Source organism: Pandoraea nosoerga (genome assembly GCF_902459585.1).
Classification (GTDB): Bacteria; Pseudomonadota; Gammaproteobacteria; order Burkholderiales; family Burkholderiaceae; genus Pandoraea; species Pandoraea nosoerga.
The window spans coordinates 173,015-228,790 of the sequence record NZ_CABPSC010000005.1; the positions used below are offsets into that span (position 1 = coordinate 173,015).

Genomic DNA, 55,776 nt, shown 5'->3' on the forward strand with positions numbered 1-55,776 from the left:
TCATGTACGTCTGGTCCAACGATGCAGCGCCGGGCGGGGTCATCGAAAATCCGCATACCGATCGCGTGCAGATGATCGTGGTGGCGGGTGGCGAGGCGTCGTTGGGCAAGTGGCAGACGTTCACGCGCAACCTCGCAGCCGACTACGAACGCGTCTACCGGGAGAAGCCGGGCAGGCTGCTCGGATACGGCCTATTCACTGACAGCGACAATACCCATGCGAGCGCGCATGCGTGGTATGGCGACGTGCGTTTCGGCACAGTGAAGCCGTGAGCCGGATGGGGAGCGGCAAGGCGCAGGGCAAGACGGCAGGCAAGGCGCAAGGCAGGAATACCGGACAAAATCCGCTTTCGGTTTCACCTGTCGACACCCTTGCGAAAGTCTTGCCCCGACGGCTCGAAAAAAACCTTGAAAGCCCCGTCCGACGGGGCTTTTGCGCTATTGCAACTGGCGCTTGCGTGCTACGCTATCTCGCCTAGAATTCGAGCCAGGGTCTGCCCCCGGACCCGATGCTGTTCACGCATCTCACGCCCCGCGAGCGCCATGCAAAAGAAACGCCAATCCAAGGACGTCACGTTCTCCTCCAGTCCTGTTTTGCAGTCGCGCATGTCGCTTTGGCGCTCCAAGCTGGTCGTCATCATGATCACCCTGGCCTTCATCGGACTGGTGGTTCGGGCGTTCTGGATCGCCGGCCCGGGCAATGATTTCTACATCGCGCAGGGCGAGAAGCGTTACGAGCACACCATCGTGATGCCGGCGGTGCGCGGCAAGATCGAGGATCGCGATGGCAGGGTGCTGGCGACGAGCCTGCCGATGCGCACCGTGTGGGCCGTGCCGGCCGAGGTGCCGGACGACTTGTCCGACAGCGACATCCAGAAGGCGAGCAAGCTGCTCGACATCCCGGCCAGGGAACTGCGCACCAAGCTGATCGGCGAGAAGAAGTTCGTCTACATCAAGCGCCAGGTGTCGCCCGAGATCGGCAAGCAGGTCGAAGCGCTGGGTATCCCGGGCGTGTACGAAAGCAGCGAATACAAGCGCTTCTATCCCGAGGGGGAAGTGGCGGCGCATGTCGTGGGCTTCACCAACGTCGAGGACAAGGGCCAGGAGGGAATGGAACTGGGCGAGGAGCCGCTGCTCGAGGGTACGGCGGGGGTTCGCCGCGTCATCAAGGACCGGATCGGCCGCACCATTCAGGATCTCGACGACTCCAGCCCGCCGCGCGACGGCAAGGACATCCGGCTGACGCTCGACACGCGCGTGCAGTACATCGCCTACGAGGCGCTCAAGAACGCGCTCGAGCGCACCGGCGCGAAGGCGGCGATGGCGGTCGTCATCGACGCCAAGTCGGGCCAGGTGCTCGCCCTGGCCAATCTGCCGACGTACAACCCCAATGATCGCGAGCACCTGACCGGCGAACAATTGCGCAACCGCGTGTTTACCGACGTCTTCGAGCCGGGGTCGATTCTCAAGCCGTTTACGATGGCGTTGGCGCTGGACCTGCACCGCCTCACGCCGACGACCCTCATCGACACCGGCCCCGGTCGATACGTGTTCGAGGGCGCGACCATCAGCGACGACAGCGCAAACGGCGTATTGACCGCGGCGGGCGTGATCCAGAAGTCCAGCAACATTGGCATGACCAAGGTGTCCACCATGTTGCGCGCCGAGGAAATGTGGGACATGTTCACCGAGATCGGACTGGGCCAGCAGCCGAAGCTCGGCTTCCCGGGCGCCGTCTCGGGCCGCCTGCGTCCCTACAAATCATGGCGTCGGATCGAACAGGCGACGATGGCATATGGCTACGGGATTTCGGCGTCGCTGTTCCAACTGGCGCGCGCATACACCATCTTCGCGAACGATGGCGTGATGATGCCGATTTCCATCGTCAAGCCCGATACGCCGGTGCAGCCCGAGGGCGTGCGGGTCATCGATGCGCGCACGGCCGCGGAGATGCGCAAGATGCTGGCGAGCGTCGTCGATACGGGAGGTACGGCGACCACTGCGCAGGTGGCCGGATACAGCATTGGCGGGAAGACCGGCACGGCGTACAAGGCGGGTGCGCATGGGTATGACCATTCCAAGTACCGTGCGTCGTTTGTGGGGATTGCGCCGTTGTCGGCGCCGAGGCTCGTGATCGCCGTGTCGGTGGACGAGCCGAAGGCGTCTCAGCACTTTGGCGGTCAGGCGGCGGGCCCCGCGTTTGCCGAGATTGCATCGCAGGCGTTGCCGTTGCTCGGAATTCGGCCGGATTTGCCCGTGCGGCCCGGGGTGATTCTGGCGGCGCCGACCTCCGATACGCCGCCGGACGACAAGGCGTCGCACGGGTAAGGGAATAAAGCGGACTGGCGTCCGCGGGTCCGCACCCGCTTCATCCGCCGCGCACCAGATCCAGTTGGCGGCCGCTGACCCGCTAATCCGCTAATCCGCTAATCCGCTAATCCGCTGACGGGGCGACCTCAAGGCGGAGCGCAGTCACGGAGCGGCAACCGGCGCGGCGCGTCAACGAAGGAAAAAACAAACCCCGGAGCCGGCAGAAAGCCGACATCCGGGGTATGACGAAGGCGCGGCAAGCGCCTCCGGGCAAGCCCCCTCTCCGGTCGTCCTGCACCGCTGCACCGGAAAAAGGGGGGGGCGGCATTACATGCCCGGCATCATCAGCGAGTTGGCGTTGTGCATGATCCACAGCGAGCCGACGAGCACGATCGCCACGATCAGCACGGTAAACAGGAACGCCATCACGTTCCAGCGCTGTTCCGACGAGCGGTCCATGTGCAGGAAGTAGACCAGATGAACGATGATCTGCACCAGCGCCGCGCCGAGGATCAGCGGGAGCACCGTCGACGGCGGCATCGTGCCGTCCATCACCAGCTTGAACGGCACGACGGTCAGAATCACCGCGAGCACGAAGCCGATCAGGTACGACTTCACGCTGCCGTGGCTGCCGCCCGCCGCGTTGTGGCCAGCTTCGTGGCCATGCGATTGCACCGAATTCGTATTGCTCATTTACATCGCTCCCATCAGGTACACGACCGTGAACACGCCGATCCAGACCACGTCCAGAAAGTGCCAGAACAGCGACAGGCATTGCAGGCGCGTCGTGTTCGTCGAGGTCAGGCCCTTCTTGCCGATCTGGAACATCAGCACGGCCATCCACAGCAGGCCCGAGGCCACGTGCAGACCGTGAGTCGCCACGAGTGCGAAGAACGACGACAGGAAACCGCTGCGGTTCGGGCCCGCGCCTTCCAGGATCAGGTGATGGAATTCGTACAGTTCCATCGCCACGAAGGCGGCGCCCAGCAGCCAGGTGATCGCCAGCCAGCCCTGCACGGCGCCCTTCTTGCCGTTGTGCAGGCCAACCATCGCAAAGCCGTATGTGATGGAAGAGAACAGCAGGATGAACGTTTCGACCAGCACGAACTTCAGGTCGAACAGTTCCTTGCCGGTCGGGCCGCCCGCCGTGGCGTCGCGCAGAACCGCGAACGTCGCGAACAGGCTGGCGAACAGCACAAGGTCGGTCATCAGGTACACCCAGAAACCGAAGATCGTGTTGCCTCCGGTGTCGTGGTGCGCGTGGTCATGCGCATGCGCATCGGCATGCGCGCCAGAGTGTTTGAGAACTTCGCTCGTCATGATTATGCCTTTGCTGCTGCGGCCAGCGCCTGGTGGTGAGCCGTTTCAATGGCCACCACTTCCGGCGATTGCACGTAGTAGTCGATCGAATCGTCGTTGCTGCGGCAGATGAACGTCACGATCATGCCGACGAAACCGACGATGGCCAGCCACCAGATGTGCCAGATCGCGGCGAAACCGAACACCAGCGAGAACGCGCTGATGATGAAACCGGCGCCCGTGTTCTTCGGCATGTGAATCGGTGCGTAGCTCGTCTTCAGATCGCTCTTGATGCCGTGTTCCTTGCGATAGGCCAGCTCGTCGATGTCATGCACGCGCGGCTCTTCCGCAAAGTTGTAGAACTGCGGCGGCGACGACGTCATCCACTCCAGCGTGCGGCCGTTCCAGGGGTCACCCGTCGTATCGGCCAGCGCCTTGCGGTTCTTGATCGAGATGACCAGTTGCAGCACCTGGAAGCCGATACCCGCGGCGATGAACAGCGCCCCCACCCAGGCAGCAATCAGCCACGGCTGCCAGGCGGCGTTCTCGTAGTGGTTCAGACGGCGCGTCATGCCCATCAGGCCCAGCACGTACAGCGGCATGAACGCAAGGTAGAAGCCGATCAGCCAGCACCAGAAGCTTGCCTTGCCCGTGCGCGAATCCAGCTTGAAGCCGAAAGCCTTCGGGAACCAGTAGTTCATGCCGGCGATGTAGCCGAACAGCACGCCGCCGATGATCACGTTGTGGAAGTGAGCGATCAGGAACAGCGAGTTGTGCAGCACGAAGTCCGCGCCCGGTACGGCCAGCAGCACGCCCGTCATGCCACCGATCACGAACGTGACGATGAAGCCCAGCGTCCACAGCACCGGCACCGTCATCTGCACGCGACCGCGGTACATCGTGAACAGCCAGTTGAAGATCTTCACGCCGGTCGGGATCGAGATGATCATCGTCGCGATACCGAAGAAGGCGTTCACGCTCGCGCCCGAACCCATCGTGAAGAAGTGGTGCGCCCACACGAGGAACGAGAGCACCATGATCGCTGCCGTGGCGTACACCATCGACTTGTAGCCGAACAGCTTCTTGCCCGAGAACGTCGCGATGATCTCCGAGAAGATGCCGAACGCCGGCAGAATCAGGATGTACACCTCCGGGTGACCCCAGATCCAGATCAGGTTGATGTACATCATGGGGTTGCCGCCCAACTCATTCGTGAAGAAATGGAAGTCGAGGTAGCGGTCAAGCGAGAGCAGCGCCAGGGTCACCGTCAGCACCGGGAACGCGGCGCACACCAGCACCATCGTGCACAGCGACGTCCAGGTGAACACCGGCATCTTCATCAGGTTCATGCCCGGAGCGCGCATCTTCAGGATCGTCACCACGAAGTTCACCCCGGTGAGCAACGTCCCCAGCCCCGATATCTGCAAGGCCCAGATGTAGTAATCCACCCCCACGCCCGGACTGTATTGAATGCCCGAGAGCGGCGGGTAAGCCAGCCAGCCCGTGCGCGCGAACTCGCCCACGCCCAGCGACAGGTTCACCAGCGCCGCGCCGGCCACGAACAGCCAGAACGAGAGCGTGTTCAGGAACGGGAAAGCCACGTCGCGCGCGCCGATCTGCAGCGGCACCACGAGGTTCACCAGCCCGGTCATGAACGGCATCGCCACGAAGAAGATCATGATCACGCCGTGGGCGGTGAAGATCTGGTCGTAGTGATCCGGCGGGAGCACGCCCGGCGAGTTGTGCGCGAGCATGAGCTGCGTGCGCATCATGATGGCGTCGGCAAAGCCGCGCAGCAGCATGACGAGCGCCACGAGCACGTACATCACGCCGATCTTCTTGTGATCGACCGACGTGATCCACTCGTTCCACAGGTATTTCCACTTGCCGAAGTAGGTGAGCAGCGCAATGATGCCCAGCCCGCCCAGCACCATCATGCCGACCGCGCCGACGATGATCGGCTCGTGGTACGGGATGGCTTCGAGAGTCAGTTTGCCAAACAGCGTTGACATTGTCGTTTACTCCTTATGCGCGTGCGCAGCCGTGCCGGCGTGCATCGCGTGCGCGCCGGCGTTGTCCATGGCCATGGTCATCGACTGGCCGTTGCGCACCTCGGCGGCGGCGGCCGGAGCCGTCGCGGCGTCCGTGCCCGCGCCCTTCATTTCCATCTTCATGTCCATGCCCTTCATTTCCATGGCGCCGTGGTTTTCATGACCTTCATGCTGCTTGGCCATGGCGGCTGCCATCGGGGCGTGCACGATCGACTGGAACATGTTCGCGTCGACCGAGCTGTAGTACGTGACCGGCGAGTTCTCGCTCATCGGCACCAGCGAAGCGTAGGCCTCCTTGTCGAGCACCTTCTTCGACTCGCGCACCTTCTTCACCCACTGCTGGAAGTCGTTGTCGCTCATCGCCAGCGTCTTGAAGCGCATGCCCGAGAAGCCGCCGCCGCTGTAGTTCGCCGAAATCCCGTCGTACTCGCCGACGTGGTTCGCGATCAGGTGCAGCTTCGTTTCCATGCCGGCCATCGAGTAGACCTGGCTACCCAATTGCGGAATGAAGAACGAGTTCATGATCGATTCCGAGGTGATCTTGAAATTCACCGGGGTATCGACCGGAACGGCCAGCTCGTTGATCGTCGCGATGCCCTGTTCCGGGTAGATGAACAGCCACTTGTAGTTCATCGACACCACTTCGACCGTGATCGGCTTCACGTCGCTCTCCAGCGGCTTGTAGGGATCGAGCTCGTGAGTGGAGACCCAGGTGAGGCGGGCCAGAATCACGATGATGATGATCGGCACCAGCCAGACCACGACCTCGATGGCCGTCGAGTGCGACCAGTTCGGCTCGTAGCGCGCCGACTTGTTGCTCGCGCGGTACTTCCACGCAAACCACAGCGTCATCAGGATGACCGGAATCACCACGATCAGCATCAGCCACGTGGCCGTGAGGATCAGGGACTTGTTCTCCACTCCGATCTGCCCTTTCGGGTCGAGCAGCGTCATGTTGCAGCCGGCCAAAAGCAGCGGCGAACACAAGGCGAGGAGCCTAAACAATCGCGGGTTTCTGTGTTTCTTCATGTCACACGACAGGTTGAGTTGGCCAGCGAGCGGCGCAACACGGGCTTACCGGCCTGATGCAGGGTCGCAGTAGGTTGGCAAGGGTTAAGGGGACGGGAGCAGTCGTCGCGCCGGTATTGCACCGGTCGAACTACGACGACTGTGTCATCGAAAAGACGGGAACCGGGGCAGAGTGCCGCCCGCAGACCTCAAGTCACTGTCCGACTTCTTGTCTTTTACTTCCATCACGGTGCGGCATTATGCCGAAGTTTAATTAGGCCGGACATCGACCTGCGGCCGGCGCGACAATGTGTCGCGCGGCCCTCTCGCGTACGCGCGCGAGCTTTTCCAAGCAGATCGGCACCTTTTTGGCGGTAAACGCTGTGCAATGCAGCAACGCGGGAACGTTCACTGATTTCAAAGGGTGCGACGTTGTGTCGCACCCGGATTTGCGGTGTTGCAGCGAATTCATGCGACACGCACCAATATGGTGCAACCGCGTCGTCCGTCCGGTCGGACTGGCGGTTGTGCACCGCCGGTCAGTCGAGCGACAGTCGCACGGCGAAGGCCATGAGCGCCGCCGCGAACGACCAGCGTTGTACTTTTTGCGCAAACGGGCGCGTGCGCAGCCAGTGCGCGATGCGAGCCGCACCGAAGGCGAGCGTGACGTCGAAAATGGCGCCCACGAGCAGCAGCAATACGCCGAGTTCGAGCACCTGGGTCCAGACCGCGCCCGCCTCGGCACGCACGAACTGCGGCAGCAGTACCGAACAGAACAGAAGCGCCTTGGGATTGAGCACGCTCGAGAGCACGCCGCGCCGCACGGCGTGTCCCAACGGCGGCGCCTCGCCCGAAGCCTCGGCCGGTGCCATGCCGAAGACCGGCGAACGCCAGATCTGGATCGCGATCCACGCAAGATAGAGGGCGCCCGCAATGCGCACCGTCTCGAACAGCCACGGGGCGGCGCGCAGCAGCGCGGCCACACCGCAAGCCGAGAGTATGACGTGCCCCGCGCGCGCGAGCGCCAGCCCGAGCGCCGTGGCCAGGCCGTGCCGCACCCCTCGCGTCATGCTCGTCTGCATCACCAGCGCCATGTCCGGCCCCGGCAGGGCGTAGACCACGATCAGGGCGCCGACGAAAACCGTGAGCAACTGCAGCGAAACCATGGTGGAAGTCCCCTGTGAAGCCATGGGTAAAACATGGGTAAAAGGAGCAGACATGATCGCGCCAACCGCGTAGCGATAGATGGCGTTTTCCTCCCCAATTTCCCGCCCACGCGGCTGGTTTCAACCAAGAAAATGCGCCCAGCAAAGCAATTCCATCTCGACCTCCCGGGTGCCGGAACCGGCCAACCTAGGCCGCGCGGATGAGGGCAACACTTCCCCGCAGGCCCGGTTCGTGGTGGAATGCCATCTTCGCAGTTGCTTTTGTAGCGGGATACCCACAATGAACGAACTCGACGCTATCGACCGGGCGATCCTCGCCATCGTCCAGCGCGATGGCCGCATCTCCAACGCTCGCCTCGCCGAGCGCGTGTCGTTGTCCGAAACACCCTGTGCCCGACGTCTCAAGCGCCTCGAAGCCGAGGGCTACATCACCGGCTACCGGGCCGAGCTCTCGCATCGGGCGCTGGGTCTTGGCGTGATGGCATTCGTGCATGTGCGCTTCGCGGTCCACGATCGCGCGCTCTCCGAGCAATTCGAGCGCGAAGTGCAGGCGATCGATCGCATCGTGTCGTGCCACAACATCTCCGGCAGCGCCGACTATCTGCTCGGCGTGGTCGCCACCGACCTCGACGACTACGGCCTGTTCACGCGAGACGTGCTGCGCGCGCTGCCCGGCGTTTCGTCCATCGAATCGATGCTCTCGCTGCGCGAAGTCAAGCGCGACACCGGCGCACCGTTGCTCTGACGCCCCCGGGCATGGCGCGGCGCTCGTTTGCCCTTAGAATGGCGGCCTGACCCGACCTCAGGTGCCACATGCCGGACGCCACGCCTGCCGTACCTTCTCAGCCGCCTTCGTCGTCGACCACGCCTCCAGCGGCGCCGTCGCTGCCGTCTCAGCCCTCCCCTGCCAGCGACGACGCCCTGATGTTCGACCTCGCGCCGGTCTCGCTCTGGCTCGAGGACTTCAGCGGCGTGCAACAACTGTTCGACATCTGGCGCGCGCAAGGCGTGGCCGATCTGCGCGCGCATTTCAAGGCGGATCCGGCGCACGTGTCGGCGTGTTCGCAGCGCATTCGCGTCATCAAGGTCAACCGGCGCACGCTCTCGATGTTCAATGCGCCGTCGCTCGACACGCTCGTGGCCAACTTGCCGCGCGTGTTCCGCGACGACATGCTCAAGACGCACATCGAAGAGCTCTGCCAGCTCTGGGACGGCCGCACGCACTTCACCAGCAAGACCGTCAACTACACGCTCGACGGCCGTCGCCTGGACGTACTGCTCAACGGCACCGTCCTGCCCGGCCACGAAGCCACGCTCGCGCGCGTGCTGATTTCACTCGAAGACGTGACCGAGCTCGAACACGCCCGCCAGCGCGTGACCATGGGCGAGCAATACGCGCGCGGTCTGTTCGAATACTCGCCGGTGTCGCTGTGGGTGGAAGATTTCAGCGCCATCAAGATGCTGCTCGACGACGCACGCGCGCGCGGCATTACCGACTTCCGCACGTTTACCGACGTCCACCCCGAATTCGTCGAGCGCTGCATGACCGAGATTCACGTGCTCGACGTGAACCGTCATACGCTCGCGATGTTCGTCGCGCCGGACAAGGCCACGTTGCTCGCGCACCTGCCGGACGTGTTTCGCGACGACATGCGCCAGAACTTTCGCGAGCAGCTCATCGACCTTTGGGACAACAAGCTGTTCCAGCAGCGTGAGGTCATCAACTACGCGCTCGACGGCAACGAGATCAACGTCCACCTGCAGTTCGCGGTACTGCCCGGCCATGAAGCCCGCTGGGATCTGGTGCTCGTCGCGCTCACCGACATCACCGCCCGCAAGAAGGCCGAGTCGTACCTCGAATTCCTCGGCAAGCACGACGTGCTTACCAAGCTGCGCAACCGGTCGTTCTATGCGGACGAGCTCAATCGGCTCGAGCGCAAGGGCCCCTATCCGGTCACCGTGATCGTGGCGGATCTGAACGGTCTGAAGGGCGTGAACGACCAGCTCGGTCACGCGGCCGGCGATGCGCTGCTGCGCCGCGCAGGCGAAGTGCTGGGCAAGGCGATCGTGGCGCCGCAGATCGCCGCGCGCATCGGCGGCGACGAGTTCGCGCTGCTGCTGCCGTCGACCGACGCCACGGGAGGCGCGGCCGTGATCGAGAGCATTCGCCAGTTGGTGGAACTCAACAACTCGTTCTACCCAGGCACGCCGCTCTCATTCTCGATGGGCATGGCCACGTGCGAAGCGGGCGAGCGGCTCGAGGCGGCCATCCAGCGCGCCGACCTGCTGATGTACGAGGAAAAACGCAATCACTACGCCGGCACGGTCAATGGGCGCCGCTCGCTCGACGCCCTGGCGCCCGGCTCCGGCGGCAGCGGCGGCGTGTAATCGCGCGCGTTGCCCAGCGGCTCGCAGATTTCGGCAAGCCAGTCGACGAACGCCCGCACGCGCGGCGAAATCCGCTTTTGTGCCGGATACGCCGCCGAGAGCCGCAGCGGCGGCGGCGGGCACGTCGGCAGCACCGGCACGAGGCGCCCTGAGGCGAGGTATGGCGCCGCAGCAAGCACCGTCGGCTGAATCAGGCCAAGCCCCTCCAGCCCCGCCGCGAGATATGCGGCTTCGTCACCGACGTGCAATTGCCCGCGCGTGCGCACACAAGTGACCTTCGCGCCGACCATCAGCGTGAGATCGCCGCAACGCGCCGGCAGGGGCGCGACGCCTTGCGCTTCGGCCTGTCGGCCGGCGCCGGGCGCCCCGGGCGTCTCCACGGGCGCCGTCAGCCACTTCACCGACGTGTGCGTGGCGAGATCGTCCGGATCCGTGGGCGTGCCGTGAAGATCGAGATAGCGGCGGCTCGCGCACGTCACCCGGGGCAAATCGCCGAGATAACGCGCAACGAGCCGCGAGTCGGGCAGCTCGCCCAGCACCACGCCGCAGTCCACGCCGTCACCGCGCCAGTCGCCGTGCGCGGGCGTGGCGTCGAGCGCGATCTCCAGACCGGGATAACGCGCCTGAAAACCGGCGAGCGACGGCATGACGACCTCGCGCGCGATCACCGGCGGCAGGACCACCACGAGCCGTCCCCGCAATTGCGCCTGCGCGCCGAAAAGCCCCGATTCCACCTCCTCCACGTCGGCCAGGATCGCGACGCATCGTTCGTAGTACGCCGCGCCTTCCATCGTGAGCGCCACGCGGCGCGTCGAGCGCGTGAAGAGCGCCACGCCGAACCAGCGCTCGAGATGCTGCACCTGTGTGGTGACGGTGGCGCGCGGCATGTCGAGCGACTGCGCCGCCTTCGTGAAGCTGCCAACGTCGGCCACGCGCACGAAGGTGCGCATGGCGGTTATGCGATCGATCATGACGCCTCCTGCCCCGTGACGGGAGCGGCCACCTTGCCGCGCAATGCCAGCACTGCCGCACCGGCAGGCGCCAGCGCGAACGTTGCGAAGAGCCAGACCGCCGCGCGCGGCGCTTCGTCGAGCGCGCCGTCGGCCAGGCCGGCCGAATTGACGACGAGCCCCGCCAGTGCCGAGCCGAGCGCCATCGAATACAGTTGCACCGTGGTGATCGACGCCGACGCAAGGTGCGCCTCGCCGGGGCGCGCCGCTGTCATCACCCGCGTGAGCAGATGCGGCCACCCCATGCCCACGCCCACGCCCACCGCGAACAGCGCGAGGCTGATCGACGCCGCGCCGGCGGTCGTCGCGAAAAGCGCCGCCTGCGGCAGCAACCATGCCAACGTCAGCATGCCGAGCGTGACGACGACGGGACCTGCGCGCACGCGCCGCTCGGCGGCCTCGCCCTGACGCCCGGCGCTCGTCATCGACCCGACCGACCAGCCCGCTGCCATGAGCGCCGCGAGATAGCCGGCGGCAAACGGGGTCTGAGCGTGAATCGTCTGCAGGAAATAGGGAACGTAGATCTCGCTGGTCGTCGCCAGCCCGAGCAGGCTCATCGCGGCGTACAGACTGCCCAGGCGCGTGCGCAACGAATAGGCGCCGGTCGGCAACAGACGCGGCACCGCGTGCCGCACGCCGCGCTCGCGCTGTGCGAGCCACCACGCGAGCGCGAGTCCCACGACGACCCAGGCGCTCGCCATCGCGTAGGAACCGACGAGCGCACCGAGCGAGATGGCCACGGCCGAGGCGCACAACAGAATGACCTTGAACCAGGGCACCGGCTGTGTGTCGGGCGCACGCGCACCATCGTTGCCCGCCATGGCGCCTGCGCGCCCCGGCCGCACCTGCGCGCAGACGATCAGGCCGAGGCCGAAGACCACCGGCAGCAGCGACCAGAAGGCCCACCGCCAATGACCGAACTGCGCAAATATGCCGCCGAGCGCCGGTCCGCACAACGTGGCCACGCCCCACATTCCCGAGACCAGTCCCATCGCACGAGACCATAGCGGCGGCGCGAACACGATGCGAATCAGTGCGTAACTGAGCGCGAGAAGAACGCCGCCGCCAAAGCCTTGCAGCGTGCGACCGGCGAGCATCCACGGCATGTCGGGCGCGGCCGCGCAGACGATCGTGCCCGCACTGAAACCGAGCAGCGCGACAAGATACGCCGCTCGCGGGCCGAGCGCCGCGAGCGTCTTCGAGGCGAGCACCGAGCCCAGAATCGAGGCGACGACAAAGAGCGTGGTATTCCACGAATACAGATCCAGCCCGCCGATGTCCTTCACGATGGACGGCAACACCGTCGTTGCCACGTACACGTTCGTCGCATGCAGTGCGACGCCCCCCGCCAGCGCCAGCGACCGCCAGCCGTTGCTACCGCTCAACAAATCGCGCCAGCCGGGCGTCATGGCATTCGTCGTGCTCGTCGTCATGGATGGACAGCCGCACATGGGCGGACTAATATGCAAGGAAGTTCTTGGATATTACATGCCTCACAATGAATTACCCAAATACCCCCTTGGATAATAGGGCGACGGCGCCGGGCGCCGGGCACGAGCGCGTGCTGCACTGGCTCAAGACACAGGGGCCGGCGTCGACGGCGGAAGTCGCCTCGGGGCTGGGCATTACAGCCGAAGCCGCGCGCCAGCAGGTGCAAAAGCTCGTGGCCGAAGGCCTGCTCGTGGGCGAGACGATGCCCGCGCGCGGGGCTGGCCGTCCCCGTCAGGCCTGGACGCTGACCGAGGCCGGCCACGGTCGCTTTCCGGACGCGCATCCGCAGTTGACCATCCAGCTGATCGGCTCGATTCGCCAGTTGTTCGGTGAAGACGGTCTCGAGCGTCTGATCACGCAGCGCGCGGCCGACACGCGTGTGCATTACAAGCAGGCCATCGACGGCTTGCCGAGCCTGTCGGCGCGAGTGCAGAAACTTGCGGAGATCCGATCGTCGGAAGGGTATATGGCGCGTGTGGAGCGCGACGGCGACGACTGGTTGCTGATCGAAGACCATTGCCCGATCTGCGCGGCGGCGAAGACGTGTCAGGGTTTTTGCCGCACCGAGTTGGAACTGTTCCAGGAGTTGATCGGCGAGCGCGGCACCGTCTCGCGCGCGACGCACATCCTTGCAGGCGGGCAACGCTGCACGTACCGTGTGAGTCCGTGTTGAGACGCGCCGTCGCGAATCGCGCCGCAGGCGGCAGCGTCGCTTCGTCTTATCTCGGCTGGAATGCGATCAGGCTCATGCCCGCCAGCGCGACCAACACTCCCGCCACGTCCCACGACGTTGGACGCAGCCCGTCGACGAGCCACAGCCACACGATCGCCACGCCGATGTAGACGCCGCCGTAAGCCGCATAGACTCGCCCGGCGGCAGACGGGTGCAGCGTGAGCAGCCAGGCGAACAGCGCGAGCGAAAGCGCGCCGGGCACCAGCAGCCAGACGCTGCGTCCCTGCTTGAGCCAGAGCCACGGCAGATAGCAGCCGACGATTTCGGCCACGGCCGTCGCGACATAAAGCAAAAAGGTTTTCATGATGCGATTATGCCGGGCGCCGGCGCGAGACGTCACCACGGCGCACGGGCCGCCCCGCCGATGACCTACAATGCCGCCTTCACCGGAGAAGCTCATGGAATCGTTGGAATCGCGTGTCGTCGAACTCGAAATCAAGGTGGCGTTTCAGGAAGACCTGCTCGAGACGCTCAACGAAATCGTCACCCGTCAGGAACAGCAGATCGACCTGCTCCAGAAGCAGTTCAAGGCGCTTTATCAGCAGATGCAGTCGCAAGGCCAGGGCGGTGGCAACGACGGCAATCCGCGCCATGAAATCCCGCCGCATTATTGAGTCGGCGGCGCGGGTCCCCTCAGTGGGGCGTCCGGGTCGCCGCCCCGCCTGGACCCTCCCCACGCCCCACGTCCCCCACGGCTCCCCGGCGCCGCCATCGGCAAGTCCGGTCCGGGCAGAACGAATCCACGCCGTGCGAGTCACATCTGCATCGACGATTCAGGCACGGCGCCCCCGTGCCGTCTGCCGGACATTCGCCACATGATCTCTCCCCGCTCGCCTTTCGGCTCCGCTTTCAGTGCTGGTCTCGGTTCCGCCTTCAACTCGCCGTTCAGTTCGCCGCGCTCGCGCCGCAGCGCACCGGACGATTTTCACGTCACTCGCGTCACCCGCCGTGACACGCTGCGCATGGCCGCTGCCGGTCTGCTCGCCCTTGTTCCGCTCGTGCGCCCGGCGCGCGCCGCCTACAACATCTGGACGGGCGAGTACACCATGACGCGCAAGGAAATCGAGGCGGCCGTCGGCAAACGCTTTCCAACCACGCTCAACTACGGCCAACTGCTGAGCGTGGAGCTCACGAATCCGCAGATCGGCTTCAATCCGCAGGCCAATCGCATCAACACGCAAGTCGACGCGCAATTGCAGAACGTGCTTTTGCAGGGCCAGCCGCTCAAGGGTGTGCTCGCGATCTCCAGCGCGTTGAAGTACGACCCGCTCCGACGCGCCGTGCTGCTCGACAACCCCAGCGTCGAGCGCGTGGACGTGAACGGCATGCCGCCCGCCTACGGTCAGCAGTTGACGGCCATTGGCGGCACGGTGGCACAGCAGGTGCTCAACCAGTATCCGATCTACACCTTCAAACCGGAGCAATTGCGCTACGGCGGCCGCGAGGTGGAGCCGGGCGCAATCACCGTGCTGCCTGATGGCATCAAGGTGGAAGTGAGGACGAAGTAACGGATGGTGGGCGCCAACTGACGGCCAATGTCGATGAATGCCGATGAATGGTGATGAAGCGCATCGAAAAAGCGCGTGATCGCGAGACTGCCCCAGGCGTCTTCGCGCCACGCGTTGCGATGTTCCGCAACGAAAAAGGGCGACCCGCGGGGGTCGCCCTTGTCACGACCGGCGCAAGCCAGTCGCCATGACGTGGTGCGATGCCGGCCGCGCTCAGACCACCGTCAGCGTCACGTCGATATTGCCGCGCGTGGCGTTCGAGTACGGGCACACGACGTGGGCCTTTTGCACGAGCGCCTCGACAGTGGCGCGATCGACGCCCGGCACGCTGATCTTCAGCTCGGCCTGGATGCCAAAGCCCGTCGGGATCTGGCCGATGCCCACGCTGCCGTCGATCTTCGTGTCGGCCGGCAACGTAATCTTTTCCTTGCCGGCGACGAACTTCAGCGCACCGAGAAAGCAGGCCGAATAGCCGGCGGCGAACAGTTGTTCCGGGTTGGTGCCGCCCACACCCGGGCCGCCCATTTCCTTGGGCACCACCAGCTTGACGTCGAGCACGCCGTCGGACGAGACGGCACGGCCATCACGGCCTCCGGTGGCGGTGGCATGAGCGGTGTACAGCACTTTTTCGATCGACATGACGAACTCCTGGTAAGTAGACGAATTTCACTTCCAAACTTCGACCGCAGCAGCCGGATACGCCCTCGCGGCGCCTTGCCGACTCCACGATCCAACCGACATGCGCGCATCCGTTATCTGACCAGACGCCCGATACGCGCGTGTGTTCCCGAGTCGACGTTGCCCGCGCTCACCGCACGCGCGGCGATATTCGCGCTGCGTGCGTGCCGGCCCGGCGCCGTCGACGATCTTAATGCACCCGCCGCAACCTCACGGTGAATGCTTCTGGCCACCTCGTCCCGTTTCCTGCAACTCGATTATCATCTATCTATTGATAGATAGATGATAACGCCCAAATAAATGGGAGACACAGCCCCCGGGACATTGAACCTGCCGGCTCCTCCGAACCTTCCGAGCCTCCCTCCCTGCGCGCCCGCCCGCACGTGGCGGTGTACGACAGGGCGCCCTACGCCCGGCCGCACACCGAAGCGACCACGTCCTCCAGCCGCGACGGCGCCCGGAACAGCCGGGAGGCCATCACGCTGCCCTGGAACCCCGCGAACAGCGCACGGGCGGTGGCCTCGGGCGACGACGTCAGCACCAGCGATCCATCGGCCACGCCTTGCGTGAGCACGTCAGCCAACCACGCCTCGTGCTTCGCGAAGAACTCCTGCACGGCGCGGCGTACCGTCTCGGGCAGCGTCTCGATATCGGCGGCGAGCATGCCGCACAGACAAATGCGATGTCCGTCCGCCGCGATCCGGCCGAAGCCCTGCGCGTACTGCGCGAGTTTCCGCGCGGGAGACAGCGTCTCGCCGATACCGCCCACCCCCTCGTCGATTGCCGCGTCGTAAGCCCGGATCGCCTCGAGCACCAGGTCTTCCTTTGCCGGGAAGTAGTAGTGAATGCTCGACGTCTTCACTCCGACCCGCTCGGCCAGATCCCGATAACTGAAGCCGTTGTAGCCTCGCGTCATCAGAAACGTCTGCGCGTGATCGAGCAGTTGATCCCGGACGGTCGATACGGCTTGCGGTGTCGTTTTGCGATTCATGGAGCGAAGTTTATCTATCAGTAGATAGATAAACAAGTGCTTTTCTCGCCCTCACCGATTGATTTTTTCGATGAGGGCAATAGCCGGGCGCTCGGTGTCAGGCAGGGCCGCCCTCCGTCAGAAGTCGATCTTCGCGTTCAGGCTGACCATGCGCGGGTCGGCTGCCTTGATGTAGTTGTCGTACTGATACTCCCAATACTTGCGATTGGTCAGGTTGGTGACGGCCGCACGCAGCGTGACATCCTTGCCCGAGACGCGTGTGCGATAGGTCGCGCCGAGGTTGATCAGCGTGTAGCCCGACACGGTGAGCGAGTTCTGCGGGTTGAGCGCCGTGCGACCGTTGTAGCGAATGTCGCCGCCGACCGAAAGACCCGGTACGTAAGGAATCTTGTACTCGACGTTGCCCGAGAGCACGAAACGCGGCGCGCCGCCCACGCGATTGCCGTCGAAGCCATTCGTTCGGGCGTACCAGCTGTCGAGCGCCATCGCGCTTGCGCCGACCGTCCACAGCGGGCCGAGCTTCACCGAGCCGGCCAGTTCGATCCCCTGGTAAATCGACTGGCCGTCAGACACGCGCGCGTTGGCGCTGTTCGTGTAGACGGCGCCGCGCTCGATGCGAAAGAGCGCCGCGGTCGTGCTCCAGTTGGCCTGCTCCGTCTTCACGCCGAGCTCGTACTGACGGCTCTTGAAGGGATTGAGCACGGCGCCGGCGTTCGCGTAGGTCGAACCGACCACTTCACCGGCCTCCAGCGCTTCCACATAGCTCGCATAGGCGGTGGTGTTCGCCGCGAGCTTGTACATGACGGCGAGCGTCGGTGTGAATACACCGTTCTTCGAGTAGGTCGAGAGCCCTTGCGCGTTGGTCTGGTCGTAGTTCGTGAAACGCACGCCGCCCAGCACCGACCAGCGGTCCGTGAGTTGCACCGTATCCGCGGCGAAGACCGAGCGCTGCTCGATCGCGCTCGAGCGTTGCGCCTTGAGCGTGGAGCCGTCGCCATAGAACTGGTACGACGCGCCCTGGTACAGATTGCCGGAGTACGTCGAGAAAATGTTGTCCGGATTCGGCGTCGACGGGCTGTACAGATACTGATAGTCGTTCGTCTGGTATTGCGACGCGTAGCCGAACGTCAGTTGGTGCGTGAACGGCCCGGTGCGGACCTTGCCTTCTGCGGTGACCTGCCACGCGTGGAACGTGTTGATTTCGTCGCCCAGATCATTCAGGCCGCGGTAGTCGCCCGCGCCGTTGAGCAGATACAGCGTGGCTTCGTTGCGGTCGCGCGTCGACTTGTTGTAGGCGAAGTTCGCCGAAACCTTCCAGTCCGGATTGATCTGGTAATGCAGGCCCGTGTTGTAGAACTGCGTGATGGTGTTCAGGTGCGTGGCCTGCGTTTGCAGATTCGCATTCGCAATGTTGATCGGGCCCGGCAGCTGGTTGCCGCTGAAATATGCCGTGGAGAGCGAGGGCGACGTGCCCGTGGCGCGGCGATCCTGATACATCGCGTTGAAGTCCCATGTCAGATCCGGCGTGATGCGCGCGTCGAGTGCGAGCGAGACGGTGTCGCGGTTCAGGTTGCCGTCGGTGTATGTGCGGCCTTCCTCGTGCGTATAGTTCAGACGCGCGCCGAACATGTCGTTCGGGCCGGCGCGGCCGCCCAGATCGACGTGCTCGCGCCAGATGCCTTCCGAATGAAAGCCGACGTCCACGCTGGCGATGCGCTCGTCCGTCGGTTTCTTCGTCACGTAGTTCACCACGCCGCCCGGCGCGACGAAGCCGTACATGAAGCCGGTAAGCCCCTTGAGCAACTCGACGCGATCGAACTGCTCGTAGGGCATCGTCACGCCATAGGTCATCACCGGCATGCCGTCGAGCTTGAAGCCGTACTGCCAGTCGATGGGCATGCCGCGCACGTAGATGTAGCCGGCCCACGCGTCGAATGCGTTACTGCCGTCGGTCACGGACGCATCCGTCGAGAACACGTCGCCTAGCTTGGCCGGCTGCCGCTGTTCAAGCTGTTCCTGGCTCACCACGGTGGTGGAGAACGGCGTATCGAGCTGGCTGCGCGAGCCGAGCGCCCCGGACTGGACGGATTGCCTGAGGTTCTGCGGCGTCTCGCGCAGTACCGTGCTGGTGACGGTGGTCGCGCTGAGTTCGGCCTGCGCACCCGCGCCCGTACCGGCGCCAGCGCTGGCGCCGGCGGCGGCCTCGGCGCCGGCATTACCGCTGGCGCCGCTTGCCGTCGACTGCGCGAGAGCCGGGGCGGCGGCGAAGACGAGCCACGCGGCTAGGGCCAGCGGCGCGACGGTGCTGCGGGGCTTGACGGCGTCGCGCGCGACGAGGCGACCGTTCGCACGCGGCGTGCGAGAGGCGTGAGCGAAAGACATTGCTTGAATTCCCGTGTAATGACGAATTTTTTATTAATGAGAATCGTTAACGTTCTCATTTAGATTTTCGGGATATTAGCAAACCTCGGCGCGGCGTCAACAACTGTTGTCACGCGAGAGCGTCGACAACACCGAAATACAACATTTCCGATCCTTACCGGCGCTCGGTGCCGTCGCCCCCGCTCACACCCCGGGCGGCGCCGCCCGTCTCGGCGTGCTCACCAGCGCCGACATCACGTCGCGCATCCAGGCGTTGGCCGGATCGTTGTGAAAGCGCGAATGCCAGTGCAGGTGCAGGTCGTAGGCGGGGACGTTGAACGGCAACGGCACGAGTCTCACGCGGGCGAAGTCGGCAAACCGCCGGCCGACCGACAGCGGCACCGTGGCGATCATGTTCGAATCCGCAACGATGAACGGCACGCCCATGTAGCGCGGCAACGACAATCGCACGTTGCGGTGCACGCCGAGCCGCTCCAGCGTCTTTTCGAACTGGTCCGCGCGACGCCCTTCGGGGCGCACGGCCACATGATCGGCGGCTTCGTATTGCTCCTTGGTCATCGTCTGCCCGATGTGCGGATGATCGATGCGCATCACGCACACGAACGAGTGCTGATACAGCAGCTTCTGCCGAATGGACGCGCTCTCCAGATCGGGAAACACCCCCACCGCGAGGGCGATGTCGCCTTGCGTGAGCCCCGCCTCGAGTTCCTGCGGCGTGGGTGCCACCGTCTTGATCTTCACATGCGGCGCCACGCCGTCCAGATGCTTCAGCAAGCGCGGCAGGAACACCATCTCGCCGATGTCCGACATGCACATCACGAACGTTTCGCGCGACGACGCGGGATGAAACGTCGGGCGCGGCAGGATCTCGTCCTGGATCAGATACAGCATGCGCGTGACCGGCTCGGCCAGTTCCTGCGCCCGAGCGGTTGGCTCCATGCCGCGCGCGGAGCGCACGAAGAGCGGGTCGTCGAACATCGCGCGCAGTTTCGAGAGCGCAAAACTCATGGCCGGCTGGCTCAAGCCGAGCACGATGCCCGCCTGCGTCACGCTGCGCGTGCGCATCATCGCGTCGAAAGCCTTGAGCAGGTTCAGGTCAACCTGGTGAATATCCATATTTTGGATTTACCAAATAAATCGGATCGAATTGACGGATTATATTCGGCTACCTAGCATGGGTCACCGTCTTCGAGAAGCCACCGAAGAGTGCGTCCGGGACGGCGTTTTTCACCGAAAAAACGTTGGAGTGAGACACCATGCCTCGTCGCTTGCGAAGCAATTTCCCCCGTGGTTCCTATCTGTGGGCGGTGCGCGCTGCCCAATGGCGTGCGCTGGGCATCGCCGAAGAAGATCTCGAAAAGCCGAAGATCGCCATCGTCAATTCGTCGTCCGAGCTTGCGAGCTGCTTCAGCCATCTGGACGGCGTCGCTGCCGCGCTCAAGGAGGCCATTCGCGCCGCCGGTGCCCTGCCCTTCGAAATCCGCACGGCCGCACCGAGCGACTTCATTACCGGCGCGGGTGCGCGCGGCGCCTACATCCTGTCGGCCCGCGACCTCGTCACCAACGACATCGAAGTCGCCGTCGAAGGCGCCCTGCTCGACGGCATGGTCTGCCTGGCCTCGTGCGACAAAACCGTGCCCGGACAACTGATGGCCGCCGCGCGGCTCGACATCCCGAGTCTCATCGTCGCCTGCGGCTATCAGGCGAGCGGCGAATATCGCGGCAAGCACGTCGATATCGAAGACGTGTTCGTCGGCGCCATGCACGTGGTGACGGGTGATCTGCCGGTGGAAGAACTCGTCGGCATGAGCCGCCATGCCATCCGCGGCCCCGGCGTGTGCTCGGGCCTCGGCACGGCCAACTCGATGCATCTCGTGAGCGAAGCCCTGGGCATGGCGCTGCCGGGCAGCACGCCCGTCGCGGCCAACAGCGAGCGGATGTTCGCGACGGTGCGCGACGCCGGCAAGCGCATCGTGGAGATGGTCGAGGCCGATCTCACGCCGCGCAAGATCCTCACGCCGCAGGCGTTCGCCAACGCCGCCATGGCGGTGCTCGCCGTGGGCGGGTCGATCAACAGCGTCAAGCACCTGCAGGCCGTGGCCACCGAGGCGCAGTGCGACGTCGACGTCTACCACCTGTTCGAATCGCTGGCCGACCGGATCCCGGTGCTCACGGGCATTCGCCCCGTCGGCGAGGACACCATCGAGGCGTTCGACGCCGCCGGTGGAGCGCGCGCCGTGCTGCGCCGTCTGCTGCCGTGGCTGCACGGCGATGCGCTCACCGTCAGCGGCGCCACGATGGCGCAAAACGTGCAGGACGCTCCCATCCACGACGACGACGTGATCCGGCCCGTCGAGCGTCCGTTCGCTTCGCGCCCCGCCATCGTGCTGCTGCGCGGCAACCTCGCCCCCGAGGCGGGCATCGTGAAGTTCGGCATCTCGCCCGACAAGGCGCGCCGCTTCGAAGGCGCGGCGCTGTGCTTCGATACGTCGGACGCCGCGATCGAGGCGCTGCGCCGCGGCGACATTCGTCCCGGCCACGTGGTCGTCATGCGCGGCGCCGGCGTGTGCGGCGGGCCGGCCATGGGCGGCGGGGCGTCGCGCGTGGTGTTCGCCATCGACGGTGCAGGGCTGAGCGAATCGGTCGCGCTGCTCACGGACGGCCACCTCTCCGGGCTCGTGTGCAAGGGACTCGTGGTCGCGGAAATCGCACCCGAAGCGGCCACGGGCGGGCCGCTCGCGCTGGTGCGCGACGGCGACACCATCGTCATCGATCTCGACACGCGCCGCTGCGACGCGCTGCTCGACGACGCCCAATGGGCCGAACGCCGCCAACAGTGGCGCGCGCCGGCGTGCAGCACCGCGCGCGGCTGGCTGAAACTCTATCGCGAGAACGTGTCGCCGATGCCGCAGGGCGCCGTGCTGAGCGGGCGCAACGGCCACGGAGAGCGCGCATGAGCGCCCCCGCCACGGTCGACGTCGATCAGGTCGTCGAGACACAAAAGGTCGGCAGCTTCTCGATCCGCATCATCGTGCTGATGGGATTGATGATGCTCACCGAGGGCTACGATCTCGGCGCCCTGTCGTTTGCCGCGCCTGCCATCGGGCGCGCCTGGGGCATCGATCGCGGGGCGCTGGGCCCGGCGTTCGGTGCGTTCGTCTTCGGCACGATGCTCGGCGCCTTCGTGCTGGGCTATCTGGGCGACGTCATCGGGCGCAAGCGCGCGATCCTCGTCGGCTCGAGCATCCTCGCCGCGCTCACGCTGGCCGTGGTATTCGCGAGCGACCTGCGCACGCTGCTCGTGCTGCGCTTGCTTGCCGGCATCGGCATTGGCGGCGTCGTGCCCAACGCCATCGCCTACATGACGGAATTCGCGCCGCGCCGGCTGCGCGCGACATGGGTCACGCTGATGTACACCGGATACAGCGTGGGCACCGGCCTGGGCGGCGTGGTGGCCGCGTGGATGATCCCGCGCTTCGGCTGGCAGGCGATCTTCGTGATCGGCGGCGTGGGGCCCTTGCTGGCGGCCGTCATGCTCGCGCTCTGGGTGCCCGAGTCGATCCGCTTTCTCGCGCTCAAGCGGCGGCGCACGCACGAGATTGCGCGCGTGGCCGCGCAGCTTCACCCCGGCAAGGTCTTCAACGCGCAGATGCAATACGTGGTGAGCAGCGAGGCGACGGGCGCACAGCACGCTCGCCTGCGGCAATTGCTCGCCGGCCGGCTGCGGCGCGTCACGCCCCTGTTGTGGGCCGTCTATGTCGCGAACTCGATGGCGCTGTTCTTCCTCGTCAGCTGGCTCCCCATGCTCATCGAAGCCATCGGCGTGCCGCCCGCGCGCGCGGCGCTCGTCTCCAGTGCTTTCTCGGTGGGCGGCACGATCGGCGGATTGGCGCTGATGCGATTCGTCGATACACGCGGCGCGCTGATCGTCGCGGTGCTGCCGCTGATCGGCTGCCCGCTCGTGGCCGCGCTCGGTTCGGGCATTGCGCAAAGCGCGTTGATCGCGGCTGTATTCATGATCGGCTTTTGCGTGGTCGGCGCGCAGTTCGGCCTGAATGCCGTGGCCGCCATGGTGTACCCGACGGCGTTGCGCGCCAAGGGGGTCGGCGTGGCGGTCGGTATCCAGAAGATCGGCGCCATTGCGGGGCCGGTCATCGGCGGCGCCCTGCTCTCGCTTCACTGGCCGGTGAGCGCCCTGTTCTACTTCGGCGCGGTGCCGGTCGGACTCGTGGCGATCTTCGCCTTCGCGCTCGGCATGCTTCATCGCCACGACGGCGGCGCGCCGCCAGATCCCGCGCCGCATCGCGCAAGGTCGGCGTGAGCGCCCCAACACACAACATTCCACAGGAGACAACATGCTTCAGGTCACTGCGATGCGTGCTTCGACGGCCAATGCCGCCCCCACGCCGCCCGACTTCGTGGGCCTCGTGCACGACTTCGATACCGCGGCGCCCGTCGACGCCGAGACCGCGCGCGCCATCGACGACGCCATGACGCACTACGGCGTACTCGTGTTTCGCGCTCAATCGCTCACGCCGCAGCAGCAGCTCGATTTCGCCAGCGCGCTCGGCCCGCTCGACGTCGGCTTCAAGCGCGTGGCCAAGCCGCACAACCGCCTCGGCCACGACACGCTCGCCGACATCTCCAATCTCGACGAAAGCGGCGCGATCGTCGGTCGCGAGCATCGTCGCATCGTCGGCAACATCGCCAACCAGCTGTGGCACAGCGACAGCTCGTTCCAGCGCCCCTCGGCGCGCTACTCGATGCTCTACGCCGTCGTGGTGCCACCGGCGGGCGGACAGACCGAGTTTGCCGACATGCGCGCCGCGTTCGAAGCGCTGCCGGCCGATCAGCAGGCGTGGCTGCGCGAACTGAAGGCCGAGCACGACGCCCTGCACTCGCGCTTCCTTCTCGGCGACACCGAGTACGACGCCGCGCAGCGCGCCGCGATTGCGCCCACGGTCTGGCCGCTCGTGCGCCAGCACCCGGGGGGCCGATCGTCGCTGTTCATCGGCGCCCACGCGAGCCGCATTCTGGGCATGACGATTGCCGAAGGCCGCATGCTGCTGCTCGACCTGCTCGAACACGCCACGCAACCGGCGTTCGTCTATCGGCATACGTGGCAGCCGGGCGATCTGGTCATGTGGGACAACCGCTGCACGCTGCATCGTGGCCGGCGCTTCGACTTCTCGCAGCGCCGCGAGCTGCGACGCGCCACGACGCTCGACGCCTGAGGCGAACCGATGCGCTCGCGCCTGCGGCGGCCGACGCCCCGAAGCTGCGGCGCCCCCACTCTCACCAAGGAGCTTTCCCCATGCAACTGACCCCCGACGAGCAGGCCATGCTCGACGGCGCCCAGGGCCCCGCCGTACAGAAGGCCATGGACCTGCTGGTGCGCTATGGCGAGGCGCTCGGCGCCGAACGCCTCGTCGACACCAACAACGTGTGCGGCACGCTCGGCGCGACCACGCCGTTCCTGCGCGAGTTCGGCACGCGCGGCGGCGCGCTCGATCTCGATGCCGTGTTCTCCGAATTCAACCTCGACAGCGCCGAAGTCGTGCCCGTGCCCCCGATGAAGGCATACAGCAGCCACCTGCAGCAGGGCTTCGACCCCGAGCATGCCGAGCGGCAAGGCATTGCGCCGGAGGTGGTCACGCTGTACCGCGCCGGCGAAGCATACGCCGGGCGTCTCGGCGTGCAGCCGCTGCACACGTGCGCGCCGTACCAGGTGGGCAACGTGCCGGTGCGCGGCGAGCACTGCGCATGGATGGAGTCCTCGGCGGTGGTGTACATCAACGCCGTGCTCGGCGCGCGCAGCAATGCCGAGGGCCGCGAGAGCGCGGGCGCCGCCATGGTCACCGGCAAGATTCCGTACTGGGGCCTGCATCTCGCGCAGAACCGTTACGGGACCGATCTCGTGCAGGTCGAGGTGCCGATCGACAACGTCTTCGAATGGGGGCTGCTCGGCTACTACGTCGGCGAAGTCGTCTCGGAAGGCATTCCCGTGATGCAGGGCATTCGCGGCCCGGCCAACCTGCCGCGCCTGAAGCACTTCGGTGCGGCGGCCGCGTCCTCTGGCGGCGTCGAGATGTATCACATCGTGGGCATGACGCCCGAAGCGCGCACGCTCGACGAAGCGTTCGGTCCGCGCAGGCTGCGCCAGACGCTGCGCTACGGCGCCGCCGAGCGACGGCTCGCCTACGAGCGCGTGAACACCACCGCGCGCGATCGCGACATCGATTTCGTGATGCTCGGCTGCCCGCACTACTCCATCGAACAGATCTGGGAAGTCTGTCAGCTGCTCGAAGGCCAGAAGGTGCACGAAAACACCGAGCTGTGGATCTTCACGCCGCGCGCCACGCGGCAACTGGCCGATCAGGCCGGCTACACGCGGATCATCGAAGCGGCCGGTGCGCATCTGATGAGCGACACCTGCTCCGCGCTCGGCCGCGTCGTGCCCCGCGGCACGCGTGTGGCCGCCGTCGATTCGGCCAAGCAGGCGCACTACTTGCCGGCCATCATGAACATCCAGGCGTGGTGCGGCACCACGGCCGAGTGCATTTCGGCCGCCGTCAGCGGTCGCTGGACAGGAGCGCTGGCATGAGCACCACGACACCAACGACACGGCAGGACGCTGGCCAGGCGCCCGGCGCGCACGAGACGCGGACCTTCTTGCTGCATGGCCGGCGCGTGGTCGGCGGACGCGCCGAAGGCGAGGCGCTCGTCACGCGCGATCGCATCTCGGGCTGGGGCGGCATCGATCCGCGCACCGGCACGGTGATCGAGACGCGCCACGAGCTTCGCGGCGTGAGTTTCGCCGGCAAGGTGCTCGTCTTCCCCGGGGCGAAAGGCTCGTCGGGATGGTCGAGCCAGTTCCACATCGCCCGGCTGGCCGGCGCCGCGCCCGTTGCCATGCTGTTCAACGAGATGACGACCAAGATGGCGCTCGGCGCCGTCGTCACGCACGCGCCGGCGCTGACGGACTTCGACCGCGATCCGCTCTCGCTCATCCGGACGGGCGACTGGGTGGTCGTCGACGCCGATCGCGGCGTGGTCGAAGTGACCCGGCGCGTCGCGCCCCTTCCCTGAACCGGCTTTTACTGGAGACGCCATTGGACACCCAATTGGACACCCATATTCGCGTGGTACGCCGCGCGACCCATCCCCCTGCCTGGCACGTCGACGCCGACATCTGCATCGTCGGCGCCGGTATCTCGGGCACCTCGGCCGCGCTCGAGGCGGCCGCGCTCGGCCGCAAGGTCGTGCTCGTCGACAGCCTGCCCGCCCTGGGCGGCCAGGCCGTCAACTCGATCATCGGCACGTTCTGCGGCCTGTTCTCGAACGGCCCCGGGCGCTTTCAGGTCACGCACGGGATTGCCGACGGCATTTTGCGCGACCTCGGTGCGCAAGGCGCGCTGCACTACAAGGAAGGCCCGCTCACGACCGTGGTGCTGTACGACGAAGTCGCGCTCTCGCGCTGGATCGAGCGCAAGATTCTCGAAGCGGGCGTCACGGTGATCCTGGGCGCCGTCATCGGCCACGTCGCCCGGGAAGGCCGCCGCGTGCAACGCGTGACGCTCGCCACGCGCTACGGCGACGTACACGTGGACGCCAGGGGCTTCATCGACGCGAGCGGCGACGCCGCCCTTGCCTGGAACGCGGGCCTGTCATGCCGCGAGCCGGCAACGCCGGTGCACGGCACGCAGATGGTCGTGCTCGAAGGGCTCGACGAGACGCACGCGCCGACGCCGGCCGAATTCAAGGAGCGCGTGGCGAGCCGCGCGAACGCCTACGGACTCGAGCGCAAGGACGGGCTCGTGTTCTATTTCCGCGGCCGCAACATCGGCATCGCCAACATGACGCACATCGAGACGCCGCTCGAGCCGGTGGCCGCCTCGCATACGGCGCTCGTGGGACGCGATCAGGCGGACCGCGCCTTCGAGTTCCTCAAGGCGGAATATCCCGACGTCTACCGCAACGCGCGCATTCGCAGCTACGGGCTGCCCGGCATCCGGCAAACGCGCTGGATCGTCGGCACGCACACCCTGAGCTCGGACGAAGTGATCGCCGCCACGCAGTTCCCCGACGCGGTCGCGCGCACGTCGTGGCCGATCGAGCTGCACGACCGTCCGGAAGGTTATGTCTGGCAGCCCTTCGGCGACGACCACCTGCACACCGTGCCGCTGGGCAGTCTGCTCGCGGCGGACGCCGACAACGTGGTCGCCGCAGGCCGCTGCATCGATGCCGACGCCAGCGCGCTGTCGAGCGTGCGCGTGATGGGGCCGTGTATCGCGATGGGCGCGGCGGCGGCGCATGCGCTCGACCTGGCCGACACCGGCAGCGTCCACGAGATCGACCGCGCGGAGTTGCGCCGCCGTATCGCGGACAACGTCGATCGGATCGACCCGCCGCATCTGTCATGAGACGTGGCGCGCCTCGCGGCAAGGCGCGTGCGGCGCCGGACGCGACGCGGCATGGCGCGAGGCGGGCCGAAGCGAGGTGACGACGTAGTGAAACTTGCCGGGAAGGCGCGCATATACGTGCGGCCTCCCGGGTTCCTGAAGCCGGCGCTTACGGGCGACCCGGCATATGGAGGAGACATGGCAACGCTGCAATCGATGGATATCTCGCGTCTCATCGACGCGCAAAAGCCCGGGCGCTTCGCATTTCTGACCATCTTCTGCGCCTGGATTCTGATGCTCACCGACGGCTACGAACTCACCGCGCTCGCCTACGCGGCGCCCTCGCTGGTGCGCGACTGGCAGATTCCGCGCGCCGCACTGGGCCCCGCGTTCGGCATCAACGTGTTCGGGATCATGGTCGGCTCGATCCTGTTCGGCATTCTCGGCGACCGCTACGGACGCAAGCGAGCGCTGCTGTGGGGCGCGCTCTGGTACGGTGTGCTCACGCTCGCGACGGTCGGCGCGAGCACCATCGACCATCTGCTGATCCTGCGCTTTCTGGCCGGCGTCGGCATCGGCGGCGCGGTGCCCAACGCTTTCGTACTGATCTCCGAGTTCGCGCCGAAGCGCCTGCGCGCCACATGGGTCACGCTCATGTTCACCGGCTATACGCTCGGCGCGAGCCTGGGCGGCGCGGTCGCGGCCATGCTCGTCGGTCCATACGGATGGCAGGCGATCTTTCTCATTGGCGGCATCGCGCCGATCGCCGTGGCCGCCGTGCTCGCCGTGGTGATGCCCGAGTCGCTGCGCTTTCTCGTGCTCAAGGGCTGGCGTCCCGCCGAAGTCGTGCGGCTCGTGCGCAGGATCGATCCGGCGGCCAACGTCGACACGTCCACGCGCTTTTACGTTGGCGACGAGCCCGCGCCCACGCCGTTTCGCTGGGCCATGCTCTTCGAGGGGCGCCTGCGCACGCTCACACCGGTGCTGTGGCTCGCCTACATCGCCAATTCGATGGCGCTCTTCGCACTGCAGAACTGGCTGCCGCTGCTCGTCGAAGCCGTGGGCGTGCCCGCCAGACAGGCCGCGCTGGTCTCGGCGATGTTCTCGATCGGCGGCACGGCCGGCGGGCTCGCGTTGATGCGCTTCATCGACCGTTACGGCGCGCGCATGATCGTGTTCCTGCCGCTCGTGGGCTGCCCGCTCGTCGCGCTGCTCGGCAGCGGCATGCCGGCAATGCTGCTAAGCGCCGTGGTGTTCCTCGTCGGGTTCTGCGTGGCCGGCACGCAGTCGGGGCTGAACGCCGTGGCGCCGACCGTCTATCCGAGCGCGATTCGCGGCAAAGGCACGGGCACGGCCATCGGCGTGGCCAAGATCGGCTCGATCTCGGGACCGATGATCGGCGGCCTGCTGCTCTCGCTCTCGCTACCGGTCTCCACGCTGTTCGTGGCGGCGGCCGTACCGGTTGCCGTCGTCGTGCTGCTCGCGCTGGTGCTCGGGCGCACGACCCGCCATGCCGGTGCCGACGGCGCTCCGGCTGCGTCGGCAGCTTCGGCCGCAGCCAAGAGCTGAGACGCCGGCGCCCCGGCCGGGCGATGCGGTTTCGCACGAGCGCGGCGCGCCGCCGCACGCGGCCCCCCATTCATTACAAGACATCTACAGGAGACAACATGATCCAACGCCCTGCGCGCGTGGGACGGCCCTTCTCGTGCCCGCCCGATCGCCACACCGAGTTCGCCGGCCCGGTCCGGGCCGCCTGCACGCCACGTTCGCGTCGCATGGCGCGCACGCCGGCGCGCCTCGCCGCCCTGGGGCTCGCTGCCGCCGGCCTCGGGCTGAGCCCGTTGCCGGCGCTCGCACAAAGCTCGGTGCAGCTCTACGGCATCATCGACAACGGCATCAGCTACACGAACAATGTCGCGTCCAGTGTGGGCGCCAAGGGCGCGAGCCGCGTGGGTCTGGCCACAGGCTTCGGCAGCGGCGACCGCTTCGGCCTGACCGGCAGCGAAGACCTCGGCGACGGCACGAAGGCCATCTTCACGCTCGAGAACGGGTTCAGCGGCATCAACGGCGCGCTCGGGCAGGGCGGGCGCATGTTCGGCCGGCAGGCGTTCGCCGGATTGTCCAATCCCCGCTGGGGCACGCTGACCTTCGGGCGCCAGTACGAATTCGGTTTCGTCTATCTGTCGCCGTTCGAATCGTGGACGCAGTTCGGCAGCATCTATGGTGCGCACGTGGGCGACGTCGACAACACCTTCTCGACGTTCCGCCTGAACCAGTCGGTCAAGTACGAGTACTCGCCGATGGCCGGCCTCACGCTCGGCGCGCTCTACGCGTTCAGCAACCAGAGCGCGAACTCGGGCAGCAGCGGCTTCGCGAACAACCGCGCGCTCGGTTTCGGCATCCAGTTCCAGCGCGGGCCGCTCGCCGCGGCGGCATCATTTCTGCATCTGAGCAACCCGTCGGCGTCGGCCGCCACGTCGACCAATCCGGGCGGCGCCATCGGCGACGAATACACGCTCTCGACGAGCCTTTTCTACAATTCGGGTTTCGTCTCGCGTCAGGACGTGATCGGCGTGGCGGGCAGCTACCGCTTCGGCAACGCGCGCGTGAGCGCCGTGCTCACCGACACGCGGCTGCGCTACCAGAGCGGGCAGGACCTGCGCGTGGACAATTACGAAATCAACACGCGCTACCAGTTCACGCCGGCGATCATGGCGGGCGTCGGCTACATCTTCACCGATGCTTCGGGCTATACCGGCGCGGGGGCGACGTCGTTCGCCTCGGGCACGCGGGCGCGCTGGCATCAGATCGACGCGGGCGCCGCCTATTACTTCTCCAAGCGCACGGACCTGCATGCGTCCGTGATCTATCAACGCGCCGCGGGCGATGCGACAGTGGCCGCGATCAACGCGTTCGGCCCGGCCGGCGCCGGCGTAAGGAACCAGGTGGCCGTGCTCGCGGGGCTGCGCCATCGGTTCTGATCGCGTGCGAGGCGTCACGCGCGTCGAGCGGCGTCCAATGTCGCATCCGGCATCGAGGCCGGGGTCCGGCGATTTGCAGGCGCAGCACCTGTTAGCGCATCGAGGCGAAATTCAGATCCCGATTGCGCGCCCATTATCAGGTTACCTGTGAATTGCCGGGCACCTCGGGGCACGAGACAATGGTGAACCCGGCGGCATATCCGTTGGCGACCCCACTGTGAACCCGTTGGTGAACCGATTGGTGAACTGATTGGTGAACTGATTGGTGAACTGATTGGTGAACGGCCAAATAGGCTAGTATTGCGGCACTGTCGCCGACCGGGCGGCCAATTGACTGGAACGCCGGCCCTCATCCGGGGCCGCGAGCGCACTGTGGTATGGAACTCGACGCCATTGATCTGAAGATTCTGCGGGAGCTGCAAGCCGACGCCCGCCTCACCAACGTAGAACTCGCCTCGCGGGTGAACCTGTCCCCGTCGCCGTGTCTCGCGCGCGTCAAGGCGCTCGAAGCGGCGGGCTACATCCGGCAGCGCGTGACGCTGCTCGATCCTTCCCGCCTCGGGCTGCACATCAACGTCTTCATCCACGTCACCCTCGAGAACCAGAATCGCGATGGGCTCGACGCCTTCGAGGCCGCCGTCACCGCGTTGCCCAACGTCATGGAGTGTTACCTGATGTCGGGCGATGCCGACTACCTGCTGCGCGTCATGGTGAGCGACATGAGCGCCTACGAGACGCTCATCACCGATCGCCTTTCGCGCATTCCGGGCATTCGCAACATCCGTTCGAGCTTCGCGCTCAAGCAGGTCATGTACACCACGGCCGTCCCGGTGCCCGACGCGCCAAGCGATGCCTGAGGGCGCGTCGTCCGCGGCGGCCCGCGCGCGAGCGCCGCATGGCGGCGCCGGCCACCAGATCGCCCTGCACGCCGCGGCCATGCTGTTCGGCGCCTCGGCGCTGTTCGGCGAGCATATCGCCGCGTCGAGCACCATGATCGTGTTCGGGCGCGGACTCTTTTCCTGGATCGCGCTCACGGTCATTGCCCTCGCGGGACTCGCGGGCTTGCGCGCCGCGGCTCGGCTGTCGGGCGGCGCACCCTGGCGCGGCCTGCCGGCGAGCGCCGCGCTGCGGCTCGTCGTCGCGGGGGGGCTGCTTGCCGTGCACTGGCTCGCGTTCTTTCTCGCGATCAAGGCGGGCGGCGTCGCCGTCGGCACGCTCGGCTTCGCGTGCTTTCCTGCGTTCGTAATCCTGCTCGAATGGCCGCTGCGGCGAGAACGCCCCGGCGCGGGCGATCTCGGCGTCATCGGCCTGGTGTGCGTAGGACTGGCGCTCGTGACGCCGGCCTTCGACTGGCGCGCCGGCGCGAGCGTCGGCCTCGCGTGGGGTGTACTCTCAGGCGCCATCTATGCCGTGATCGCACTGTCCAACCGCGTGCTCGGCGCGCAGGCGTCGCCGCTGCAGGCGAGCTGGTGGCAATGCCTGGGCATCGTGCTCGTGCTCGCCCCGCTCGCATGGCGCGAAGCGCTCACGCTGCCCGCCGCGCAGTGGGGCTGGCTCGCGTGCCTGGGCGTGGTGTGCACCGCGCTCGCCTACACGCTCTTCATTCACGCGCTGCGCGCCGTCAAGGCCAGTCAGGCAGCTGTCGTGATCGCGCTGGAGCCGGTCTACGCCATTGCCTTTGCGTGGGCCCTGTTCGGCACGTCGCCCACGTTGAAGATGGCCGTCGGCGGCGTGTGCATCGTCGGGGCCGTTGCCTGGTCCGGCGCCATGCGCTCGCGCCGCGCCTCGCGCTGAACGGCGCGAACGCCCGGACTTCCCGGGCGTGCCGTGCAGGCTTTGGGCGCCGTCTCAGATGAACATGCCGCCCGAGGCCTCGATGCGTTGCGCATTGATCCAGCCGGTCTCCTCGGCCAGCAGCGACGCCACCATGCCGCCGATGTCGTCGGCCTCGCCCACGCGGCCGAGCGCCGTATTCGTCGCGACCATCTGGTGCACGCTATGGTTGTCGCGCACCGTGCCGCCGTTGAAGTCGGTGGCGATCGCGCCGGGCGCGACCGTGTTGGCGCGAATGCCGCGTGCGCCCAGCTCCTTGGCGAGATAGCGCGAAAACACTTCGATGCCGCCCTTCATCATCGCGTAAGCCGACGAGCCCGGCAGCGAGAAACGCGCCAGACCGCTCGACACGTTCAGAATGCGGCCGCCGTCGGCGATCAGCGGCAGCAACGCCTGCGTGAGAAAGTACGGGCCTTTCAGATGCACGCGCACGAGCTCGTCGAACTGCGCTTCGGTGGTCTCGGCGAACATGGCGTGCAGTCCCGTGCCGGCGTTGTTCACCAGAAAGTCGAACGTGTCGCGCCTGAACACCTCGCGCAGCACGCGACGGATTTGCGCCGCGAACGGGGCGAACTGCGCGGCGTCCGCGACGTCGAGCGGCAACGCCACCGCATTCGCGCCGAGCCTGTCGATTTCGGCGACGACGGCGTCCGCTTCGGCGCGCTGGCTGCGATAGGTGAGGATGACGTCGATGCCGCGACGTGCCGCCGCCAATGCCGATGCACGGCCCAGTCCACGGCTGCCGCCGGTGATGAGTACGATCTTGCGAGTCATGGTGATTCTCCTGTGAGCATCGGGCCCCGCCGCGCGGGCGGCGGCCCCGTTGAACGACGCGTCGACCGGCCTGTACACCGCCCGTCGCGTCCCGTGTTCGCGCCGCACCCGCCTTGCTGCATGCCGGGCGCCTCGCTATGTTCAACATGCTATTGCAACGAATTTCACCAATAAATCAGGCAAATTTAATTACACTGATCAAGTTCTGATAACAATCGATCGACGGATCGCGACTCGCCATGCATCAGCTCGACGCCATGCGCATCTTCGTGCGCGTAACTGAAACCGGCAGCTTCACACAGGCGGCCGACAGCCTCGGCCTGCCGCGAGCGAGCGTCTCCAACGCCATCAAGCAGCTCGAGACGAAGCTCGGCACGCGTTTGCTGCACCGGACCACGCGGCGGGTACAGCTCACGCAGGACGGGCAGGCATGCCTGGAGCGATGCCAGGACCTGCTCGCCGACATGGAGGAATGGGAAACGATGTTCGTGGCGAGCGACGAGGCGCTCACGGGTCGTCTGCGCGTAGACCTGCCGGCCACGCTCGCGCGCACGACCGTCATTCCGCAATTGCCCGCGTTTCTCGCCCAACACCCGGCGCTGCGGGTGGAGCTGTCGAGCACCGACCGACGCGTGGACCTCGTGCGCGAGGGCTTCGACTGCGTGCTGCGCGTGGGCGCCATCGGCGACTCGACGCTGATCGCCCGCCCGCTGGGCCGCATGCGGCAGATCAACGTGGCCAGTCCGGCGTATCTCGAACGCTACGGCGTGCCGCAAACGCTCGAGGATTTGAGCGCTCATCGGCTGGTGTACTACACGACCACGCTCGGTACACGCCCGGCCGGATGGGAGTATTTCGACGGCGAGCGCTACGCGCAATGGCCCATGGAGGGCGTGCTCACCGTGAACAACGCCGACGCCTATCAGGCGGCGTGCCTCGCCGGGCTCGGCCTGATCCAGGCGCCCGAGAGCGGCGTGCGCGGACATCTGGCGGAAGGGACGCTGCGCGAAGTGCTGCCGCAATATCAGGCCGAGCCGCTCGCCGTCACGCTGCTCTATGCCAATCGGCGGCATCTGCCGCGCCGCGTGCAGGCGTTCATGAACTGGCTGGCCGATCTGCTCACGCCGCGCCTGACGGCCACTTGAGCCAGCGGTAGCGCGCCTTGCCGGCCCACGGCCCACATCCGGTCGACGTCAATGACGGCCGTTACTGCGCCAGCCCGCGCTCGACCATCGCAACGAGCCGATGACCGAGAGCATCGACCTCGTTGTCGGGTAAATCGCGTAGCGGACCGTCGATGACGAGCACCGACAGCCCGTGCACCGCCGCCCACGCCAGATATTCGGCGCCGGGTCGCTGTGCCGGATCGATGATGCCCGCGGCCAGCATGCCGTCGAGCGCCGCACCGAGCAATTCGAACGGATTCAGCCCGCTCGCCCCCGCCTTGGCCGGATCAGCGGGCGAACGCACGTTCTCCGACGGCGCGAACGCCGTGTGAAAGAGCCCCGGCTCGGCCCGCGCAAAACGCAGATAGCCCACGCCCACGGCCCGCATGCGCGCCCGCGCCAGCGCCACGCGGTCGAGCGAAGGCAGCGCGATGAGCGCCGATAGCTCGCGCTCGATGGCCACCGCCAGCTCGGCGAGCGCCGCCGAGCGCACGGCGCCGAGCAGATCCTGACGATTCGCGAAATGCCGGTACGCGGCGTTTGGCACGACGCCGGCCCGGCGCGTGGCTTCGCGCAGCACCACGGCGTCGGGCCCTCCGTCGCGCGCCAGTGCGATTCCCGCTTCCAGCAATGCCCGGCGCAGATCGCCGTGGCGGTACGTCGTGCGCGCCGGTCCCGTCGTCGTTTCTTGTTCTGACATTGCAACTCCTTGTGGACAGTGTCCATTATGTCTGCTATTGTTTGTGTACACCGTCCACAAAGACAAGTGGCAGCGCCCTCGCGGTCGGCGAATCACCCGCATTGCGGGCAATGCGCGCGATCCGTTGCAGCGGCGCCCCCCCGGCGCACGGTGCATGGCGGCGCCGGAGGGCGCCGTGAACGTCGCCGCTGTTGCAGTCCCCATCGGTAGTCACTCGTTTTGCATCAGGAGGCACTATGGTTGAGACGTATCCCGCACACGGCGACGAGGCCGCGATCCGTGCGATCCAGTCGGCATGGCTCGACGCCGTGCGCACCAAGCAGGTTGGCACGCTGCTCGATCACTACGACCCCGAGGTCGTGGTGTTCGACGTGATGCCGCCCACCGAGCATCGCGGCCATGACGCCTATCGCCGCCTGCTCGAAGGCTGGTTCGGCCACACCGTGGGGCCGATCCACTTCGAAGTCACGCAATGGCATCTCGAATGTGCCGGTGAACTGGCGTTCAGCCACAGCGTGAATGTCGTGCGCAATACCGGCCCGGACGGGCAAACGCACGGGGCCACCGTGCGGGCGACGGTGGCGTATCGCAAGTCGCAGGGTCGCTGGCGCGTGGTGCACGAGCATGCGTCCGTGCCGATGATGTTTGCGCCCTGACCCGCAGGCGCTTCGCGTTTTTCCCCCGCGGGATGAACGGGGCCACGAAACCATGCAGCCATGAAGTCATGAACTGGCCCCCCTTTTCTGACATATCCAGGAGCGTTCCATGCAAGTCCATTCCTATCTGTTTTTCGAAGGCCGCTGCGAAGAAGCGATCGAGTTCTACAAGAACGCGCTCGGCGCGAAACCGGGCATGCTCATGCGTTACGGCGACAGCCCGCAGGGTTGTCCGGAAGGCATGATTCCGCCGGGCAGCGAGCAGAAGATCATGCACGGCGAGATCACCGTCGGCGAGACGATGCTGATGGTCTCGGACGGCAGCGTGAGCGGCAAGCCGAAGTTCGACGGTTTCTCGTTGTCGGTCGACTTCCCGGACGCGGGCGCCGCCGAAAAGGCGTTCAACGCGCTCGCCGACGGCGGCTCGGTCACGATGCCGCTGGGGCCGACCTTCTTTGCAAAGACGTTCGGCATGGTCAAGGACCGCTTCGGCATGCAGTGGATGGTCATCGTGCCGCAGGAAATGCCGAAGGGCTGACACGGCTGCCCCTGGCCTCACAGCACCGTGGGGCCAGGGCGGCGCACGGACGCCGGGGCGCGGGCGGCGCGCATGCACCCCGGCATCCGCCCGCTGCCTGGTACGGCGCCCGATCCCTACCCGGGTCGCGTCCGCCGCAAGCCGTCCGTCCCCCTCCGCCCCCCTCGGTTTCGCCCCGTCCGTGCGCGCCCATCGGTGCCCACCCGTTCCTGTCCATCCCTGCCCAACGCGTCGGGCAAGCCTGTGCTATCGTCGCCGCCATGTCATCCGTGATCTCAATCCAGAATCTGTCGAAGACTTACGCGACCGGCTTCCAGGCGCTCAAGAACATCAACCTGGACATCCGGCGCGGCGAGATCTTCGCCCTGCTCGGCCCGAACGGCGCGGGCAAAACCACCCTCATCAGCACCATCTGCGGCATCGTGCGCCCGAGCTCGGGCACGATCACCGTCGACGGTCACGACATCGTCACCGACTACCGCGCCGCGCGCGAAGCCATCGGCCTCGTGCCGCAGGAGCTGACCACCGATTCGTTCGAGTCGGTCTGGGCCACCGTCTCCTTCTCGCGCGGGCTGTTCGGCAAGCCGGCGAACCCCGCGTACATCGAAAAGGTGCTGCGCTCGCTCTCGCTGTGGGAGAAGAAGGACAACCGCATCATGCAGCTCTCGGGCGGCATGAAGCGGCGCGTGCTCATCGCCAAGGCGCTCTCGCACGAGCCGCGCGTGCTGTTCCTCGACGAGCCGACCGCCGGCGTCGACGTCGAACTGCGCCGCGACATGTGGCGTCTCGTGCAATCGCTGCGCGAGACCGGCGTGACGGTGATCCTCACCACGCACTACATCGAGGAGGCCGAGGAAATGGCCGATCGCGTGGGCATCATCACCGGCGGGCAGATCACGCTCGTGCAGGAGAAGACCGAGCTCATGCGGCGCCTGGGCAGCAAGCAGCTCACGCTGCACATTGCCGAGCCGCTCACGAGCGTGCCGGAATCGCTGGCCGCCTACGGGCTCACGCTCGGCAATGCTGGCCACGAACTGGTGTTCTCCTACGACGCCAATATCGAACAGACCTCCATTGCCGCCCTGCTGCGCGACGCGGAGCGCGCCGGCATCTCGGTGAAGGATCTGAACACGACGCAAAGCTCGCTCGAAGACATCTTCGTCTCGCTCGTGCACAGGAAGGAAGGATGAGTCGCGCCATGAATCTCTACGCCGTCAAGGCGATCTACAACTTCGAGATGGCGCGCACGCGCCGCACGCTCATGCAGAGCATCATCTCGCCGGTCATCTCGACCTCGCTCTATTTCGTGGTGTTCGGCGCGGCCATCGGCTCGCGCATCCCGGAGATCGAAGGCGTGCCTTACGGGGCCTTCATCGTGCCGGGCCTCATCATGCTCTCGCTGCTCACGCAAAGCGTGTCGAACGCCTCGTTCGGCATTTACTTTCCACGCTTTACCGGCACGATCTACGAGGTGCTCTCGGCGCCCGTGTCATACATGGAAATCGTGGTCGCCTACGTGGGCGCGGCAGCGACGAAGTCGATCATTCTCGGGGTGATCATGCTGGGCACGGCCGCGCTGTTCGTGCCGCTGCGTATCGAGCATCCGCTGTGGATGATTCTCTTTCTGGTGCTCACGGCGGTCACCTTCAGCCTGCTCGGCTTCATCATCGGCATCTGGGCCGACGGCTTCGAGAAGCTGCAACTCGTGCCGCTGCTCATCATCACGCCGCTCACGTTCCTCGGCGGCAGCTTCTACTCGACGCACATCCTGCCGCCGTTCTGGCGCACCGTCACGCTGTTCAATCCGGTCGTGTATCTGATCAGCGGTTTTCGCTGGAGCTTCTACGGACTGGCGGACGTGAGCGTCGGTGTGAGCCTGGGCATGACGCTCGTTTTCCTCGCCGTCTTCCTCGCCGTCGTGGCGTGGATGTTCAAGACCGGCTACCGCCTCAAGAGCTGACGCCGGGGCCGGCGGCGCCGCCCCGGTGTATCGCGCCGGCCGCGCCGCCGCGCTTCAGAGCGGCGGCGTCTCGCGAAAGGCGGGCAGCGCCTCGGCGCGCGCCGAAAAGCCGGCAAGCTCGGGAAACTCGCTGCCGAAATCGACCTCCGGCAGCAGCAGCTGATGAAAACGCCACGCCACGGCGACCGTCACGCCATGCTCGCCGATCTGGTCGGGCGTTGCCACGATCGGCGCTTGCGCCAATTCCAGTTCCAGCGCCCGAAACGCCGCATGCACCTGCTTGCGCACGCGCTCCGTCCACGGTGCATGCCGCTTTTCGCTCGGGCGCAGCTCGCGCTCGTACACGAGCTGCACCGACTTCTCGCACGCGGCCAGCGCCAGGCCGGTGAGTCGCAGCGAGCGCAAGTGCGCCGCCGGCTCGACCGGCACCAGACGCCGCTCCGGATCGACCAGCGATTCCAGGTATTGGAGGATGAGGGTGGAGTCCATCAGCACGGTGCCGTCGTCGGTCACGAGCGTCGGCGCCTTGACGACCGGGTTGATGGTCGCGAATTCGTCGAACGTGCGGAACACCGAGAGCGAACGGTGCGTGTACGGCAGGCCGAGCAGCTTCAGACAGATCGCCGTGCGGCGTACATAGGGGGAGTCCAGCATTCCAATCAACTGCATGTGTCGCTCCTGTGGGTGGCAGCGCAGGTCGCCGCCGATATCGGTATGCTCGAGCGTTCGCGCGGAACGACGGCAACGGGCGAGGCCCGCATTCGCACAAGCATAGCGGACGCCCGTCGGCGTGCAAATCGAATTCCATTGCGCTTTTGTGTGAATCTCGCTCACATGCAAGGGCGGGCGGGCACGTCCGACGGGAACCTGCGATGCTGCTGCCTGTCACCTGCGAGTGACGGGCATGACAGGTAGAATGATTCGCATGGCCGACTCGACAGGGAGACGTTTCATGAACATCCTGATGGTGCTGACCTCGCACGACCGCCTCGGCGACACGGGCAAGAAGACCGGCTTCTGGCTCGAGGAGTTTGCCGCCCCCTATTACGTGTTCATCGACGAAGGACTCGACGTCACGCTGGCATCGCCCGCCGGCGGCCACCCGCCGCTCGACCCGAAGAGCGACGAGCCCGATGCGCAGACGGAGGCGACACGCCGCTTCCGCGAAGATCCCGACGCCCAGAAGGCGCTGGCCAACACACTCCGGCTCGCCGACGTCAACGCCGACGACTATGACGCGCTCTTCTATCCCGGCGGCCACGGCCCGCTCTGGGATCTCGCCCAGGACCCGAATTCCATCCGTCTGATCGAAACGTTCGAGCGCGCGGGCAAGCCCATCGGCTTCGTCTGCCACGCGCCGGGCGTGCTGCGCCAGGTGCGCGCCGCAAACGGCGAGCCGCTCGTGCGCGGGCGCCACGTCACCGGCTTTTCGAACGACGAGGAGGCCGCCGTCGGCCTGACCGACGTCGTGCCGTTTCTCGTCGAAGACGAGCTCAAGCGACTGGGCGGGCGCTACGAGAAAGCGGACAACTGGCAATCGCACGTGGTCGGCGACGGGCGCCTCGTCACCGGCCAGAACCCCGCGTCCTCCGAGGAGGCCGCCCGCACCGTACTTGCCATGATGGAACCGCGCCTGCCATGAGCATGACGACCGCTGCCGTGGACGTGAGGCGCCTGGTGCCGGCCGACGCCCTCGCCTTCCAGGCGTTGCGCCTGTCCGGACTGCAGGCTTACCCGCAGGCATTCGGGTCGAGCTACGAGGAAGAGAAGGACTGGCCGATCGAGCGCGTGCGCGAGTGGCTGGAAGTTCGTCCCGACGCCGGCGTGTTCGGCGCGTTCGACGAGACGGGGCGTCTTGTCGGCACGCTCGGGCTGGCGCGTCAGAAGCGTCCGAAGTTCGCGCACGTCGGCTTTTTGTGGGGCATGTACGTGCACCCGGACGCCATGGGCCGCGGCGTCGGCCGAGCGCTCGTCGACGCCGCGCTCGCGCTGGCGCGCTCGCAACCCGGACTGCGCCACGTCACACTGCAGGTCAGTGCCGACAATCGTGCCGCTATCGCGCTGTATCAATCGTTCGGCTTCGTCGAGATTGGACGCGAGCCCGACGCCATGCGCGCGGGCAATGCGTTTGTCGACGAGCTGCGCATGTATCTGCCGATCGCGACGCGCTAACGCATGCCGCGTGCGATGCCGCGCGGGGCGCTGCGCGCGCCGCACCGGTCGCACGCGACGTTCGTGCGTCAGATCTTTTCCATCTCGTATGGCCCGAGGTAGTCGGCCTTGCCGACTTTCACGCCTTGCGCCCGCAGGATGTCGTGCGTGGTCGTCACATGGAAGTAGAAGTTCGGCAGCGCGAACTTCAGCAGATAGTCCACCGCGCCCATCGTCGTCTGGTGCTCCCTGAACTTCAGCGTGATGCTGCGCGCCTCGGCGCCTTCGAAGCGGTCTTCCAGGATTCCGGCGATGTACGCCTCCGTGTTGGCGATACGATCGCGCAATTGGTCGAACGTGGTCTCGTTGTCTTCGAAGCGCGGCGACTCCGTACCGGTCAGCCGGGCCACGGCGAATTTCGCCGTATCGCTCACGCGCTGCACCTGCCCGATGAAGTCGAGCATGTCCGGGGCGAGCCTTGCCTTGAGGATCGACTCTGGAGCAAGGCCGGCGGCGTTGCAATGCGCACGTGCGGCCTTGATGTAGTCGGCCATGACGGTCAGGCCGCGCAGGTAGACGGGAATCGTGGCGCGATAAAGGGAAATCGGCATCGGAAAACTCCTCGGTAGAAGGCGCCGTGACGTGGCATCGCCAGGCGAGCGCGAGTCAAAGTGACATGCTAGCAGCGCTGCGCGAATCGCGCCGTGCAGCGGGTCGGATGGCGAACGGGGTGTGTCGCGCGCTGCATGGCAACGCTCCCGGCATGGGCCTCGTTGCACGGTGATATGCTTCACGGGCGCGCCGAGCGGCGACTGCAAGCGGTCAGGCGAAGACATGCCCCGTGACGACAGGCGCGCCGTACCGAACGTGTGGAACGTGCCGAGCGTGCCCGAACGTGCCGAGCGTGCCCGAACGCGCCGAGCGTGCCCAGCGTGCCGAGCGTGCCGAGCCTGCGCGATGCGCCACGGTCATCGCCAAAGGAGCTGCCCATGAGTCGTGCCCCCCGCCCCCTCCCCGCCGCGGACGAAGCCGCCTCGCTCGCGCGCGCCTGGGTGAGCCACTTCGCGAAGCCGTCGGGCATCGGCATGACGCTCGCCTTCATCGCGGGCTACATCGACGTCGTCGGGTTCATCGCGCTGTTCGGTCTGTTCACGTCACACGTGACCGGCAACTTCGTGATGATCGGCGTGCAGCTCGTCGCGGCCACGCACGTCGGCGTGGTGGCCAAGCTGCTGGCATTGCCGGTGTTCGTCCTCTTCGTGGCGATGGTCAAACTGGTCGTACAGGCTGCCTCGCGCACCGGGCGCCGCCCGCTGCGTCTGCTGCTCGGCGCGCAGACGCTGCTGCTGCTCGGCTTCATGATCGTGGGGCTCGTCGCGCAGCCGATCGTCTCGGCCGACGCCCCCCTCGCTGTCCTCTCGGGCATGTTCGGCGTGGCGGCCCTCGCCGTCCAGAACGCCGTCGGCCGCATCGTGCTGGCCGACCTCGCGCCGACCACCATCATGACCGGCAACACCACGCAGATCGTCATCGACATGGTGGAACTCGCTGGCGGCGATCGCGGCAGCGGCTCGGCCGCTCGCGCGCGCCTGCGCAAGATGCTGCCTGCGCTGGCTGCATTCGCCGTGAGCGCGATCTTCGGCGGCTTCGCCTATCAAGGCGCGGGCTTCTGGAGCGTGCTGCTGCCCGTCGCACTGCTCGTGGCACTCGCGTTCGCGAACGAATGACACGAATGACACGAATGGCGCGAGCGGTGCGCCGGTGCACCAACGTGCGAGCCGGCCGCTCGCGCCCGCGCCTCGGGCGAACGCGGTAAAATCGCTCCCTTCGCGCGCGAGGCAAATGCCACGGCGTGCTTCGCAACATTCCCGGCTCCGGCGGGCGCCTGGCTTCGTCGGAGCGTCCGCCGGCTCCCCGCCACTCGGTTTCATTCCTCACGACAGTGACTACCATCGCCTCCGATCTCCCGCCGAACGACGACATCTGCGCACACAGCGACGCCATTCACGAAGACCGCCTGTGGCGCGACGACGGCTGGACGGCGAAGGTGGTGAAGAACGAGGAGGATGACGGCTGGGCGGTGGCCATGTACAAGGACGGCGAGTCGGAACCGGCGCTCGTCGGACCGTGGACGATGGGGCGCGACAAGAAAAATCCGAAACCGCTCGACGTCGGTGCATTCCACACGCTGGTGAAGACGGCGGCCGAAGTATTGCGCCGCCACGAGCAGCAGTTGCACGCGCAGTTGCACAAGCGCGTGAGCATCGAAGGGCCGGACGGTGACATCGACGTCACGCTCGACATCGTGCCCGACGACTATGATCCCTATGCCATGCTGAGCGCGGTCGACCGCTTCGGCGAGACGATCGCATCGGTCAAGGTCGCGCCGACGTTCAAGCTCTCACGCAACAGTGCGCGCGCATGGGTCGAGAACGACTTTCAGCGCCCCCAGTGAGCGCCCGCTCCGCTCGTCAGCCAATGACTTGGAATACCGGGATATCCCACCGTCTGGCTGCTTGCGTGCGCGCTGCCTAAGATCTTAGCTCCCCGGCACGTCGCTCGCCGCGCAAGCGGGTACTCACACGGCGATGCGCCGACGTCTGGTAACGTCCGTTCTGGAGCTTCCCGCATGAAACGCTTTCACGTCGCGCTCGCCGTGCGCGACCTCGACCAATCCATCGCCGACTATTCGGCACGCCTCGGCCAGCCGCCCTCGGCGGTCGTGCCCGGCGCATACGCCATGTGGCGCACCGATCTGCTCAACTTCTCCATCAATCAGTCGCCGGGCCGCGCCGGCGAGTTGCGGCACGTCGGATTCGAAGACGACGAGACGCCGGGATATTCGAGCAGCACCGATTGCAACGGCCTGCTGTGGGAAGCCTTCTCGGCCGACGAGCAGGATCGCCGGATAGTGAGCACTTACGGGGTTGCGGTGCGCCACGCCTGACCCGATGCGCGAGCGCGCGCCTGCGATCGTGCGTGGGCGCGCCGTTGCAGTATGGCCAACGCGCCTCACGCCGGCACTTCGTCCGATGCCTCGGGCGCGGCCGGCGTGCCGAAACCCGGCAGCGGGCGCTGCCAGCGCTGCGCAATGAACACACCGATGAGCGCGACGCCGCCGCCAAACACATGAAACGCGTGCAAGCGCTCACCCAGCATCACCACTGCAATCGCGGCCGTCATCACGGGCAACACATTGATGAACATGCTGCAGCGATTCGGCCCGAGGTGCCGAATGCCCTGGATCCACAGAATCGGCAACAGGATCGACGCGCCGAGTCCCGCATACAGCACGAGCGGCACGGTCGCCATGTTGAGCTGTGCCTGACCGTCCGGCACGATGGCCACCATCGGGATCATCGTCACGAGCGCGGCCCACGCCTGCACGTAGGTCGACTGCGCCGGCGGCACGGCCACATGCCAGCGCCGCAGCAGTACGCTGTACAGGCCATACGACGCCGACGCGATCAGCATGAGCACATCGCCCGGATGCACGCCCCCGTCGAGCAGTTGCGAGGGATGGCCCTGACCGATCAGATAGACGAGGCCCGCGAGCGAGAGCAGACCGCCGACGAGCATGCCGAGCGTGGGCGGCTCGCGCAGCAGCACCACGCTCCAGAGCAGCGTGAGCAGCGGCGCGAGTGCGGTCACGATAGCCATGTTCGTCGCCGTGGTGCTGTGCGCCGCAAGATACGACAGGCTCTGATAGAACGACATGCTCAGGAAGCCGAGGAACGCGAGCTTCGCGAGTTGCGGGCGAATATGGTGCCAGTTGCGCGCCAGCGGCCGAATGACGAACGGCGTCATGACGGCCAGGGCCAGCACCAGCCGATAGAACGTGATGGCCGACGGCGCAATCGCGGTGGCCGAGAGCTTCGAGACGATGACATTGCCCGCCCAGAGCAGCATGGCGCCGAGCGGATACAGGAAGTACCCCATGATGATTTTCCGCAAGTGTGAAGGTGGAACGAGAAGTGCGAAACGCCATCGTCCCCGATGCCATGCAGGGTGTCTCGCGCTAAAATGCCCAAACCTGTCTCAAAAGGGACACCAGCGAGCCGATTCATGGATTCCCGCCTGACCGACCACCTGCGCTACGAGAGCACACCCATGCCGATGGCGGCCATGGCGGTCGACTATGCGCACAACGAGTTCATCGCATCGCACAGCCACCGCCGCGCACAACTGCTCTATGCGATCGAAGGCGTGATGATCATCGGGTCGGCCTCGGGACGCTGGGTGGTGCCGCCCACACGCGGCGTGTGGCTCGCGGCCGGGCTCGAACACACCGTGCGCATGAGCGGCAACGTGAAGATGCGCACCGTCTTCGTCGAGCCGGGCAACGAGCCGCTGCCCGACAAGAGCTGCGTGGTGGAGATCACGCCGCTCATGCGCGAGCTGATTCTCGCCGCCATCGACGTGCCGCCCGACTACGCACCGGACTCGCGCGACGCGCGGCTCATGCGTCTGCTGCTCGACGAGCTCATCGCCCTGCCGGTACTGCCGCTCTACCTGCCGTGGCCGAGCAACGCGCGGCTCGCCCGCGTGTGCGAGCATCTGATGCGCTCGCCGTGCGACGATGCAACCATCGACGCATGGGCGCGCGACGCCGGGCTGTCGGCGAAGACGTTTCAGCGCAACTTTGCCCGAGAGACGGGCGTGACGTTCGGTCGCTGGCGTCAGCAGGCGCGGTTGCTGCAGGCGCTCGAAGCGCTCGCCCGCGGCGAGAAGATCGTCAATGTCGCCCTCGATCACGGCTACGCCAGCCAAAGCGCCTTTGCCGCGATGTTCAAGCGCCACTTCGGCGTGTCGCCCTCGGCGTTTTATCGATGACCCCACGACGCATTCGTCGTTTCACCGGAGACCTCACATGCATTACCTGCTGACTTACGACCTCGTCGACGATTACCTGGAGCGCCGCGCACAGTATCGCGAGGCGCATCTCGCCCTTGCGTGGGAGGCGTCCGAGCGCGGCGAACTGCTGCTCGCCGGCGCGCTGGAATCGCCCGTCGACACGGCGGCACTGCTGTTCGAAGGCGACTCGCCGGCAGCGGCAGAGGCATTTGCGACGGCCGATCCCTACGTGGTGAACGGACTGGTGAAATCGTGGCGTGTACGGCCGTGGAAGACCGTCGTCGGCAAGACGGCGAGTTCGCCGGTGCGCTGAACGAGGCAGAAAGAGGAGGAAGGAGGGCGAAGAGGAAGAAGAAGGGACGGGAAGCGACTACCGCAGAAAAAACAAAACCCGCCTGGCCGTAAAGCCAAGCGGGTTTGCCGACAACCGATTCCCGTCGCGGGTTCGTAGGAACCTCACGCCGATGCATCTGGCGTCCCCTAGGGGATTCGAACCCCTGTACTCACCGTGAAAGGGTGATGTCCTAGGCCTCTAGACGAAGGGGACATAAAGTCTTCGTTTTGGTGGAGGTAAGCGGGATCGAACCGCTGACCTCTTGCATGCCATGCAAGCGCTCTCCCAGCTGAGCTATACCCCCGTACTGCGAAGAAGTGAGACTATAGCGCAGCTTCGCGAACTTGGGAAGCCCCCCCGCGCAAATTTTTTCGGACAACCCGGATGTCACGCCCTACTGGCTCAGGCCCCGCGCCTCGATCGGCCACAAATCTTCGACGCGTCCATGCCGCACGGCGACGTATCGGTCATACAGATTGACGGTCGGATCACAATGGCCGGGCACGAGCAGGATCGGCTCGCCGAGCCACGCGGCGCCGTCGTCGTCGGGCGAGCCCAACTCGAGCACGCCATGCTCGTCGGAGGCCGTGCGGTAACGCGGCGTGCCCGCCAGTTGCGAGGACCAGAAGCGCGGCAATCCGGAATCGGTCGCCACGCTCTTGAGGCCGGCGTCGCACACGATGATGCCGGCGCGCGCCGTACTCATCACCGTCGACGCGAGGAACAGCCCATGCCGGAAGCGCCAGTCGTCTCGCCACTCGAGCGCCCCGTAGTGACCATCGAAGAACACGTATGAGCCCGGCTGAATTTCCGTATAGACGCCACTGTCGATGTCGAACTCGGCCGTGCCGGTGCCACCGCCCGTCACCACCGGGCAGACGATGCCGCGCGCCTCGAGGAACCGCACGCAGACCGCCGCCTGGTCGGCGGCAAGCCGCGCCGTGTCGCGACGCCGCGCCCACGCCTCGATATGCTGGGCACTGCCGTGATACGCCTGGATGCCACCAAAGCGCAGGCCTTCGTAGTGGTCGATGGCCTCGACGAGCCGCGCCACCTTGTCGGTCGAATCGACGCCACAGCGCCCCTGCCCCACGTCGACTTCGGGCAGCACCGCGATGCGCACGCCGGCGCGCTGCGCGGCCTTGCCGAGCGGCGCGACCTGACGCACGTCGTCGACGCAGACCGACAGCGCGACGCGCGACGCGAGCGCCACGGCCAGCGCCACGCGCGCCTCGCCGACGAACTCATTGCTGATGTGGATGCTGCCGATGCCGGCGTTGGCGAACGGAACGGCCTCGGTGAGCTTCTGGCAGCAAATGCCGACCGCACCCGCGGCGATCTGCTCGCGTGCGATCGTCACGCTCTTGTGGGCCTTTGCGTGCGGACGCACGGCCACACCGCGCGCCGCCGCCGCACCGGCCATGCGCGCGACGTTGGCGTCGAAGGCATCGAGGTCGAGCAGCAACGAAGGTGTGGCGATCTGCGCGAGCGTGTCGCCAATGCGCGCCACGGGCGGCACGGCCAGCGCACTGTCGGCAGCGCGCGGCGCGCAGGACGCCGATGAAGCCGTTGCAGCGGACAAGTCATATGAATCGGACATCACAATCCCTTCGAGGAGAGACACGAGGCGGGGCAGTGCCGGCGTGTATTGTTGCAAGGGCTTGCACGCGCGCTGCCTATGCAACCGCATGAGCGCGTGAGAACCACGCACTCATGCAGGGAGCCCCACGGGAGCCATGCTGGACGATCAGGCAGAACGATCAGGCAGGCAGCGCACGGGCCAGGACACGCGCGACGTGGATCGCTTCAGTCTGCGCGCCATCGTGAATCTGATGCCGGCAACTGGTGCCGTCCGCGACGACGATGGCATTCGCACTGCGCTGCCGGATCGCCGGCAACAGCGACAGTTCCGACATGGCACGCGACGTGTCGTAATGCTCTGCCTCATAGCCGAAGCTGCCCGCCATGCCGCAACACGACGATTCGATCGATGATACCTTCAGCCCCGGCAGCCAGCCAAGCACGGTCGTGACGGGCGAATACGCATCGAACGCCTTCTGATGACAGTGCCCGTGCACCAGCGCCTCGCTCGCGCCGTCGGGCAGCGTCCGCCACGCCACGTCGAAGCGCCCGGCCGTCTTCTCACGAACCAGAAATTCCTCAAAAAGGAACGCGTTGTCCGCCAGCTTGCGGGCCGCCTCGCCAAAGCCGTAGCCGAGCACCTCGTCGCGCAGCGACAACAGGCACGACGGCTCGAGCCCCACGATCGGCACGCCTTGCTCCACGAAAGGCAGCAGGGCATCGAGCAGGCGCTTCGCTTCGGCTTTCGCCTCGTCGACCAGGCCTGCCGCGAGGAACGTTCGACCGCAGCACAGCGGCCGCTCGCCCGCGCGCTGGTTCACATGGACCGTGTAGCCGGCAGCTTCGAGCACCCGCCGGGCGGCCTGCGCGTTCTCCGGTTCCATATAGTTGTTGAACGTGTCGACGAAGAGCAGCACCTGGCGCTCGCCCTGTGCCGGCGACGGCTTCGCGGCGAGCGGTGTCTGGCGCGCCAGAAACGACGACTTGAGCGCCGGCAGCGAGCGCTCGGGCGCCAGGCCAAGCCAGCGCTTCGCGGCGTTGCTGCCGGGCAGGCGCTGCGCGGCGTCGAACAGGCCGCCGACGCGGCTCGCCCACGGCGCGTATCGCGGCAGGTACGCGATGAGCCTGTCGCGCAGCGACAGCCCGTGGCGCTTCGCCCGCGCGTGGCGCGCCTCGATCTTGAAACGCGCCATGTCGATGCCGGTCGGGCAGTCGCGTTTGCAACCCTTGCACGACACGCACAGATCGAGCGCGGCCTTCACGTCGTCGCTCGCCAGTCCGTCATCACCCAGTTGTCCGGACACGGCCAGCCGCAGCGTATTGGCACGCCCGCGGGTGACGTGCTGCTCGTCGCGCGTCACGCGATAGCTCGGGCACATCGTGCCCGCGTCGAACTTGCGGCAGTGGCCGTTGTTGTTGCACATCTCGACGGCCGACGCGAGACCGTGCGTCGCGTCGGTGCCCGTACCGGGCGCGGTCTGCTCGCCCGTGAGCGCATCGCGCTGCACGTTCCAGGCCGCCCAGTCGAGTGCGGGCGTGAACGGCTTCGCGGCATACCCGGGCGCGAAGCGGAACAGTTCGCGCGTATCCATCTTCGGTGGACGCACCATCTTGTCCGGATTGAAGCGGTTCTCCGGATCGAACAGCGCCTTGATCTCGCCGAACGCCGCATTCAGGCGCGGCCCATACTGCCAGGCCACCCACTCGCCGCGGCACAGCCCGTCGCCATGCTCGCCGGAATAAGCCCCCTTGTATTCGCGCACGAGCGCGGCGGCCTCCTCGGCGATGGCGCGCATCTTCACGGCGCCGTCGCGGCGCATGTCGAGAATCGGGCGCACGTGCAGCGTGCCCACACTCGCGTGCGCGTACCAAGTGCCTTCCGTTCCGTACCGATGGAACACTTCCGTCAGACGCCGGGTGTACTCGGCCAGGTGCTCGAGCGGCACCGCGCAGTCTTCGATGAAGGACACCGGCTTGCCGTCGCCCTTCATGCTCATCATGATGTTGAGCCCGGCCTTGCGCACTTCCCACAGCGCCTTTTGCGGCCCGGCGTCGGGCATCTTCACCACGCAATCGGGCAGACCGAGATCCCCCATGAGCGCAGCGAGATCGTCGAGCTTGCGGCGCAGCGCCGCCGCGTCGTCGCCGGCGAACTCCACGAGCAGGATCGCTTGCGGATCGCCCACGAGCGCCTTCTCGATCACCGGCCGGAACGCCGCGTTGTCCATGGCGAGGTCGATCATCGTGCGATCGACCAGCTCCACCGCCACCGGCCCGAGCTTGACGATGTGCTGCGTGAGATCCATCGCCTGGTAGAAGGTCGGGAAGTTGACCACGCCGAGCGTCTTGTGCGCCGGCAGCGGCGCGAGCTTCAGCGTGATCTGACGGCTGTAGGCGAGCGTCCCCTCGGAGCCCACGAGCAGATGTGACAGATTGGCCACGCCGTCGTCGGTGTACGCGCGCGGGTTGAGGCAATCGAACAGATCGAGGTTGTAGCCTGCCACGCGGCGCAGCACGCGCGGCACGCGCTCGCGCAGCTCGTCGCGCTCGCGCAGCGCGATCTCCCGCACGCGCTCGAGAATCGCTCGCGTGCGTGCGTCCGAGGGCGGCGTGTGCAGCGAGCCGAAGTGCAGTTGGGCGCCGTCGGCGAGCACCGCGTCGATGCCCAGCACGTTGTGTACCATGTTGCCGTACTCGAGCGATCGCGAGCCGCACGAGTTGTTGCCCGCCATGCCGCCGATGGTGCACTGGGCAGCCGTCGACACGTCCACCGGAAACCACAGCCCATGAGGCTTGAGCCACGCGTTCAGATGATCGAGCACGATCCCCGGCTCGACGGTGACCGTGCGCGCCTGGGCGTCGAACGCCACCACCCGATTGAGCCACTTGCTGTTGTCGATGACGAGCGCTTCACCGATCGTCTGGCCGCACTGGCTCGTGCCGGCGCCGCGCGCGAGCACCGGCACGCGTTGATCACGGGCGATGTCGAGGGCGCGAATCAGATCGTCCTGGTCGCGCGGCACGACCACGCCGATCGGGAATATCTGATAGATCGACGCGTCGGTCGCGTAACGGCCGCGGCTCGCGCGATCGAACAGCACGTCGCCGCGCAGCTCGCGACGCAGCCGGTCCTGCAGCGGTGTGAGCACCACCCCGCCGCGCTGCATCGGTACCAGATGCACGGGGTGGCCGACCAGATTTGCTCGGGAGTTCGATGGGTGATTCATGATTGTGCTGGCAAATGCGTCACGCGGGCTGGCGGGCGTTGCTCGCCCCGGCCGCCTCGCCGGCCACCGAGAACTTGCTTTCGGGCTGCATGCGGAAGGCGAGAACCACGCCCACGGCCATGAGCACCATGCTGCCCACGAACGGCAGTTCCCAGTTGCCCGTCCGGTCGATCAGATAGCCGGAGAGCACGGGCGAGATGATGGCCGCGAGCGCCGAGCCGGTGTTCATCATGCCGCTGGCCGTGCCCGAGTATTCCGGCGCGATGTCCATCGGAATCGCCCACATCGGCCCGATCGTCATTTCGGCGAAGAAGAAGCCGAACGCGAGGCAGGCCATCGACACGTACAGGTGGTGCGTGAACATCATCGGCACGAGCGAGACCAGCGTGAGCAGCATGCACACCGACACCATCCAGCTGCGTGCGCGCTTCAGACTGCCCGTGCGCTCATAGAGCTTGTCCGTCACGACGCCGCCGAGCGTATCGCCGACCACGCCCGCGAAGAACACGCTCGATGCGAACAGCGCCGACTTCTTCAGGTCGAGGTCGTAGCTATGCAGGAAGTACTGCGGAATCCATGACAGGAACAACCACAGCGTCCAGCCGTAGCAGAAGTACACGATCGTCACCGGCACCATGCGCTTGAAGAGCGGGCCCCACGGCACCGAGGCACTCTTGGCCTTGAGCGCGGGCAGCACGGCGAGCTCTTCGGTCGTGATGCGCGGATGATCCTGCGGACGTTCGGTAAACGTGAAGCCCCACAGCACTACCCACAGAAGGCTCACGATCCCGCACAGGTAAAACGACTCGCGCCAGCCGTGCGTGGCCATGATGAACACGACCACGGCCGGCGCCACGGCGTTGCCAATGCGCGAGGCGGCGTGCGTGATGCCCTGGGCGAAGCCGCGCTTTTCCTTGGCGACCCAGCGCGACATCGCCGACGTGGCCGCGGGGAACGTGGCGCCCTCGCCAAGCCCGAGCAGCAGGCGCGCGAGCAGCAGCGTGACGAGGCCGCCGGCCATGCCCGTGAGGATGGTGGCCACGGCCCACAGTCCGCCGCACACGAGCAGCGTGCGCTTCGCGCCGAAGCGGTCGCTCACCCAGCCACCGATGATCTGGAAGACGAGATAGGGATAGGCAAATGCGGAGAAGACCAGACCGATTTCGGTCTTGCTGAGATTGAATTCCTTGCCGAAGCCGGCGGCAGCGGTACTGACGTTGACGCGATCGAGGTAGGTGATGAAATACATAACGCATAACATCACCAGCACGACCCTTGTCGCTCGGAAAAGCTTCATTGCACGTCTCCTGAAACATCCTGTGAAGCGCGTCCGCCCGATGCGGATCGCGCACGAGGTGTTGCTGCGGCCCGGACCCTTCTCTCACGAGGCCCGTGACCGCATCGTTCGCAAACAAAGCAAAGCGTTCACTGCAAGGGCGCCGCCTGCGGCGCTCGGCGCCCCTCGTCTCCTGGTATCGGGGACTACGGCACGTCAGGCGGCGGCCTTGAGCGCGGGCGTGTCCTGCGCCTTCGCCAGATAGTCCATCGCCGCCACCACGCCGGAGCCGGCAAGGTTCACGCCCGAGAGCTGCAGGCCCATTTCGCAGCCGGCGAGCGTGGCCATGAGCGTGAGGTCGTTGCAGTCGCCGAGGTGGCCGATGCGGAACATCGTCCCGCGGATCTTGCCAAGCGCCTGGCCGAGCGACATGTCGAAGCGCTCGTAGATGCGCTTGCGCACGGCGTCCGCGTCCACGCCCTGCGGCATGACCACACCGGTGAGCACCGGGCTGTAGACGGCAGGGTCCTGGCACTGGATCTCGAGCCCCCACGCGCGCACGGCGCGGCGCGCCGCTTCGGCCAGACGCTGGTGACGGGCAAACACGTTGTCCAGCCCCTCCTCCAGAATCATGTCGAGCGCTTCGGACAGCCCATAGAGCAGGTTGGTGTTCGGCGTGTACGGCCAGTAGCCGTTCTTGTTCGCTTCGATGATTTCCTGCCAGCCCCAGAACGCGCGCGGCAGCTTCGCGTGGCGGCTCGCTTCGAGCGCCTTGGCCGAGACCGCGTTGAAGCTGATGCCCGGCGGCAGCATCAGGCCCTTTTGCGAGCCCGAGACGGTGACGTCGACGCCCCACTCGTCGTGGCGATAGTCGGCCGAGCCCAGCCCGGAGATCGTGTCGACGAGCAGCAGCGCCGGGTGGCCCGCGGCGTCGATGGCCCGGCGCACGGCGGCAATGTCCGAAGTCACGCCGGTCGACGTTTCGTTATGCACCACGCAAACGGCCTTGATGCCGTGCCCGGTGTCGGCGCGCAGGCGCGCTTCGATCATGTCGGGCTGCACGCCGCGGCGCCAGCCTTCGGTGCCCGGCAGGCCGATGAACTCGGGCCTCAGGCCGAGGTTTTCGGCCATCTTCTTCCACAGCGTGGCGAAGTGCCCCGTCTCGAACATCAGCACATGATCGCCCGGCGAGAGCGTGTTCGAGAGCGCCGCCTCCCATGCGCCCGTGCCCGAGGCCGGATAGATCACCACCGGTTGTTCAGTCTTGAAAATCTTCTTGATGTCGGTGAGTACCTTCCGGCCGAGCGCGCCGAACTCCGGGCCGCGGTGGTCGATAGTCGGGTAGCTCATGGCGCGCAGAATACGGTCGGGCACCGGGCTCGGCCCCGGAATCTGCAGGAAGTGGCGGCCCGAGGGGTGGAAATCGAGCTTCAGCATGAACGTCTCTCTCCTGTGAAAAATCCGCTTTTGAATTTTGCATTCAAAATACTTTAGCAGACGCAAGGATCTTCGCAAGGGCGGAGAAGCGCTTTTAATACAGGCGTTTACCCTAGCGATACGGCGACCTCAGCCGGTACGGTACAATCGCGGCCATGAAGGTTTGATGGTTTTGAATGCAAAAAAATGGAAAACGCGTCGACGATTGCCGCTCCCGAGATTCCGCGTGTGGAACGTCTGCACCTGCACGACACGGTGGTGGAGCATTTGCGCAAGCTCATCATCGAAGGGGTTCTGTCGCCCGGGGTGAAACTCAACGAGCGCGAGCTTTGCGAAACGCTGGGCATCTCGCGCACGCCGCTGCGCGAGGCGTTCAAGGTGCTGGCGGCCGAAGGCCTCATCGAGATCGCGCCGAACCGCGGCGCGAGCGTGGCACGTATGACGGAGAAGGAAATCCGCGAGATGTTCGAGCTCATGAGCGCTCTCGAAGCCTTCTCGGGCGAACTCGCGGCCGAGCGCATGACCGCCGTCGAACTGGCCGAGATCAAGGCGCTGCATTACGCCATGCTCGCCTGCCGGGCGCAGCAGGACTTGCCGGGTTACTACGCCCGCAATCAGGCCATCCACGATCGCATCAACGAAGCGGCGCGCAACGGCGCGCTGCGTCAGACTTACGTGTCGATCAATCGCCGCCTCATGGCACTGCGCTTTCGTTCGAACTTCCACACGGACAAGTGGGACCGCGCCATTGCCGAGCACGAGCAGATGATCGATGCACTGGAAAAGCATGACGGCAAGCGGCTCGGCGAGATTCTGCGCAAGCACTTGCTGGCCAAGCGCGACGCCGTGCTGCAGATCCACGCCGAGCCGCCCGGCGACGCGCCGGGCAACTGACTCGCCTGTCCAGCGAATCGGCGGCAATGCAAACAAAAGGGCGAGGCGCCGATCAGCGCCTCGCCCTTTTGATTCATCCCACGAAATGATCGACGAGATGGCCGGGATGGATGGGAATGAATCGGCGCCCCCCCGCCCGTCGGTCACAACCGGCGTTCGGCGGCCTCCAGTGCGCGGCGCGCCAGCACTGCCGGCGATTCGAGCACCTCGCCCGCCAGGCGCGCGACCAGCGCGGCGACATTGCGGCCATACTGCTTGCCGGCGATCACGTCTGCCGGGTCGAGTGCATAGGCGGCGTCGCCGTCCGCTCCCTGCCCTACGACCGCCGGAAAGTCGCTCGGATGGCGGCTGCTGGCCGACTTGCGCGGCACGGCTTCGTGCTCGTCGGCGTCGGCCCACACCATGCCGTGAACACTGGCGAGCGCGGCGAAGTACTCGAGGGTGTCGCGCTTGTCGTCGCCGGAACGGCAACTGAACGCGAAACCGCCCGCGACCTTGTTGCGCCAGTGTCCGGCGCGCCACATGCCGAGGGTGGCGTCGGCAAAGGCCTTGAAGGGTGCGGCGATACCGCCCTGAAATGCCGGCGCGCCGAAGATGATCGCGTCGGCGTTGGCCAGACGCGCGAGCGTGGCTTCGTCGTGCCACTGCCCGTCGATGAGTTGATGCGGCTCGATGCTGATCAATTGCGCATGCGCGCCTGCGTCGTTCACGCCCTGAGCGACCGAGTGGGCAATCATGGCGGTTGCGCCGCCCTGCGAGTAATAAACGATTGCAATATTGGACATGGCGTAGTGCTTCCCTATTGGATGTCCGCCCCATGGCACCGCCGGGATCGCGCTTCCCTTCGCTTCCGCTGGCTGTCTGGACATCAGTCAAGGCCAAATGATGCCAGTGATAACCCCTAGGGAATAGCCCGCATAAATGGACATGACTGTTCCGTCAAAGATAACAATCGGACGGCTACGCCACGCTGTCGGGTCGTCGACACGACGCTGAGCGGAAAATGGACCCACGCGGACCACGGTCCCCACGCCGCGTGTCCGGCGACGATGTCGGCGCATTCGCCCCCCTTTTCGCGCGACAGTCCGCCCCGCTACCAGACGGCCGATGCCGCCTCATCGGCGTGGCGGCGCGCCCAATCGCTCCGACAGCCGGTCGGCGAGTTCCCGAATCTGCCGGCCGATGCGCTGCCCGGTGGCCGCGTCGACCTCGTTCGTCAGGAAGCTGACGGCAAGGCCTGCCACGGCGCGCTCGCCACTCGCGTCGAAGACCGGCGCACCAAAACAGGTCATGCCTTCGCGCATTTGGCCGTTGTCGATCGAATACCCGTCGCGGCGCACCTGCGCCATTTCCTCGGCCAATGCCGAAAAACTTCCCACGCTCGCTCGCGTGAGCGGCTCGGGCCAGGCGCGGACGAGCAGATCGGCGGCCTCGTCGGGCGGCAGCGTCGAGAGCATCGCCTTGCCCGTGGCCGTGTAGGGCGCAGGCAGCCGCATGCCGATGCGAAAGGTCACGCCAAGCGGGCGATCGCCGTTGTGGCAGGCCAGATAAATCACGTGCGCGCCGTCAAGGACGGACAGCGTCACCGTCTCCTCGGCAAACGCGCGCGAGGCCTCCCACACCGCCCGGAACTCCTCGGTGATGTTCGTCTGCGACAGGAACGCGTTGGCCCATCCCATCACATACGAGCCCATCGTCATGCCGCCATTGGGGTGACGCTTGACGAGCCGCAGCTTGACCAGCGTGTCGCACAGCCCATGCAGCGTGCTCTTCGGCACGCCCGTCTCGCGCGCCAGATCGGCCAGCGTCACAGGCTCCGCGGACGCGGCGATCACGTCGAGGACCTGCACGGCGCGCACCACGGCAGGCGCCGTGGTTTTGAGCGGCCGCGCCTCACCTGTCGCGGGGAAGGCGTGCACGGGAACATCGAGTTTGCGCTTGGGCATGGTCAGTGTGGGTTGCCGAGAACGCCGGTTGCATGCGAAACGTTCCCTGCGT

53 protein-coding genes and 2 tRNA genes (1 of these 55 running past the window's edge) are annotated in these 55,776 nt (G+C 66.3%); 30 read left to right on the forward strand and 25 right to left on the reverse strand.

Features of this window, described 5'->3' with window-relative positions; translation table 11 throughout:
* Both PNO31109_RS09065 and PNO31109_RS09070 read left to right on the forward strand, forming a co-directional pair.
* Positions 1-272: the 3' end of a DUF3047 domain-containing protein gene (locus PNO31109_RS09065; RefSeq protein WP_150555281.1), read on the forward strand. The gene continues 403 nt to the left of window position 1, outside the view; the window shows 272 of its 675 coding nt (coding positions 404-675); the start codon falls outside the window, past its left edge; the stop codon is at positions 270-272.
* 270 nt (positions 273-542) lie between these two features.
* Positions 543-2,327 (forward strand): peptidoglycan D,D-transpeptidase FtsI family protein, encoded by a 1,785-nt coding sequence (locus PNO31109_RS09070; RefSeq protein ID WP_150555282.1) that lies wholly within the window; start codon positions 543-545, stop codon positions 2,325-2,327.
* A 309-nt stretch (positions 2,328-2,636) separates the two neighbouring features.
* Here PNO31109_RS09070 and PNO31109_RS21895 read toward each other — a convergent pair whose 3' ends face one another.
* The 5 genes from PNO31109_RS21895 to PNO31109_RS09090 form a co-directional block, all read right to left on the reverse strand.
* Positions 2,637-3,002 (reverse strand): cytochrome o ubiquinol oxidase subunit IV, encoded by a 366-nt coding sequence (locus PNO31109_RS21895; RefSeq protein ID WP_174966338.1) that lies wholly within the window; start codon positions 3,000-3,002, stop codon positions 2,637-2,639.
* Complete coding sequence (locus PNO31109_RS21900) at positions 3,003-3,629, reverse strand: cytochrome o ubiquinol oxidase subunit III (RefSeq protein WP_174966339.1); 627 nt, start codon at positions 3,627-3,629, stop codon at positions 3,003-3,005.
* A 2-nt stretch (positions 3,630-3,631) separates the two neighbouring features.
* A complete protein-coding gene (cyoB, locus tag PNO31109_RS09080) occupies positions 3,632-5,611 on the reverse strand; it encodes a cytochrome o ubiquinol oxidase subunit I (RefSeq protein ID WP_150555348.1) in 1,980 nt (659 codons plus the stop codon).
* Positions 5,612-5,626: 15 nt separating this feature from the next.
* Positions 5,627-6,688, reverse strand: coding sequence for a ubiquinol oxidase subunit II (gene cyoA, locus PNO31109_RS09085; RefSeq protein WP_150555283.1), 1,062 nt, complete (start codon positions 6,686-6,688; stop codon positions 5,627-5,629).
* A 518-nt stretch (positions 6,689-7,206) separates the two neighbouring features.
* Positions 7,207-7,833: a LysE family translocator gene (locus PNO31109_RS09090; protein ID WP_150555284.1), complete on the reverse strand. Its 627-nt coding sequence runs from the start codon at positions 7,831-7,833 to the stop codon at positions 7,207-7,209.
* Positions 7,834-8,113: 280 nt separating this feature from the next.
* On the opposite strand from PNO31109_RS09090, the gene PNO31109_RS09095 reads away from it, so the two are divergent.
* Entirely contained in the window at positions 8,114-8,578 is a 465-nt protein-coding gene (locus PNO31109_RS09095; protein ID WP_150555285.1) for an Lrp/AsnC family transcriptional regulator, read from the forward strand.
* 179 nt (positions 8,579-8,757) lie between these two features.
* Complete coding sequence (locus PNO31109_RS09100; RefSeq protein ID WP_150555286.1) at positions 8,758-10,221, forward strand: sensor domain-containing diguanylate cyclase; 1,464 nt, start codon at positions 8,758-8,760, stop codon at positions 10,219-10,221.
* Here PNO31109_RS09100 and PNO31109_RS09105 read toward each other — a convergent pair.
* Positions 10,146-11,192, reverse strand: coding sequence for a LysR family transcriptional regulator (locus PNO31109_RS09105; RefSeq protein ID WP_150555287.1), 1,047 nt, complete (start codon positions 11,190-11,192; stop codon positions 10,146-10,148). The genes PNO31109_RS09100 and PNO31109_RS09105 overlap by 76 nt on opposite strands.
* A complete protein-coding gene (locus PNO31109_RS09110; protein WP_150555288.1) occupies positions 11,189-12,664 on the reverse strand; it encodes an MFS transporter in 1,476 nt (491 codons plus the stop codon). Before PNO31109_RS09110 ends, PNO31109_RS09105 begins: the two co-directional genes overlap by 4 nt.
* An 86-nt stretch (positions 12,665-12,750) precedes the next feature.
* Here PNO31109_RS09110 and PNO31109_RS09115 point away from each other — a divergent pair, with 86 nt between their 5' ends.
* Positions 12,751-13,395, forward strand: coding sequence for a helix-turn-helix transcriptional regulator (locus PNO31109_RS09115; RefSeq protein ID WP_306345277.1), 645 nt, complete (start codon positions 12,751-12,753; stop codon positions 13,393-13,395).
* 46 nt (positions 13,396-13,441) lie between these two features.
* On the opposite strand, the gene PNO31109_RS09120 is transcribed toward PNO31109_RS09115, so the two are convergent.
* Positions 13,442-13,759, reverse strand: a complete 318-nt coding sequence (locus tag PNO31109_RS09120; RefSeq protein WP_150555290.1) for a YnfA family protein — start codon at positions 13,757-13,759, stop codon at positions 13,442-13,444.
* 103 nt (positions 13,760-13,862) lie between these two features.
* On the opposite strand from PNO31109_RS09120, the gene PNO31109_RS09125 reads away from it, so the two are divergent.
* Positions 13,863-14,069 carry a SlyX family protein gene (locus PNO31109_RS09125; RefSeq protein WP_150555349.1) on the forward strand — a complete coding sequence of 69 codons (207 nt, stop codon included), beginning with the start codon at positions 13,863-13,865 and terminating at the stop codon, positions 14,067-14,069.
* A gap of 201 nt (positions 14,070-14,270) precedes the next feature.
* The gene (locus tag PNO31109_RS09130; RefSeq protein ID WP_306440557.1) at positions 14,271-14,963 is read left to right on the forward strand and encodes a DUF1439 domain-containing protein; all 693 of its coding nucleotides are present in this window, start codon (positions 14,271-14,273) and stop codon (positions 14,961-14,963) included.
* A 213-nt stretch (positions 14,964-15,176) separates the two neighbouring features.
* On the opposite strand, the gene PNO31109_RS09135 is transcribed toward PNO31109_RS09130, so the two are convergent.
* The 4 genes from PNO31109_RS09135 to PNO31109_RS09150 form a co-directional block, all read right to left on the reverse strand.
* The gene (locus tag PNO31109_RS09135; RefSeq protein WP_150555291.1) at positions 15,177-15,602 is read right to left on the reverse strand and encodes an organic hydroperoxide resistance protein; all 426 of its coding nucleotides are present in this window, start codon (positions 15,600-15,602) and stop codon (positions 15,177-15,179) included.
* Positions 15,603-16,047: 445 nt separating this feature from the next.
* The gene (locus tag PNO31109_RS09140; RefSeq protein WP_150555292.1) at positions 16,048-16,632 is read right to left on the reverse strand and encodes a TetR/AcrR family transcriptional regulator; all 585 of its coding nucleotides are present in this window, start codon (positions 16,630-16,632) and stop codon (positions 16,048-16,050) included.
* A gap of 117 nt (positions 16,633-16,749) precedes the next feature.
* Positions 16,750-19,014, reverse strand: coding sequence for a TonB-dependent siderophore receptor (locus PNO31109_RS09145; protein WP_150555293.1), 2,265 nt, complete (start codon positions 19,012-19,014; stop codon positions 16,750-16,752).
* A 183-nt stretch (positions 19,015-19,197) separates the two neighbouring features.
* A complete protein-coding gene (locus PNO31109_RS09150) occupies positions 19,198-20,130 on the reverse strand; it encodes a LysR family transcriptional regulator (RefSeq protein WP_150555294.1) in 933 nt (310 codons plus the stop codon).
* A gap of 140 nt (positions 20,131-20,270) precedes the next feature.
* Between PNO31109_RS09150 and ilvD the strand changes: the two genes are divergently transcribed.
* The 10 genes from ilvD (at position 20,271) to PNO31109_RS09200 (ending at position 32,191) form a co-directional block, all read left to right on the forward strand.
* Complete coding sequence (gene ilvD, locus PNO31109_RS09155) at positions 20,271-21,971, forward strand: dihydroxy-acid dehydratase (RefSeq protein ID WP_150555295.1); 1,701 nt, start codon at positions 20,271-20,273, stop codon at positions 21,969-21,971.
* Complete coding sequence (locus PNO31109_RS09160; protein ID WP_150555296.1) at positions 21,968-23,335, forward strand: MFS transporter; 1,368 nt, start codon at positions 21,968-21,970, stop codon at positions 23,333-23,335. Before ilvD ends, PNO31109_RS09160 begins: the two co-directional genes overlap by 4 nt.
* Before the next feature lie 34 nt (positions 23,336-23,369).
* Positions 23,370-24,248 (forward strand): TauD/TfdA dioxygenase family protein, encoded by an 879-nt coding sequence (locus PNO31109_RS09165; RefSeq protein ID WP_241014283.1) that lies wholly within the window; start codon positions 23,370-23,372, stop codon positions 24,246-24,248.
* 80 nt (positions 24,249-24,328) lie between these two features.
* Positions 24,329-25,618, forward strand: coding sequence for an aconitase X (locus PNO31109_RS09170; RefSeq protein ID WP_150555297.1), 1,290 nt, complete (start codon positions 24,329-24,331; stop codon positions 25,616-25,618).
* The gene (locus PNO31109_RS09175; RefSeq protein WP_150555298.1) at positions 25,615-26,103 is read left to right on the forward strand and encodes an aconitase X swivel domain-containing protein; all 489 of its coding nucleotides are present in this window, start codon (positions 25,615-25,617) and stop codon (positions 26,101-26,103) included. Before PNO31109_RS09170 ends, PNO31109_RS09175 begins: the two co-directional genes overlap by 4 nt.
* A 23-nt stretch (positions 26,104-26,126) precedes the next feature.
* Complete coding sequence (locus PNO31109_RS09180) at positions 26,127-27,437, forward strand: FAD-dependent oxidoreductase (RefSeq protein WP_241014285.1); 1,311 nt, start codon at positions 26,127-26,129, stop codon at positions 27,435-27,437.
* Between the two features lie 177 nt (positions 27,438-27,614).
* Complete coding sequence (locus tag PNO31109_RS09185; RefSeq protein WP_150555299.1) at positions 27,615-28,985, forward strand: MFS transporter; 1,371 nt, start codon at positions 27,615-27,617, stop codon at positions 28,983-28,985.
* Between the two features lie 98 nt (positions 28,986-29,083).
* On the forward strand, positions 29,084-30,397 hold the full coding sequence (locus tag PNO31109_RS09190; protein WP_241014287.1) for a porin: 1,314 nt from the start codon (positions 29,084-29,086) through the stop codon (positions 30,395-30,397).
* Positions 30,398-30,774: 377 nt separating this feature from the next.
* Positions 30,775-31,254, forward strand: coding sequence for an Lrp/AsnC family transcriptional regulator (locus PNO31109_RS09195; protein WP_150555300.1), 480 nt, complete (start codon positions 30,775-30,777; stop codon positions 31,252-31,254).
* Positions 31,247-32,191, forward strand: a complete 945-nt coding sequence (locus PNO31109_RS09200; RefSeq protein WP_150555301.1) for a DMT family transporter — start codon at positions 31,247-31,249, stop codon at positions 32,189-32,191. The genes PNO31109_RS09195 and PNO31109_RS09200 overlap by 8 nt, the downstream gene beginning before the upstream one ends.
* A gap of 54 nt (positions 32,192-32,245) precedes the next feature.
* Here PNO31109_RS09200 and PNO31109_RS09205 read toward each other — a convergent pair whose 3' ends face one another.
* The gene (locus tag PNO31109_RS09205) at positions 32,246-33,004 is read right to left on the reverse strand and encodes an SDR family NAD(P)-dependent oxidoreductase (protein WP_150555302.1); all 759 of its coding nucleotides are present in this window, start codon (positions 33,002-33,004) and stop codon (positions 32,246-32,248) included.
* Positions 33,005-33,243: 239 nt separating this feature from the next.
* Here PNO31109_RS09205 and PNO31109_RS09210 point away from each other — a divergent pair, with 239 nt between their 5' ends.
* Positions 33,244-34,149: a LysR family transcriptional regulator gene (locus PNO31109_RS09210; protein ID WP_150555303.1), complete on the forward strand. Its 906-nt coding sequence runs from the start codon at positions 33,244-33,246 to the stop codon at positions 34,147-34,149.
* 61 nt (positions 34,150-34,210) lie between these two features.
* Here the strand turns inward: PNO31109_RS09210 and PNO31109_RS09215 are convergent, their stop codons facing one another.
* Positions 34,211-34,870, reverse strand: a complete 660-nt coding sequence (locus tag PNO31109_RS09215) for a TetR/AcrR family transcriptional regulator (protein WP_150555304.1) — start codon at positions 34,868-34,870, stop codon at positions 34,211-34,213.
* A gap of 236 nt (positions 34,871-35,106) precedes the next feature.
* Here PNO31109_RS09215 and PNO31109_RS09220 point away from each other — a divergent pair, with 236 nt between their 5' ends.
* The 4 genes from PNO31109_RS09220 (at position 35,107) to PNO31109_RS09235 (ending at position 38,024) form a co-directional block, all read left to right on the forward strand.
* The gene (locus PNO31109_RS09220; RefSeq protein ID WP_150555305.1) at positions 35,107-35,526 is read left to right on the forward strand and encodes a YybH family protein; all 420 of its coding nucleotides are present in this window, start codon (positions 35,107-35,109) and stop codon (positions 35,524-35,526) included.
* Positions 35,527-35,635: 109 nt separating this feature from the next.
* The gene (locus PNO31109_RS09225) at positions 35,636-36,064 is read left to right on the forward strand and encodes a VOC family protein (protein ID WP_150555306.1); all 429 of its coding nucleotides are present in this window, start codon (positions 35,636-35,638) and stop codon (positions 36,062-36,064) included.
* Between the two features lie 260 nt (positions 36,065-36,324).
* Positions 36,325-37,254 carry an ABC transporter ATP-binding protein gene (locus tag PNO31109_RS09230; protein ID WP_150555307.1) on the forward strand — a complete coding sequence of 310 codons (930 nt, stop codon included), beginning with the start codon at positions 36,325-36,327 and terminating at the stop codon, positions 37,252-37,254.
* 8 nt (positions 37,255-37,262) lie between these two features.
* Entirely contained in the window at positions 37,263-38,024 is a 762-nt protein-coding gene (locus tag PNO31109_RS09235) for an ABC transporter permease (RefSeq protein ID WP_150555308.1), read from the forward strand.
* Between the two features lie 54 nt (positions 38,025-38,078).
* On the opposite strand, the gene PNO31109_RS09240 is transcribed toward PNO31109_RS09235, so the two are convergent.
* Entirely contained in the window at positions 38,079-38,693 is a 615-nt protein-coding gene (locus PNO31109_RS09240) for a glutathione S-transferase (RefSeq protein ID WP_150555309.1), read from the reverse strand.
* Between the two features lie 283 nt (positions 38,694-38,976).
* Here PNO31109_RS09240 and PNO31109_RS09245 point away from each other — a divergent pair, with 283 nt between their 5' ends.
* Together PNO31109_RS09245 and PNO31109_RS09250 are read left to right on the forward strand one after the other, a co-directional pair.
* Complete coding sequence (locus PNO31109_RS09245; RefSeq protein WP_150555310.1) at positions 38,977-39,666, forward strand: type 1 glutamine amidotransferase domain-containing protein; 690 nt, start codon at positions 38,977-38,979, stop codon at positions 39,664-39,666.
* On the forward strand, positions 39,663-40,196 hold the full coding sequence (locus PNO31109_RS09250; RefSeq protein ID WP_150555311.1) for a GNAT family N-acetyltransferase: 534 nt from the start codon (positions 39,663-39,665) through the stop codon (positions 40,194-40,196). The genes PNO31109_RS09245 and PNO31109_RS09250 overlap by 4 nt, the downstream gene beginning before the upstream one ends.
* A gap of 68 nt (positions 40,197-40,264) precedes the next feature.
* Here PNO31109_RS09250 and PNO31109_RS09255 read toward each other — a convergent pair whose 3' ends face one another.
* Positions 40,265-40,786, reverse strand: a complete 522-nt coding sequence (locus tag PNO31109_RS09255; protein WP_150555312.1) for a DUF1993 domain-containing protein — start codon at positions 40,784-40,786, stop codon at positions 40,265-40,267.
* A gap of 378 nt (positions 40,787-41,164) precedes the next feature.
* On the opposite strand from PNO31109_RS09255, the gene PNO31109_RS09260 reads away from it, so the two are divergent.
* From PNO31109_RS09260 to PNO31109_RS09270, 3 genes are all read left to right on the forward strand, one after another.
* Positions 41,165-41,902, forward strand: coding sequence for a YoaK family protein (locus PNO31109_RS09260; protein WP_174966340.1), 738 nt, complete (start codon positions 41,165-41,167; stop codon positions 41,900-41,902).
* Between the two features lie 224 nt (positions 41,903-42,126).
* Positions 42,127-42,630, forward strand: a complete 504-nt coding sequence (locus PNO31109_RS09265; RefSeq protein WP_150555355.1) for a hypothetical protein — start codon at positions 42,127-42,129, stop codon at positions 42,628-42,630.
* A 174-nt stretch (positions 42,631-42,804) separates the two neighbouring features.
* Positions 42,805-43,122 carry a VOC family protein gene (locus tag PNO31109_RS09270; protein WP_150555313.1) on the forward strand — a complete coding sequence of 106 codons (318 nt, stop codon included), beginning with the start codon at positions 42,805-42,807 and terminating at the stop codon, positions 43,120-43,122.
* A gap of 65 nt (positions 43,123-43,187) precedes the next feature.
* Here the strand turns inward: PNO31109_RS09270 and PNO31109_RS09275 are convergent, their stop codons facing one another.
* Positions 43,188-44,114: a DMT family transporter gene (locus tag PNO31109_RS09275; RefSeq protein WP_150555314.1), complete on the reverse strand. Its 927-nt coding sequence runs from the start codon at positions 44,112-44,114 to the stop codon at positions 43,188-43,190.
* A gap of 126 nt (positions 44,115-44,240) precedes the next feature.
* Between PNO31109_RS09275 and PNO31109_RS09280 the strand changes: the two genes are divergently transcribed.
* Positions 44,241-45,008 carry an AraC family transcriptional regulator gene (locus PNO31109_RS09280; RefSeq protein ID WP_241014198.1) on the forward strand — a complete coding sequence of 256 codons (768 nt, stop codon included), beginning with the start codon at positions 44,241-44,243 and terminating at the stop codon, positions 45,006-45,008.
* A gap of 37 nt (positions 45,009-45,045) precedes the next feature.
* Positions 45,046-45,342, forward strand: coding sequence for a YciI-like protein (locus PNO31109_RS09285; RefSeq protein ID WP_150555315.1), 297 nt, complete (start codon positions 45,046-45,048; stop codon positions 45,340-45,342).
* Positions 45,343-45,500: 158 nt separating this feature from the next.
* Here the strand turns inward: PNO31109_RS09285 and PNO31109_RS09290 are convergent.
* From PNO31109_RS09290 to PNO31109_RS09315, 6 genes are all read right to left on the reverse strand, one after another.
* Positions 45,501-45,576 (reverse strand) — tRNA-Glu (locus PNO31109_RS09290).
* A 15-nt stretch (positions 45,577-45,591) separates the two neighbouring features.
* Positions 45,592-45,667 (reverse strand) — tRNA-Ala (locus PNO31109_RS09295).
* A 90-nt stretch (positions 45,668-45,757) separates the two neighbouring features.
* Positions 45,758-46,963: a DSD1 family PLP-dependent enzyme gene (locus tag PNO31109_RS09300; protein WP_150555316.1), complete on the reverse strand. Its 1,206-nt coding sequence runs from the start codon at positions 46,961-46,963 to the stop codon at positions 45,758-45,760.
* Between the two features lie 160 nt (positions 46,964-47,123).
* Positions 47,124-50,171: an FAD-binding and (Fe-S)-binding domain-containing protein gene (locus PNO31109_RS09305; protein ID WP_150555317.1), complete on the reverse strand. Its 3,048-nt coding sequence runs from the start codon at positions 50,169-50,171 to the stop codon at positions 47,124-47,126.
* Between the two features lie 19 nt (positions 50,172-50,190).
* Positions 50,191-51,468, reverse strand: coding sequence for an MFS transporter (locus PNO31109_RS09310; protein WP_150555318.1), 1,278 nt, complete (start codon positions 51,466-51,468; stop codon positions 50,191-50,193).
* A 195-nt stretch (positions 51,469-51,663) separates the two neighbouring features.
* Entirely contained in the window at positions 51,664-52,884 is a 1,221-nt protein-coding gene (locus PNO31109_RS09315) for a pyridoxal-phosphate-dependent aminotransferase family protein (protein ID WP_150555319.1), read from the reverse strand.
* Between the two features lie 186 nt (positions 52,885-53,070).
* Between PNO31109_RS09315 and PNO31109_RS09320 the strand changes: the two genes are divergently transcribed.
* Positions 53,071-53,778, forward strand: coding sequence for a GntR family transcriptional regulator (locus tag PNO31109_RS09320; RefSeq protein WP_150555320.1), 708 nt, complete (start codon positions 53,071-53,073; stop codon positions 53,776-53,778).
* Positions 53,779-53,921: 143 nt separating this feature from the next.
* On the opposite strand, the gene PNO31109_RS09325 is transcribed toward PNO31109_RS09320, so the two are convergent.
* Positions 53,922-54,563 carry a flavodoxin family protein gene (locus tag PNO31109_RS09325; protein WP_174966341.1) on the reverse strand — a complete coding sequence of 214 codons (642 nt, stop codon included), beginning with the start codon at positions 54,561-54,563 and terminating at the stop codon, positions 53,922-53,924.
* Positions 54,564-54,893: 330 nt separating this feature from the next.
* A complete protein-coding gene (locus PNO31109_RS09330; protein ID WP_150555322.1) occupies positions 54,894-55,724 on the reverse strand; it encodes an IclR family transcriptional regulator in 831 nt (276 codons plus the stop codon).
* Positions 55,725-55,776 lie beyond the last annotated feature (52 nt).

Excerpts from the sequence above, each read along its gene's own strand:
- cyoA (WP_150555283.1), bottom strand. The coding sequence starts at position 6,688 with ATGAAGAAACACAGAAACCCGCGATTGTTTAGGCTCCTCGCCTTGTGT.
- PNO31109_RS09160 (WP_150555296.1), top strand. The coding sequence starts at position 21,968 with ATGAGCGCCCCCGCCACGGTCGACGTCGATCAGGTCGTCGAGACACAA.
- PNO31109_RS09250 (WP_150555311.1), top strand. The coding sequence starts at position 39,663 with ATGAGCATGACGACCGCTGCCGTGGACGTGAGGCGCCTGGTGCCGGCC.
- PNO31109_RS09320 (WP_150555320.1), top strand. The coding sequence starts at position 53,071 with ATGGAAAACGCGTCGACGATTGCCGCTCCCGAGATTCCGCGTGTGGAA.
- PNO31109_RS09170 (WP_150555297.1), top strand. The coding sequence starts at position 24,329 with ATGCAACTGACCCCCGACGAGCAGGCCATGCTCGACGGCGCCCAGGGC.
- PNO31109_RS09105 (WP_150555287.1), bottom strand. The coding sequence starts at position 11,192 with ATGATCGATCGCATAACCGCCATGCGCACCTTCGTGCGCGTGGCCGAC.
- PNO31109_RS09205 (WP_150555302.1), bottom strand. The coding sequence starts at position 33,004 with ATGACTCGCAAGATCGTACTCATCACCGGCGGCAGCCGTGGACTGGGC.
- PNO31109_RS09190 (WP_241014287.1), top strand. The coding sequence starts at position 29,084 with ATGATCCAACGCCCTGCGCGCGTGGGACGGCCCTTCTCGTGCCCGCCC.
- PNO31109_RS09100 (WP_150555286.1), top strand. The coding sequence starts at position 8,758 with ATGTTCGACCTCGCGCCGGTCTCGCTCTGGCTCGAGGACTTCAGCGGC.
- PNO31109_RS09305 (WP_150555317.1), bottom strand. The coding sequence starts at position 50,171 with ATGAATCACCCATCGAACTCCCGAGCAAATCTGGTCGGCCACCCCGTG.
- PNO31109_RS09175 (WP_150555298.1), top strand. The coding sequence starts at position 25,615 with ATGAGCACCACGACACCAACGACACGGCAGGACGCTGGCCAGGCGCCC.
- PNO31109_RS09110 (WP_150555288.1), bottom strand. The coding sequence starts at position 12,664 with ATGACGACGAGCACGACGAATGCCATGACGCCCGGCTGGCGCGATTTG.
- PNO31109_RS09140 (WP_150555292.1), bottom strand. The coding sequence starts at position 16,632 with ATGAATCGCAAAACGACACCGCAAGCCGTATCGACCGTCCGGGATCAA.
- PNO31109_RS09090 (WP_150555284.1), bottom strand. The coding sequence starts at position 7,833 with ATGGTTTCGCTGCAGTTGCTCACGGTTTTCGTCGGCGCCCTGATCGTG.
- PNO31109_RS09300 (WP_150555316.1), bottom strand. The coding sequence starts at position 46,963 with ATGTCCGATTCATATGACTTGTCCGCTGCAACGGCTTCATCGGCGTCC.
- ilvD (WP_150555295.1), top strand. The coding sequence starts at position 20,271 with ATGCCTCGTCGCTTGCGAAGCAATTTCCCCCGTGGTTCCTATCTGTGG.
- PNO31109_RS09095 (WP_150555285.1), top strand. The coding sequence starts at position 8,114 with ATGAACGAACTCGACGCTATCGACCGGGCGATCCTCGCCATCGTCCAG.
- PNO31109_RS09070 (WP_150555282.1), top strand. The coding sequence starts at position 543 with ATGCAAAAGAAACGCCAATCCAAGGACGTCACGTTCTCCTCCAGTCCT.
- PNO31109_RS09150 (WP_150555294.1), bottom strand. The coding sequence starts at position 20,130 with ATGGATATTCACCAGGTTGACCTGAACCTGCTCAAGGCTTTCGACGCG.
- PNO31109_RS09165 (WP_241014283.1), top strand. The coding sequence starts at position 23,370 with ATGCTTCAGGTCACTGCGATGCGTGCTTCGACGGCCAATGCCGCCCCC.
- PNO31109_RS09285 (WP_150555315.1), top strand. The coding sequence starts at position 45,046 with ATGCATTACCTGCTGACTTACGACCTCGTCGACGATTACCTGGAGCGC.
- PNO31109_RS09120 (WP_150555290.1), bottom strand. The coding sequence starts at position 13,759 with ATGAAAACCTTTTTGCTTTATGTCGCGACGGCCGTGGCCGAAATCGTC.
- PNO31109_RS09215 (WP_150555304.1), bottom strand. The coding sequence starts at position 34,870 with ATGTCAGAACAAGAAACGACGACGGGACCGGCGCGCACGACGTACCGC.
- PNO31109_RS09275 (WP_150555314.1), bottom strand. The coding sequence starts at position 44,114 with ATGGGGTACTTCCTGTATCCGCTCGGCGCCATGCTGCTCTGGGCGGGC.
- PNO31109_RS09330 (WP_150555322.1), bottom strand. The coding sequence starts at position 55,724 with ATGCCCAAGCGCAAACTCGATGTTCCCGTGCACGCCTTCCCCGCGACA.
- PNO31109_RS21900 (WP_174966339.1), bottom strand. The coding sequence starts at position 3,629 with ATGACGAGCGAAGTTCTCAAACACTCTGGCGCGCATGCCGATGCGCAT.
- PNO31109_RS09240 (WP_150555309.1), bottom strand. The coding sequence starts at position 38,693 with ATGCAGTTGATTGGAATGCTGGACTCCCCCTATGTACGCCGCACGGCG.
- PNO31109_RS09280 (WP_241014198.1), top strand. The coding sequence starts at position 44,241 with ATGGATTCCCGCCTGACCGACCACCTGCGCTACGAGAGCACACCCATG.
- PNO31109_RS09200 (WP_150555301.1), top strand. The coding sequence starts at position 31,247 with ATGCCTGAGGGCGCGTCGTCCGCGGCGGCCCGCGCGCGAGCGCCGCAT.
- PNO31109_RS09315 (WP_150555319.1), bottom strand. The coding sequence starts at position 52,884 with ATGCTGAAGCTCGATTTCCACCCCTCGGGCCGCCACTTCCTGCAGATT.
- PNO31109_RS09145 (WP_150555293.1), bottom strand. The coding sequence starts at position 19,014 with ATGTCTTTCGCTCACGCCTCTCGCACGCCGCGTGCGAACGGTCGCCTC.
- PNO31109_RS09220 (WP_150555305.1), top strand. The coding sequence starts at position 35,107 with ATGGTTGAGACGTATCCCGCACACGGCGACGAGGCCGCGATCCGTGCG.
- PNO31109_RS09325 (WP_174966341.1), bottom strand. The coding sequence starts at position 54,563 with ATGTCCAATATTGCAATCGTTTATTACTCGCAGGGCGGCGCAACCGCC.
- PNO31109_RS09310 (WP_150555318.1), bottom strand. The coding sequence starts at position 51,468 with ATGAAGCTTTTCCGAGCGACAAGGGTCGTGCTGGTGATGTTATGCGTT.
- PNO31109_RS09255 (WP_150555312.1), bottom strand. The coding sequence starts at position 40,786 with ATGCCGATTTCCCTTTATCGCGCCACGATTCCCGTCTACCTGCGCGGC.
- PNO31109_RS09270 (WP_150555313.1), top strand. The coding sequence starts at position 42,805 with ATGAAACGCTTTCACGTCGCGCTCGCCGTGCGCGACCTCGACCAATCC.
- PNO31109_RS21895 (WP_174966338.1), bottom strand. The coding sequence starts at position 3,002 with ATGAGCAATACGAATTCGGTGCAATCGCATGGCCACGAAGCTGGCCAC.
- PNO31109_RS09225 (WP_150555306.1), top strand. The coding sequence starts at position 35,636 with ATGCAAGTCCATTCCTATCTGTTTTTCGAAGGCCGCTGCGAAGAAGCG.
- PNO31109_RS09185 (WP_150555299.1), top strand. The coding sequence starts at position 27,615 with ATGGCAACGCTGCAATCGATGGATATCTCGCGTCTCATCGACGCGCAA.
- PNO31109_RS09245 (WP_150555310.1), top strand. The coding sequence starts at position 38,977 with ATGAACATCCTGATGGTGCTGACCTCGCACGACCGCCTCGGCGACACG.
- PNO31109_RS09235 (WP_150555308.1), top strand. The coding sequence starts at position 37,263 with ATGAATCTCTACGCCGTCAAGGCGATCTACAACTTCGAGATGGCGCGC.
- PNO31109_RS09195 (WP_150555300.1), top strand. The coding sequence starts at position 30,775 with ATGGAACTCGACGCCATTGATCTGAAGATTCTGCGGGAGCTGCAAGCC.
- PNO31109_RS09130 (WP_306440557.1), top strand. The coding sequence starts at position 14,271 with ATGATCTCTCCCCGCTCGCCTTTCGGCTCCGCTTTCAGTGCTGGTCTC.
- PNO31109_RS09135 (WP_150555291.1), bottom strand. The coding sequence starts at position 15,602 with ATGTCGATCGAAAAAGTGCTGTACACCGCTCATGCCACCGCCACCGGA.
- PNO31109_RS09230 (WP_150555307.1), top strand. The coding sequence starts at position 36,325 with ATGTCATCCGTGATCTCAATCCAGAATCTGTCGAAGACTTACGCGACC.
- PNO31109_RS09210 (WP_150555303.1), top strand. The coding sequence starts at position 33,244 with ATGCATCAGCTCGACGCCATGCGCATCTTCGTGCGCGTAACTGAAACC.
- PNO31109_RS09260 (WP_174966340.1), top strand. The coding sequence starts at position 41,165 with ATGAGTCGTGCCCCCCGCCCCCTCCCCGCCGCGGACGAAGCCGCCTCG.